At 43.2% G+C, this 57,671-nt stretch carries 54 protein-coding genes (2 of these 54 only partly in view); 23 read left to right on the top strand and 31 right to left on the bottom strand.

Annotation, left to right across the window (positions count from 1 at the left end):
- On the bottom strand, positions 1-497 hold the 5' end (the start) of the coding sequence (locus GO495_RS20740; RefSeq protein ID WP_157301642.1) for a L,D-transpeptidase family protein. It extends 934 nt beyond the left edge of the window; only the first 497 of its 1,431 coding nucleotides appear in the window; it begins with the start codon at positions 495-497; its stop codon lies beyond the left edge, outside the window.
- A gap of 9 nt (positions 498-506) precedes the next feature.
- Complete coding sequence (locus GO495_RS20735) at positions 507-2,228, bottom strand: DNA polymerase III (protein ID WP_157301641.1); 1,722 nt, start codon at positions 2,226-2,228, stop codon at positions 507-509.
- 157 nt (positions 2,229-2,385) lie between these two features.
- Here GO495_RS20735 and GO495_RS20730 point away from each other — a divergent pair, with 157 nt between their 5' ends.
- Positions 2,386-3,210, top strand: coding sequence for a universal stress protein (locus GO495_RS20730; RefSeq protein ID WP_157301640.1), 825 nt, complete (start codon positions 2,386-2,388; stop codon positions 3,208-3,210).
- A gap of 30 nt (positions 3,211-3,240) precedes the next feature.
- On the opposite strand, the gene GO495_RS20725 is transcribed toward GO495_RS20730, so the two are convergent.
- On the bottom strand, positions 3,241-4,473 hold the full coding sequence (locus GO495_RS20725; protein WP_157301639.1) for a PAS domain-containing sensor histidine kinase: 1,233 nt from the start codon (positions 4,471-4,473) through the stop codon (positions 3,241-3,243).
- A gap of 204 nt (positions 4,474-4,677) precedes the next feature.
- On the opposite strand from GO495_RS20725, the gene GO495_RS20720 reads away from it, so the two are divergent.
- From GO495_RS20720 to GO495_RS20690, 7 genes are all read left to right on the top strand, one after another.
- A complete protein-coding gene (locus GO495_RS20720; protein WP_157301638.1) occupies positions 4,678-5,631 on the top strand; it encodes a 1-phosphofructokinase family hexose kinase in 954 nt (317 codons plus the stop codon).
- Positions 5,632-5,737: 106 nt separating this feature from the next.
- Positions 5,738-5,917: a YtxH domain-containing protein gene (locus tag GO495_RS20715; RefSeq protein WP_157301637.1), complete on the top strand. Its 180-nt coding sequence runs from the start codon at positions 5,738-5,740 to the stop codon at positions 5,915-5,917.
- A gap of 39 nt (positions 5,918-5,956) precedes the next feature.
- A complete protein-coding gene (locus tag GO495_RS20710; RefSeq protein WP_157301636.1) occupies positions 5,957-6,391 on the top strand; it encodes an Hsp20/alpha crystallin family protein in 435 nt (144 codons plus the stop codon).
- 151 nt (positions 6,392-6,542) lie between these two features.
- Positions 6,543-7,379: a universal stress protein gene (locus tag GO495_RS20705; RefSeq protein ID WP_157301635.1), complete on the top strand. Its 837-nt coding sequence runs from the start codon at positions 6,543-6,545 to the stop codon at positions 7,377-7,379.
- Between the two features lie 11 nt (positions 7,380-7,390).
- Positions 7,391-8,230, top strand: a complete 840-nt coding sequence (locus GO495_RS20700) for a universal stress protein (protein ID WP_157301634.1) — start codon at positions 7,391-7,393, stop codon at positions 8,228-8,230.
- 7 nt (positions 8,231-8,237) lie between these two features.
- Positions 8,238-10,637, top strand: a complete 2,400-nt coding sequence (gene ppsA / locus GO495_RS20695) for a phosphoenolpyruvate synthase (protein WP_157301633.1) — start codon at positions 8,238-8,240, stop codon at positions 10,635-10,637.
- A 13-nt stretch (positions 10,638-10,650) separates the two neighbouring features.
- Positions 10,651-13,098: a cation-translocating P-type ATPase gene (locus GO495_RS20690; RefSeq protein WP_157301632.1), complete on the top strand. Its 2,448-nt coding sequence runs from the start codon at positions 10,651-10,653 to the stop codon at positions 13,096-13,098.
- Here the strand turns inward: GO495_RS20690 and GO495_RS20685 are convergent.
- The 3 genes from GO495_RS20685 to GO495_RS20675 form a co-directional block, all read right to left on the bottom strand.
- On the bottom strand, positions 13,095-14,153 hold the full coding sequence (locus GO495_RS20685) for a response regulator (protein ID WP_157301631.1): 1,059 nt from the start codon (positions 14,151-14,153) through the stop codon (positions 13,095-13,097). The genes GO495_RS20690 and GO495_RS20685 overlap by 4 nt on opposite strands.
- 223 nt (positions 14,154-14,376) lie before the next feature.
- A complete protein-coding gene (locus GO495_RS20680; protein WP_157301630.1) occupies positions 14,377-15,213 on the bottom strand; it encodes a universal stress protein in 837 nt (278 codons plus the stop codon).
- 28 nt (positions 15,214-15,241) lie between these two features.
- Positions 15,242-15,724 carry a hypothetical protein gene (locus GO495_RS20675; RefSeq protein ID WP_157301629.1) on the bottom strand — a complete coding sequence of 161 codons (483 nt, stop codon included), beginning with the start codon at positions 15,722-15,724 and terminating at the stop codon, positions 15,242-15,244.
- A 156-nt stretch (positions 15,725-15,880) separates the two neighbouring features.
- Here GO495_RS20675 and GO495_RS20670 point away from each other — a divergent pair, with 156 nt between their 5' ends.
- Positions 15,881-16,087, top strand: a complete 207-nt coding sequence (locus tag GO495_RS20670) for a YgaP family membrane protein (protein ID WP_157301628.1) — start codon at positions 15,881-15,883, stop codon at positions 16,085-16,087.
- Positions 16,088-16,142: 55 nt separating this feature from the next.
- Here the strand turns inward: GO495_RS20670 and GO495_RS20665 are convergent, their stop codons facing one another.
- The 4 genes from GO495_RS20665 to GO495_RS20650 form a co-directional block, all read right to left on the bottom strand.
- On the bottom strand, positions 16,143-16,607 hold the full coding sequence (locus GO495_RS20665) for a pyridoxamine 5'-phosphate oxidase family protein (protein ID WP_157301627.1): 465 nt from the start codon (positions 16,605-16,607) through the stop codon (positions 16,143-16,145).
- Between the two features lie 81 nt (positions 16,608-16,688).
- Positions 16,689-18,332, bottom strand: coding sequence for a glycosyltransferase (locus tag GO495_RS20660; protein WP_157301626.1), 1,644 nt, complete (start codon positions 18,330-18,332; stop codon positions 16,689-16,691).
- A 74-nt stretch (positions 18,333-18,406) separates the two neighbouring features.
- Positions 18,407-19,060 carry a BON domain-containing protein gene (locus GO495_RS20655; RefSeq protein ID WP_157301625.1) on the bottom strand — a complete coding sequence of 218 codons (654 nt, stop codon included), beginning with the start codon at positions 19,058-19,060 and terminating at the stop codon, positions 18,407-18,409.
- A 98-nt stretch (positions 19,061-19,158) separates the two neighbouring features.
- Positions 19,159-20,202 (bottom strand): baeRF3 domain-containing protein, encoded by a 1,044-nt coding sequence (locus GO495_RS20650; protein WP_157301624.1) that lies wholly within the window; start codon positions 20,200-20,202, stop codon positions 19,159-19,161.
- 174 nt (positions 20,203-20,376) lie between these two features.
- Here GO495_RS20650 and GO495_RS20645 point away from each other — a divergent pair, with 174 nt between their 5' ends.
- From GO495_RS20645 to GO495_RS20635, 3 genes are read left to right on the top strand one after another with little or no spacing between them, the layout of a single operon-like run.
- Positions 20,377-21,396 (top strand): zinc-dependent alcohol dehydrogenase family protein, encoded by a 1,020-nt coding sequence (locus tag GO495_RS20645; RefSeq protein WP_240915276.1) that lies wholly within the window; start codon positions 20,377-20,379, stop codon positions 21,394-21,396.
- A gap of 9 nt (positions 21,397-21,405) precedes the next feature.
- Positions 21,406-22,395 carry a hypothetical protein gene (locus tag GO495_RS20640; RefSeq protein WP_157301623.1) on the top strand — a complete coding sequence of 330 codons (990 nt, stop codon included), beginning with the start codon at positions 21,406-21,408 and terminating at the stop codon, positions 22,393-22,395.
- Position 22,396: 1 nt separating this feature from the next.
- Positions 22,397-23,116, top strand: coding sequence for a polysaccharide deacetylase family protein (locus tag GO495_RS20635; RefSeq protein ID WP_157301622.1), 720 nt, complete (start codon positions 22,397-22,399; stop codon positions 23,114-23,116).
- Positions 23,117-23,163: 47 nt separating this feature from the next.
- Here GO495_RS20635 and GO495_RS20630 read toward each other — a convergent pair whose 3' ends face one another.
- The 3 genes from GO495_RS20630 to GO495_RS20620 form a co-directional block, all read right to left on the bottom strand.
- Positions 23,164-23,715 (bottom strand): HdeD family acid-resistance protein, encoded by a 552-nt coding sequence (locus tag GO495_RS20630; RefSeq protein WP_157301621.1) that lies wholly within the window; start codon positions 23,713-23,715, stop codon positions 23,164-23,166.
- 10 nt (positions 23,716-23,725) lie between these two features.
- Positions 23,726-24,535, bottom strand: a complete 810-nt coding sequence (locus GO495_RS20625; RefSeq protein ID WP_157301620.1) for a universal stress protein — start codon at positions 24,533-24,535, stop codon at positions 23,726-23,728.
- Between the two features lie 123 nt (positions 24,536-24,658).
- Positions 24,659-25,522: a helix-turn-helix domain-containing protein gene (locus GO495_RS20620; RefSeq protein ID WP_157301619.1), complete on the bottom strand. Its 864-nt coding sequence runs from the start codon at positions 25,520-25,522 to the stop codon at positions 24,659-24,661.
- Positions 25,523-25,602: 80 nt separating this feature from the next.
- Here GO495_RS20620 and GO495_RS20615 point away from each other — a divergent pair, with 80 nt between their 5' ends.
- From GO495_RS20615 to GO495_RS20600, 4 genes are all read left to right on the top strand, one after another.
- Positions 25,603-26,934 (top strand): SMI1/KNR4 family protein, encoded by a 1,332-nt coding sequence (locus tag GO495_RS20615; protein ID WP_157301618.1) that lies wholly within the window; start codon positions 25,603-25,605, stop codon positions 26,932-26,934.
- Positions 26,935-26,984: 50 nt separating this feature from the next.
- Positions 26,985-27,476, top strand: a complete 492-nt coding sequence (locus GO495_RS20610) for a methylated-DNA--[protein]-cysteine S-methyltransferase (RefSeq protein ID WP_240915275.1) — start codon at positions 26,985-26,987, stop codon at positions 27,474-27,476.
- A 138-nt stretch (positions 27,477-27,614) separates the two neighbouring features.
- Positions 27,615-28,379, top strand: a complete 765-nt coding sequence (locus tag GO495_RS20605) for an SDR family NAD(P)-dependent oxidoreductase (protein ID WP_157301616.1) — start codon at positions 27,615-27,617, stop codon at positions 28,377-28,379.
- A 70-nt stretch (positions 28,380-28,449) separates the two neighbouring features.
- Positions 28,450-29,346, top strand: a complete 897-nt coding sequence (locus tag GO495_RS20600) for a helix-turn-helix domain-containing protein (protein WP_157301615.1) — start codon at positions 28,450-28,452, stop codon at positions 29,344-29,346.
- 144 nt (positions 29,347-29,490) lie between these two features.
- On the opposite strand, the gene GO495_RS20595 is transcribed toward GO495_RS20600, so the two are convergent.
- Together GO495_RS20595 and GO495_RS20590 are read right to left on the bottom strand one after the other, a co-directional pair.
- Positions 29,491-30,231, bottom strand: a complete 741-nt coding sequence (locus GO495_RS20595) for an ATPase (RefSeq protein ID WP_157301614.1) — start codon at positions 30,229-30,231, stop codon at positions 29,491-29,493.
- A complete protein-coding gene (locus GO495_RS20590; protein WP_157301613.1) occupies positions 30,212-30,538 on the bottom strand; it encodes a hypothetical protein in 327 nt (108 codons plus the stop codon). Before GO495_RS20590 ends, GO495_RS20595 begins: the two co-directional genes overlap by 20 nt.
- A 184-nt stretch (positions 30,539-30,722) precedes the next feature.
- On the opposite strand from GO495_RS20590, the gene GO495_RS20585 reads away from it, so the two are divergent.
- Both GO495_RS20585 and GO495_RS20580 read left to right on the top strand, forming a co-directional pair.
- Complete coding sequence (locus GO495_RS20585; RefSeq protein WP_157301612.1) at positions 30,723-32,102, top strand: MATE family efflux transporter; 1,380 nt, start codon at positions 30,723-30,725, stop codon at positions 32,100-32,102.
- A gap of 9 nt (positions 32,103-32,111) precedes the next feature.
- The gene (locus GO495_RS20580; RefSeq protein ID WP_157301611.1) at positions 32,112-33,050 is read left to right on the top strand and encodes a helix-turn-helix domain-containing protein; all 939 of its coding nucleotides are present in this window, start codon (positions 32,112-32,114) and stop codon (positions 33,048-33,050) included.
- A gap of 54 nt (positions 33,051-33,104) precedes the next feature.
- Here the strand turns inward: GO495_RS20580 and GO495_RS20575 are convergent, their stop codons facing one another.
- The 12 genes from GO495_RS20575 to GO495_RS20520 form a co-directional block, all read right to left on the bottom strand.
- Positions 33,105-34,859, bottom strand: coding sequence for a RagB/SusD family nutrient uptake outer membrane protein (locus tag GO495_RS20575; protein WP_157301610.1), 1,755 nt, complete (start codon positions 34,857-34,859; stop codon positions 33,105-33,107).
- Positions 34,860-34,879: 20 nt separating this feature from the next.
- Positions 34,880-38,137, bottom strand: coding sequence for a SusC/RagA family TonB-linked outer membrane protein (locus GO495_RS20570; RefSeq protein WP_157301609.1), 3,258 nt, complete (start codon positions 38,135-38,137; stop codon positions 34,880-34,882).
- Between the two features lie 26 nt (positions 38,138-38,163).
- The gene (locus GO495_RS20565) at positions 38,164-39,090 is read right to left on the bottom strand and encodes a FecR family protein (protein ID WP_157301608.1); all 927 of its coding nucleotides are present in this window, start codon (positions 39,088-39,090) and stop codon (positions 38,164-38,166) included.
- A 53-nt stretch (positions 39,091-39,143) separates the two neighbouring features.
- On the bottom strand, positions 39,144-39,680 hold the full coding sequence (locus tag GO495_RS20560) for an RNA polymerase sigma factor (RefSeq protein WP_157301607.1): 537 nt from the start codon (positions 39,678-39,680) through the stop codon (positions 39,144-39,146).
- Positions 39,681-39,813: 133 nt separating this feature from the next.
- Positions 39,814-40,941, bottom strand: coding sequence for a TlpA disulfide reductase family protein (locus tag GO495_RS20555; RefSeq protein ID WP_157301606.1), 1,128 nt, complete (start codon positions 40,939-40,941; stop codon positions 39,814-39,816).
- Positions 40,942-40,946: 5 nt separating this feature from the next.
- Positions 40,947-42,074, bottom strand: coding sequence for a TlpA disulfide reductase family protein (locus tag GO495_RS20550; RefSeq protein WP_157301605.1), 1,128 nt, complete (start codon positions 42,072-42,074; stop codon positions 40,947-40,949).
- Between the two features lie 13 nt (positions 42,075-42,087).
- On the bottom strand, positions 42,088-43,263 hold the full coding sequence (locus GO495_RS20545; protein WP_157301604.1) for a TlpA disulfide reductase family protein: 1,176 nt from the start codon (positions 43,261-43,263) through the stop codon (positions 42,088-42,090).
- Between the two features lie 2 nt (positions 43,264-43,265).
- On the bottom strand, positions 43,266-44,123 hold the full coding sequence (locus GO495_RS20540; RefSeq protein WP_157301603.1) for a hypothetical protein: 858 nt from the start codon (positions 44,121-44,123) through the stop codon (positions 43,266-43,268).
- 23 nt (positions 44,124-44,146) lie between these two features.
- The gene (locus GO495_RS20535) at positions 44,147-45,646 is read right to left on the bottom strand and encodes a RagB/SusD family nutrient uptake outer membrane protein (protein ID WP_157301602.1); all 1,500 of its coding nucleotides are present in this window, start codon (positions 45,644-45,646) and stop codon (positions 44,147-44,149) included.
- A gap of 11 nt (positions 45,647-45,657) precedes the next feature.
- Positions 45,658-49,260, bottom strand: coding sequence for a SusC/RagA family TonB-linked outer membrane protein (locus GO495_RS20530; protein WP_157301601.1), 3,603 nt, complete (start codon positions 49,258-49,260; stop codon positions 45,658-45,660).
- A gap of 41 nt (positions 49,261-49,301) precedes the next feature.
- On the bottom strand, positions 49,302-50,420 hold the full coding sequence (locus GO495_RS20525) for a FecR family protein (protein WP_157301600.1): 1,119 nt from the start codon (positions 50,418-50,420) through the stop codon (positions 49,302-49,304).
- A gap of 45 nt (positions 50,421-50,465) precedes the next feature.
- The gene (locus GO495_RS20520) at positions 50,466-51,068 is read right to left on the bottom strand and encodes an RNA polymerase sigma factor (RefSeq protein WP_157301599.1); all 603 of its coding nucleotides are present in this window, start codon (positions 51,066-51,068) and stop codon (positions 50,466-50,468) included.
- A 177-nt stretch (positions 51,069-51,245) separates the two neighbouring features.
- Between GO495_RS20520 and GO495_RS20515 the strand changes: the two genes are divergently transcribed.
- Complete coding sequence (locus GO495_RS20515; RefSeq protein ID WP_157301598.1) at positions 51,246-51,911, top strand: hypothetical protein; 666 nt, start codon at positions 51,246-51,248, stop codon at positions 51,909-51,911.
- 56 nt (positions 51,912-51,967) lie between these two features.
- Here the strand turns inward: GO495_RS20515 and GO495_RS20510 are convergent, their stop codons facing one another.
- A complete protein-coding gene (locus tag GO495_RS20510; RefSeq protein ID WP_157301597.1) occupies positions 51,968-52,111 on the bottom strand; it encodes a hypothetical protein in 144 nt (47 codons plus the stop codon).
- Positions 52,112-53,047: 936 nt separating this feature from the next.
- On the opposite strand from GO495_RS20510, the gene GO495_RS20505 reads away from it, so the two are divergent.
- Genes GO495_RS20505 through GO495_RS20495 form a run of 3 tightly spaced genes read left to right on the top strand, consistent with a single transcriptional unit; the run spans position 53,048 to position 54,478 of the window.
- Positions 53,048-53,524 (top strand): macro domain-containing protein, encoded by a 477-nt coding sequence (locus GO495_RS20505; RefSeq protein WP_157301596.1) that lies wholly within the window; start codon positions 53,048-53,050, stop codon positions 53,522-53,524.
- A complete protein-coding gene (locus GO495_RS20500; RefSeq protein ID WP_157301595.1) occupies positions 53,521-53,943 on the top strand; it encodes an ADP-ribosylation/crystallin J1 in 423 nt (140 codons plus the stop codon). The genes GO495_RS20505 and GO495_RS20500 overlap by 4 nt, the downstream gene beginning before the upstream one ends.
- Positions 53,933-54,478 (top strand): NADAR family protein, encoded by a 546-nt coding sequence (locus GO495_RS20495; RefSeq protein ID WP_157301594.1) that lies wholly within the window; start codon positions 53,933-53,935, stop codon positions 54,476-54,478. Before GO495_RS20500 ends, GO495_RS20495 begins: the two co-directional genes overlap by 11 nt.
- A 155-nt stretch (positions 54,479-54,633) precedes the next feature.
- On the opposite strand, the gene GO495_RS20490 is transcribed toward GO495_RS20495, so the two are convergent.
- Positions 54,634-54,993 carry a DoxX family protein gene (locus GO495_RS20490; RefSeq protein ID WP_157301593.1) on the bottom strand — a complete coding sequence of 120 codons (360 nt, stop codon included), beginning with the start codon at positions 54,991-54,993 and terminating at the stop codon, positions 54,634-54,636.
- Positions 54,994-55,061: 68 nt separating this feature from the next.
- Entirely contained in the window at positions 55,062-55,625 is a 564-nt protein-coding gene (locus GO495_RS20485) for a Crp/Fnr family transcriptional regulator (RefSeq protein ID WP_157301592.1), read from the bottom strand.
- Between the two features lie 418 nt (positions 55,626-56,043).
- Between GO495_RS20485 and GO495_RS20480 the strand changes: the two genes are divergently transcribed.
- Positions 56,044-57,036, top strand: coding sequence for a lipase family protein (locus tag GO495_RS20480; protein ID WP_157301591.1), 993 nt, complete (start codon positions 56,044-56,046; stop codon positions 57,034-57,036).
- 144 nt (positions 57,037-57,180) lie between these two features.
- Here the strand turns inward: GO495_RS20480 and GO495_RS20475 are convergent, their stop codons facing one another.
- Positions 57,181-57,671: the 3' portion of a Crp/Fnr family transcriptional regulator gene (locus GO495_RS20475; RefSeq protein WP_157301590.1), read on the bottom strand. Its footprint extends 88 nt past the window's final position; only the last 491 of its 579 coding nucleotides appear in the window; the start codon falls outside the window, past its right edge; it ends in the stop codon at positions 57,181-57,183.

The following is a 57,671-nucleotide window of genomic DNA, read 5'->3' as shown; positions in this document are numbered from 1 at the left end:
TAGGAAACTATTGTTCCGGGATGTAATGTAGTATCGGCCAGCTCCCTTAAATACTGTACTATTTTCTTTTTGATGTTTATATATTCAGGACTGTCCGGCTCTACTTCTTTTAATAATTCACTGAAGGTATTTTCTTCTAATGCACGATAAAATTTACCGGGGATATCTACGCAGTTAGTCACCTCATTAATACCATTGAATTCCAGATGAGGGACCGTATTACCATAAGCAACATCATGGAAAAACTGAATGGCAGATAAGGTGATCGATTTATCCGTATTAATAGAATCTTCTGTAAGCGGCTTTTCGTCCAGCGATTGCAGGAGATCAAAATTATAAGCATTTTTATCCAGTCCTAATGAGTCACATTGTTCCAGGTACTGTAAAAGGATATTGCGGTTTGTCTTACATTGTTCCGGCAGCCAAAGCATTTTGCTTTGGGCATAGGTATCAGGTATAGAAGAGAAAACCAGCCATAATATGAATATATATTTCATTAAACGTAATTATCGATTTTCTATGGCCAATGCATTCTGACGTGCCAGCTTAAATTGTTCGATAGCATCCCAATGCATCGTATTCAATACATTTGCACGGCTGCACCCTCCACGCCGGGCAATTGTTACTCCCAGTTGTAAATAATCGCATTGTGCCAGGGTTTCGGCACAACTGCTGATGGCAAAATACACCTTTTTCTCTATTGCCTTTTTTACCAGTTCATACCGCAGGTCCATCCTGTAAGGGAGCGCATTAATCTCTAATGCAGTAGCTGTAGCAGCAGCCTTTTGGAACAGTTCTTTCCAGTTCACCATAGAAGGAAGCCGTTTTCCGATTATCCTGTTGGAAGGGTTACCGATGCAATTCACCAGCGGATGCTCACAGGCCGCCAGCAACCGGCTGGTAATATCTGCGTCTAACCTTTTATAGGTAACTGCCGTTACCCAGTCGAATTGTTGCAATAGTTCATCAGGTAAGTCCAGTGTACCGTCCGGTAATAGCTCTACGGTCACCCCTTTCTTTAGAAAGTTCCATCCCAGGTCGGCATTGGCCGCGTCGATCATATGCAGCCAATCCCTGTTATTCCCGTTATGGAAGTATTCACTATTCTCCGTAACCACTAAATACTCATAATGAGGAAAAACTTTCGTCACATAATGCGTCATCGTATGCAGACCGTCACTCGTATGATGATCTGCATACAAACGCATATCTCCCTTTATGTTGTGGCGGGTAATTAATTCGGGCAGCATATGCCGGCACGCCTGGTTGATCTCTTTTCCGCCTTCCCTGAGTTCGGGTGGAATATATTGGATATTCAGTTTTTCGTAAATACTTTCTTCTGTTTTTCCTGCCACATAAGTTTCGGTAACCGTTTCAAAAAGCCCATCCCTGTTCAGTGTATACCCCTTTTGTTCTGCCAGTAACTCGAGGTGTGCTATGTGGTCTTTTGAACCTGTATAATACAATAAAGCCGCCCCGAAGGAAGGCTCTGTGGCCATCCTGATATCCAGTTGAAGGTTATTGTATAATATAGCACAGATCCGGTTCCAGCCAGATCCCACGACACTCTCAATATGTGGTAGCTGCAGGAAGTACACCAGAAATTCCTCCCGGTTGCGTTCCGCTACCTGGAGGACAATATCTATATCCGCTATCGTGTCACAACCTCTGCGCAGGCTACCGGAAAAAGAAGCATTTTCCACACCGGGGATCTGTTTCAGCGAGCTGAGAATTTCATTTCCTTTTGAAATGGCATCCCATAGTAATATTTTTGATTCGGGGTCCTTATGTAGTTTCAGGCTCCGTTTCAGATGTTCTATTTTCTGAGGGTTCAAACCTGTAACCTCATTCAGCTTCCCCGCTTCTATTGCGGAGGTCAGTTGCTCAAGGTTGTCTATATGTAATTGTTCATGCAGCGCTTTTACGATAGCAGGTCCAAAACCTTTTATTTCCAGCAATTCCAGTAATTCCAGTGGTACTTTATGTTTAAAACGCTGGTAATGGCTGATAGTACCTGTTTCGAGGAATTCCTTTATTTCATTACGGATTACATCTGTGAAACCAACTTCTTTTTCGGGTACAGCACTAATGTCTTCTTTCAGTTGATGTAAGGTTGCAGCTGCCCTGTCATAAGACTTCATCTGATCATAATGATCGTTCCCAAGATACCTGTAACAAGATGCGATCCGATGAAAAATATTAGCAATAGCAGTATTACTATTTGTCATATTAAAAGGGTTTGTATAACAAAGGAACATCTAATATAACAGGGATTCAATGAGCAGCATCATCAGAAAAGCTGATCCCAATCAATCGTATACTAACTGTATGATCATTGTATGGCACAGAATCTGGGGATAATTTTGAGATATAAACCCACTTAATATGAAAAAGATATTATTATCCTTCGATGGCAATCACTTTTCTCCCGCTGCATTTGAGTTTGCCAGAAATATGAATACTTATGAACCCATCCTGCTAACAGGTGTATTTCTGCCACCGGCAGATTTCACAGGTTCCGAGAGTTATGCCTATGTTGGCAATGCTGCGTACCTTATTCCATTAGTGGAGAACAAGGACCCGAAACTTATACAGGAAAGTATAGATAAATTTGAAGAGCAATGTCTGCAGAACGGGATAGAATTCCGTGTACATCAGGATAGTTCCGCCTATGCATTACAGGAATTAAAAAGGGAAAGCCGTTTTGCGGACCTCATGATCATTGGCAGTGAGAAATTTTACGAGAACCTGGGACTGGAAACGCCTAATGACTACCTGAAAGATGCATTACATAATACTGAATGCCCGGTTATTGTTACCCCCGAAAACGTAGTATTTCCGGAGAGTGTTGTACTGGCTTATGATGGCAGCAAATCATCTGTATATGCTATCAGGAGTTTTGCCGCTTTATTTCCCCAGTTATGCCATAAAAAAACGATTCTGCTGTATGCGGAGCAAAAATCAGGGGAAGGTATTCCACAGGAAAAGCTCATCAGGGAATTTGCTACCAATCATTTTGATGATATCATCTTCCATGAGATGGATGCAGATCCTAAAAAATATCTGAATACATGGCTGAGTGAGATCGATAAGCCGATCCTTGTTTCCGGCGCCTATGGCCGGTCCGGGTTATCACAGACTTTCCGCCGGAGTTTTATAACAAATGTAGTGGAACGACATAGTGTACCGGTGTTTATTGCGCACAGTTAATTTTTTCAGGCAAGGGCCGGGGTTGCTTTTTCAGCCGGCCCTGTTTTCGCTGTTAAATACTATAATGAACGTTGTACCTTTATTCAATTCACTTTCTACTGTAATGTTACCTCCCATCAGTTCCACATATTTCCCGATAATATGTAATCCAAGCCCTGTACCCTGGATGTAGGTAACATTGGCCGCCCGGAAGAAGCGTCCGAACAGTTGAGGCTGATCTTCGGGAGGGATACCCATTCCATGATCTTTTACTTTCAATACCAGCGACCCGCTTTCATATTTTGTATCGATATGGATACTGCTTTCTTCCGGTGAGAATTTTATGGCGTTGGAGATCAGGTTGGTCATGATATGCCTTAACAGGGATGGGTCCAGCTCTATTTCCTGCTCCCCTTCATGCACGTATCTGACTTCCTGTTTATGCTTTAACAGGCTATTCATTTCCTCTACAATATTTTTCAGATAATCGCAGATATTAAAAACAACATACCTCACTTCTACCCTTCCTTCCTCAATCTTTCCTACGGACAGGAAGTCATTCAGGATATCTGTGAGAAGGTTAACGGATGTACTTATTTTTTTTAAATGTTTTTCCTGTTGCTGCAGGTCGCCATTTTGGGCATATTTCGAGATCAGGAAAGTAGAGGAAAGAATAGCGCTGAGTGGTGTGCGGAACTCGTGGGAAGCCAGGGACACAAACCTGGACTTTAGTTCATTCAGTTGCTTCTCTTTATCCAATGCGATGCGCAATTCCTGATCTTTTGCTTCTATTTCACGCATTTGTTCTTCCAGTTGCAATACGATCTGGTTGAGGGACGAGGTCCTTTCGGTCACTTTTTCTTCCAGCTCAGCATTCAATTTCTTTAAATCATCTTCTGCTGCTATGCGGTTGGTGATATCGCTGACAAAAGCGATCACATAACGTCTGCCTTCCGAGGTATAGGGGCCCAGACTTACTTCCACCGGGAATTCTGTTCCGTCACGGCGTGTACCGAACAGGTTGAGGCCGGCCCCCATCACGCGGCTGCGCGGATGCTGCTGATAATCTGTACGGTGATGCACATGCTTTTCCCTGAATCTGGATGGCATCAGTACTTCTACATGCCTGCCAATAATCTCTTCCGGAGGATAACCAAACAGTTTCAGGAGGAAAGAATTGGCCTGCAGGATCCTGCTTTCTTCATCAGTGATGATTATACCAATTGATGCCCCATTAAATAAGGCATCAAACCCGATCTCTTTTGAAGCTTCAAAATCTTTCATAATTCGTATTTAGTATTTAAGACCTAGCTGGCACATGATCAAAACATACTAAAAAGCTATATGTGAATTATAAATATAGCATTTTAAGATTGTTGGAACAAACAAACTTAACGATGACCATTGTACGTACTTCCAATGACCAGGATCATTGATCGGCTTAATGAATTGATTGATCTTTGTAGAGTTCACTTAAATACCACAGCTATGAACCAGATCATCACCATCACTTTCAATCCCGCCATCGACAAAAGCACTACTATCCGGTCACTTCTTCCTGAGAAAAAACTAGCCTGTACCGCCCCTGTATTCGAACCCGGAGGCGGAGGCATTAATGTAGCCAGGGCTATTAAGAAGCTGGGGGAAAAGGCTACCGCGGTTTATCTCTCTGGAGGGTATACCGGGAAGTACCTTTCCCAGCTTATAGAGGAAGAGGGTATTCTTTCCATTAACATTCCGATCAAAGAACATACCCGGGAAAATCTGGTGGTAAGGGACACGTCTACCAACCAGCAATACCGTTTCGGAATGCCAGGTCCGGAGGTTACTGAATCTGAATGGAAACCTTGTCTGGACTTGTTAAAGAAGTGCACCTCTGATACATTTATCGTAGTAAGTGGCAGCCTCCCTCCCGGTATGCCCCCATCTGTTATGGGAGAGATCGCAGCGATAGCCAAAAAGCAGGACGCCAAATTAATAGTTGACTCGTCCAGTGACGCCATAAAACAAGCCTTAAAAGGGGGAGTATATCTGCTGAAACCGAATCTGGCAGAATTAACCACTTTAACGGGTCATGATAATCTGATGGAAGATGACATTGCGGCCGCAGCACGTTCGATCATAAGAAAGCGGCAAAGCACAGCAGTTGTAGTATCCCTTGGTGCATCAGGAGCACTTCTTGTTACCTGCGATGAACAGGTATTAGTACCTGCCCCTGTGGTAAAAAGTATAAGTACGGTCGGGGCCGGCGATAGTATGCTTGCTGGTATTGTACTGAAGTTAGCCAATGGTGCAGGATTCCTTTCAGCTACCAGATATGGGGTAGCCTGCGGGACGGCCGCAACTTTAAATCCCGGTACTGCACTTTGCAAAAAAGAAGATGTTGACAGGCTGTATCAACTGGTCCTCAATAATGCGGCGGTAACGATGAGTACCTGGTGATGAAAATCAGCATAAGATTTGAGGATGATCATTGATGCCGGTTTTTATATGCTGTAATTTGGTGTTCTTGTTTTGATCCCCGATTCTTCACATTAAAATACTATATATGGAACGTAGTAAAAAAAACATGGCATTGCTGGCAGCCGGAGCAATTATCGGTAGTGCGGCAGGTGTATTATTTGCTCCGCGTAAAGGTGCAAAGACCCGGAAAAAGATCTTAAAAACTTTACAAAAGAAAAGAGAAGATCAATGCTGTGCTGAAAAAGATGCAGAGGAAAAACAATAATTCGATTATTCATTTAACATAAAAAACAAGGAGGTAACTATGTCTAAAGAACTAACAAAAGCGACTACCCTGTTTCCAAGTGTAGTTGATGATTTTTTTAAACCCTGGAAAGACCTGTTTGATTTTAATGGAGGGCGTTCCTGGGCTTCAGCCACCGTACCTGCTGTAAATATCAGCGAGGACAAGGAGTTCTTTAAAGTGTCAATGGCGGCACCGGGAATGAAAAAAGAAGATTTTAAAGTAGATGTAAATGGTGATATACTTACCATTAGTGCAGAAAAAGAAGAAAAAGAAGAGAACCTGAGCCGTCAGGAATACAATTATACCAGCTTCTCACGCAGTTTTACACTTCCTCCTGCCGTAATAAAAGAAAAAATAGAAGCGCAGTACCAGGATGGTGTATTAAAACTGACATTGCCTAAAACAGAAGAAGCTAAAAAGGCTACTGCAAGTTTGCAGATCGCTATTAAGTAGTAGTTCCTGCTTTAAATATAGCCGGCAGGGGTGAGTCAAATCACTTTTGCCGGCTTTTTTTCTATTGATACAGATCATTATTATCAGTGACCCAACTCATCGGAATAACGTAGCTCACAGCCTATCTTTGGTAACATAAAAACCCTCTCTCATGGAAAAGATACTTTTTGTAACTGATGCGATAAAGTTAAATACAAAGATGCTCGATTTCGCCGCATTTATTTGTAATCTCTCTAAGTCAAAACTAACAGGTGTATTCCTGGAAAACCAGGAAAATGAACTCCGCCCTGCAGATATGATCGCGCAGTCGGCGGCGATGTGTGGCACCAGCATAACGGATGATATCAGCGTGGTCAAAGAACATTGCTGTAAAGATAATATAGAGCAATTTCAGGAAGCCTGTGCAAGAAGAGGAATTGATTGTACAGTACACCGCGACAGAGGCAATCCTGTACAGGAAATCATTACGGAAAGCCGTTATGCTGATCTGCTCCTTTTGGATGTGGAAACCTCCTTTCTGCCTGAACAGGAACCCATCCCTACAAGTCTGGTAAAAGACGTGCTGGCCGATGCGGAATGCCCTGTTATCATTTTGCCGGTTACCTTTGAAGGCATAGAACAACTGGTATTCACACTTGACGGACAGCCTTCATCCATCTTTGCGATCAAACAATTTACATACCTGTTCCCTCAGCTGAACGAACAACGGACAGTCGTAGTAAGTATCAATGAGGAAGAAACGATCCCCGAAGCAGAAGAACGTTATAAGCTGAAAGAATGGCTGCATATGCATTATAAAAACATTGAGTTCGTCTCATCACCGGGAAATGTAAGAATAGGCTTACTGGAGCTTGTATTACAGCGTTCAAAAGCATTCATAGTAATGGGAGCATACGGAAGGAATAAGCTCTCTAATTTCCTGCATCCGAGCCATGCTGATCCTGTACTAAGAACTACCAATCAGCCGGTCTTTATTGCTCATCATTAAACTACGATCATATGAAAAAGATCATTGCAGCTTTTGACGGGCTCAAGTTCTCTCAAAGCACTATTGAATACGCGGTTCAGCTGGGATTACAAAATGAGGCCCATATTGTGGGCGTTTTCCTGGAAGACGAGACCTATAGCAGCCGGAGCGTATATCAGCTCTATAATGAAAAAGAGGATTCCTATCTGACCTTAAAGCAACTCGCAGAGCAGGACCTCAATGAAAGGGACCAATCAGTTGCAAAGTTTGAATCTGCCTGCCAGCAGGCCGGATTGAATTATACTATACATCGTGATAAGGGTATTGCCCTGTCAGAGCTGGTGCATGAAAGTATTTTTGCGGACCTGCTGATAATAGATGCGAATGAAACACTTAACCGTTATACGGAAGCACCTCCCACACATTTTATCAGTGAACTGCTGACCCAGGTGCAATGCCCTGTATTGCTTGTGCCAAAGCACTATACAACGGTGAGGAAAGTAAATCTGCTATACGATGGTACACCGGTTTCGATATATGCTATAAAAATGTTCAGCTACCTGTTACCTGTATTGAATGACCTTCCGACCGAAGTAATAACAGTTAAAAGCAATGAGGCAGATCTTCACCTGCCTGATAATAAACTGATGAAAGAGTTTATGAGACGGCATAACGATCAGGCTGCATATACCGTACTGAAAGGCCAGCCCGAAATAGAGATTCCGGACCATTTACGGAAACAGGGTACTGAAATACTTATTGTACTGGGTGCTTATCAACGGAGTTTTGTATCAAGGTTATTCCGCCCCAGCATGGCAGATATACTTGTACAGGAATTACAATGGCCTCTTTTCATAGCACATAATAAATAATCAGAAAATGGAATCCTTTATAAAAACATTCTCTCAGATCAGTATCAAAGATGTTGGTACTGTAGGTGGAAAGAATGCATCATTGGGAGAAATGTATAATCTGCTTGCATCAAAGGGCATAAAAGTACCAAACGGATTTGCGACGACGGCATTTGCGTACTGGACCTTCCTGGACTTTAATAATCTTTGGGAACCATTACAAAAACTGATGCAACAACTGGACCATAAGAATTATTCAAATCTGAGACAGGTAGGCGCCATCGCAAGAGAACTGATCCTGAAAGCAGAAATCCCTGATATAATAGTAAAAGACATTACTAATGCCTATAAGCAGTTGTGTGGTGCTGCACCAAAGCCTGTTGCCGTGCGCAGCAGCGCTACGGCAGAAGATATGCCCAAGGCCAGTTTTGCAGGACAGCATGAATCTTTTCTGAATATCAGCGGGGAAAAATCCGTCATCGATACTATCTTATTATGTTTTGCTTCTTTATATACAGACAGGGCCATTAAGTACCGGGAAGACAATGGATTTGAACATAGTAAAGTGGCATTATCCGCAGGTATCCAACTGATGGTACGCTCGGACATTGCGTCTTCCGGTGTTTGTTTTACACTTGATCCGGATACCGGGTTCAAAGATGTGGTACTTGTGACCGGCATATGGGGATTGGGGGAAAATATTGTACAGGGAGCTGTAGAACCGGATGAGTTCTACGTTTTCAAACCAACATTATCTCTGCATAAAAAAGCCATCATACGGAAAAAAACAGGCAGCAAAAGTAAGACCATGTGTTATAAAGCCGATTCCGCTGAAATACAGAATATTGATACCCCGGAAGATAAAAAGCGGCAATGCGTACTCGATGACAATGAAATAACACAACTCGCGCAATGGTCGTCCGACATAGAACAACATTACAAATGCCCGATGGACATAGAATGGGCAAAGGATGGTATTGACGGACAATTATATATAGTACAGGCAAGACCGGAAACAGTGTATTCACAGCAGCAGCAATATACCGCTGCCCAATACATCTTACAAAAGAAAGGGGATGTACTGGTACAGGGTGAGGCTATCGGTACAAAAATAGCAACGGGTATTGCCAGGATACTGCAATCCCCTGCCGATGCCTGGCAGATAAAACCCGGGGACATCGTTGTGACCAATTCGACCAGTCCCGACTGGGACCCGGTCCTTAAAAAAGTAGGCGCTATCATCACCAATACAGGAGGACGTACCAGTCATGCCGCTATCGTAGCCCGTGAACAGGGAGTACCTGCTATTGTAGGTACAGGCAATGCCACTGAAATCATAAAAGACGGCATGTCAATAACGGTATCCTGCAGTGAAGGTCAACAAGGATTTGTGTACAAGGATATATTACCTTTCCGTAAAGAGACCATTGACTACAATAGTGTCGTTCTTCCCAAAAAGACCGCAGCCATGCTCATTATGAGCGATCCGGACCTGGCATTCAAATTATCCTTCCTGCCTAATGACGGTGTAGGGCTGTTACGCATGGAATTTATCATTAACTCTTTCATCGGTATCCATCCAATGGCATTGGTCAGGTACAATGAACTGGAAGATCCGGCAATTAAAAAACAGATCGATTTAATTACACAGGCCTATTCAGGTAAGCAACAGTATTTTATTGAACGTTTATCTCAGGGTATTGCCACTATTGCAGCAGCTTTTTATCCGAAAGAAGTGATTGTAAGAATGAGTGATTTCAAAACGAACGAATATGCTTCCCTTATAGGAGGTAAACAGTTTGAACCTACAGAAGAAAACCCTATGCTGGGCTTCCGGGGAGCATCCCGTTATTCTCATCCGTTATACCGGGAAGGTTTTGGCATGGAGTGTGCCGCCATTAAATACATCCGGGATGAAATGGGATTGACAAACGTAAAGGTAATGATCCCGTTCTGCCGTACTGTAGAAGAAGGAAGAAAGGTCATAGAAGTAATGGCAGAGAATGGACTTAAAAGAGGAGAAAACGGACTTGAAATATATGTAATGGTAGAAATCCCTTCCAATGTTATACAGGGTGAAGCATTTGCTGTTATTTTCGATGGATTTTCCATTGGCTCGAATGATCTTACACAATTAACGCTTGGTATAGACAGGGATTCCAATCTTGTAGCCGGATTATTTGATGAACAGGACCCTGCCGTACTTGAGTTGATATCCGAGATATTGAAAAAGGCCAGGAAAGCGGGTAAACCTATTGGTTTCTGTGGACAGGCCCCCAGCGACATTCCTGAGATCGCGACTTTCCTTGTAAGACATGGCATTAACAGTATTTCTTTCAACCCGGACGCATTGCTGAAAGGAATAGAAAATATTAACAATGCAGAGCGTGAAAGTATATTTCAGGTTATACAGGATATCGTTCTATAATAATTAACCAGTAATGATCGTCAACAAAGTAGCAACAGGTTTAGGGCCCAAACAGGTCCTGGAACTCCGGGAACGATATGGAAAGAATATTTTTCAGGAAAAGCATACGGGGAAATTCTCTGTTATCATTCTTGGTGTAATACGCGAGCCCATGTTTCTGCTGCTGGTAGCAGCATGTCTTATTTATTTCATACTGGGGGATATTGCGGAAGGTATTACCATGCTTTCCGCCATGTTGCTGGTATCTGCCATTTCTGTATACCAGGAAACAAAAAGCAGCCGTGCGCTGGAAGCACTGAAGCTGTATACCGCACCCAAAGCAATCGTGATACGGAATGCCAGGGAAGAAATAATTGACACCGAAGACCTGGTGCCCGGAGATATATTGTTGCTGGCTGAAGGGGACCTGATCCCTGCAGATGCGGAGATCATTACCGCTAATGACCTTACCGTAAATGAATCCGTCATGACCGGAGAGGCCATGCCTGTTGCTAAGGACACCGGGCTCTTATACCAGGGAACGTCGATCAATACCGGTAAATGCGTCAGCAGGGTGACGGCCACCGGCAACAATACAGCACTTGGTAAACTGGGCAAGGCCATCAGCACAAATGAAACGACCAGGACCCGCCTGCAGGTGCAAATGGGACATACTGTTACCAGACTCACTATATTCGGTATCAGTGCTTTCATTATTATTTGCGTACTTAACTTTATAAAAAGCCGGGATATCACCGGCAGTATACTCCTGGGATTAACACTTGCAATGGCCGCCATACCGGAAGAGATCCCCGTAGCTTTTTCTTCTTTTATGGCACTGGGGGCCTATTATATGGCAGGTAAAGGGATCATTTCAAGGCACCCGCAGACAATTGAGAACCTGGGCGGAGTAAGTACGATTTGCCTGGATAAAACGGGTACCATTACTGAGAACAGGATGGAAGTAGTGATGATCTATGATCATCTCAGCGGAGAGCTGACCGATAAAGGTTCCGTTTTACATTATGCAGCGCTGGCCAGTGAGAAGCATCCGTTCGACAGTATGGAAAAAGCGATCCTTGAGGCATTCAACGCGCAGGATAGCAGCGGGAGTACATTGCCCGCCATGGTCCATGAATATCCGCTGGAAGGCAGACCACCCATGATGACACATGTATATGCAGCCGGTACCGGTTTCACGGCAGCGGCTAAAGGTGCGCCGGAGAGGATCATGGGTGTTTGTAAGCTGGACAAGGTTACGATTGAAAAGGTAAATACACATATTCAAACGATGGCATCCAAAGGCTACCGGGTACTGGGAGTAGCCAGCGCCATGCATGAAGGTCCTTTTCCGGAAAACCAGGATAACTTTAACTGGCATTTTGAAGGATTACTGAGTCTGTATGACCCGCCGAAGGCTAATGCAGCCAACACCATCGGGCAACTGTATGCAGCAGGGATCGCAGTAAAACTGATAACAGGGGATTATCCTGAAACGGCGATAAATATTGCAGAAAAAACAGGGTTTAACAATTATCAGCGATATACTACCGGCGAGGAAATAATGGGCATGACAGATGAGGCACTTCATAAAGCAGTCGGGGATATTTCGATATTTGCGCGCATGTTCCCGGAGGCAAAGCTACGGGTAGTGGAAGCGCTGAAAATTAACGGGGAAACGGTAGCCATGACCGGAGACGGAGTAAATGACGGATTAGCGTTGAAAGCAGCAGACATAGGTATTGCGATGGGTAAAAAAGGTACTGAAATAGCAAGACTGGCATCGGACCTGGTGATCATAGATGATAATCTGGAAAAAATACCTGAGTCAATTATGCAGGGCAGAAAGATCTATAACAATCTTAAAAAGGCCATCCGTTATATCATTTCCATTCATATTCCCATTATACTAACAGCTACTATTCCTCCACTGCTTGGCTGGAAATATCCCAATATCTTCTCTCCTGTTCATATTATTTTCCTGGAGCTCATTATGGGTCCTACCTGTTCCCTTTTTTATGAAAAAGAACCGGTAGAATATAACCTGATGCGGCTGCCTCCAAGAAAAACAAGCAGAAGTCTGTTCAATTCAAATGAAATGATCATCAGTATTGTACAGGGGCTGATCATCGCAGCAGGGGTACTTACTTTATACAATATATCCATGGGGTATTATTCACTGGAAGAAACGCGCACCCTTGTGTTCACCTCGCTTCTCTTCAGTAATATTTTTCTCACATTTACAAACCGCTCCTTTACAGAAAATATTACAAAGACGATGAAGTACCATAACCCGCTGGCCCCGGTGATCATCGCTGTTTCACTGGTGTTTATAGCGATCATCCTGTTCGTACCGCCTGTACGTACATTATTCGGGTTAGCGACGATCTCTCCTTTTCTATTCTTTCTGTGCCTGGTAACAGGATTTGCAACTGTGGCCTGGTTCGAGGTATATAAAACCAATTTACCGGGACCCGGTTAGTTTAACATGCCGGCCATCCTTTTACTGTCTGTAATGAAGATTTCCCCATCTTTAATAGTTATTAATTTCTCATCCCTGAAATCGCCCAGTGTACGGATGAGGGATTCTTTCGCGACACCGGCAATGGCTGCCAGGTTATCCCGGCTAATATCGATACTGAATTTTTCGCTGTCTGACTGGTTATATTTCCTGGTGATGAACATAAGTGCATCAGCTACTTTCTTCCGTAATGAACTATAAGCAATATTCAGGAGCTGCATTTCCTTTTCTACAATATTACTGGCAAGGAGCCGTACAAACCGCTGTAAAACCTGTACATTGCTATGGGTCAGTTCTTCAAAATCCTTGCGTGGGATGATAGCCAGTTCAGTTTCTTCTATTGCATCTGCATTCTCTTTATAAACACTGTTTTCCAGTAAAGGAACATATCCTATAAAATCACCTTCTTTATATATTGCAGTGATCAGCTCTTTTCCATCCTCATTACGACGGTAGGTTTTTACTTTACCTTTTACGATAAAATAAAGACAACTGGGGTGATTACCTTCGGTGTATACAGATTGTTTCTTTTTATAATAATTAACATTACGTTCTTCCTTCAGTGTATAGAGGGCCTCCTTTCCGGAAGTGGCAGATAACAATATCTGCATGCCATCAATACCAGTGGATATATCTTTCTTCAGTAAGGCGGATTTCTTCAGCCTGCATTCAATGGCGTTCAGTAAATCGGTTGCATCAAAGGGTTTTGTAATGTAATCATCTGCTCCCGCGTCCATTCCTTTTCTCATATCAGCACGCTCTGCCTTTGCCGTCAGGAAAATAAACGGGATATTACTGAGGTGCTCTTTTTTGTGTAACAGGTGAATAACGCCATAGCCATCCAATACAGGCATTGTAATATCACAAACAATAAGATCGGGATGGGCTTCTTCCGCCATTTGTACGCCGATTTTGCCATCGGAAGCGGTCAGGACTTTGTAATTGGCCATTTCCAGAATTTCAGCTGTGTTATCACGGATATCTTTATTATCTTCTATGAGTAATATCGTGGCCATATAAAGAAGATTTTAGGTATTAAGTGTCTTAAAATAATTCCGGAGCCATTAACAATTACAAAATTACACTTTTGTCATCTTATTCAACAAATTTATTAGAAATTATAACACAATAACATTCAGTATTTTAAATACACACTCCATCAGTACAATCAATAGATTTTTATAATAAAAAAAGTGCAGGAAATCCTGCACTTTAATTTAATATAGAAGAATGTAAAAATTAATAATGTGTGATAAATACAGGTAACGGAGATAAGTCCAGGAATTGTTCTGCCATGCTCTGATGGAAAAACCGGGATACGGCCCCTCTTCCATAAGCGCCCATTACCACCAATGTATTGGCTTTCTTCATCAGGATATTAAACAGCTCTTTTTCAGCCGTCCCTTTTATTGTTTCAACATTTACATACCTGTAATTATCTGCCAGCCATTCTCTCAGCTTGCAATTCGTCGCCCTTTTCCATTCATTGTCGTCACTCACCTGTAATGCCGTTATTTTAGTGTTTTCAAGTCCGGGTAACAGATAAGTCAGTTGTTTCATAGCAAATACAGCAGATGCAGACCCATCATAACAAAGAATGATTTCGTCGATAGGTTCATAAATAGCCGGTGCAATTATAACCGGGCATTCTGCATTAGCGAGCAGCGACCTGGTGAGTTTATCCCGTTCATCTTTCTGATGATGTCTAATATCTGCCGTGGTGTCTAATATGATCATATCTGCCAGGCGGCTTTCTTCGATCAGCTCTTCTGCTGTCACCTCATTTTCTTTGAACAGATGATAGGGAATGCCTCTGCTTTCGCATATTTCGGTGAAAAGCTGCTGCTGTTTCTGCACTTCAATGACATAGGATTCATTTACTGACAGATCAGACTCCACAATAGATTCCACATAGGCCGATCCATACACCTGTTTCAGCGCAGGTTCTTTCCCATATGGTATAGCATGCGGAAAAACAGCGCTCAGCCTGGCCTGTGTGAAACCAGCCATATAACAGGCAAAAGAAATCGTATTATGTGTATTTCCTCCATTTAGTATAACTAAGATCTTTTTCATGATTGTGTTTTTATAAGAACAAAGGGATTTAATAATTAAGCCTTAAAAATAATGTGAACCAGGATTTCCTTTTTTCTTCCCTTAACAGGATCCCACAGGCCAGTGCAAGTATTACAGTACAGGGAAAAGAAGAACCTGCACCCAGCGGAGCTATTGCCAGCAGGAATATGATCGCTCCCACCAGGGCAATGCTCTCGTACATCCCCTTCATAGCAAGCCCTAATCCTATCATTAACTGGCCTGCCGCGATGATTATAACATAAGTTGTAATATGAAGGCTGAAAGGGCCCCGGATAAAATCCTCATATACAGGTAGTGCTGCAAGGCTTTCATATACTTTATAAACATCAGGATTAGTAATTGCTACGACAGTATTAATAATTGCTGCTGCTATAAAAATAAGTGATATCAGCATTCTGCCGAATATGGGTTTAGCAAGAACAATGATCAGGATCAGTAAGCTGATCAGGTTAGAGATGATGAATGGCTGGGAGAAAATATTACCTCTCATAGCAGTAGGATTTAAAACAAATTTACGCTCCCTTTTCTTCCGGATAAATGACCTTCATTAACGGCCGGGAGATTCAGATCATTTAAAGCCCTGACCGCCATCAATGTTTCCCCGCAATTATGTATTTACCTTTATTTCATCATCAAAAAAAATACCATGAAACTAAATATGGGTAAAGCAGATCGCATCATCCGCATATTGCTGGCATTAACAGTTGGATATTTATATTATGTAAAGATGATATCAGGTACATTAGGTATAGTACTTATGATCATTGCCTTTATATTTTTAATTACCGGTATCGTAGGTAGTTGTCCGTTATACACTTTATTTGGTATTAATAGCCGCCGGCACGCGCATTAATAAGGCTTGCCATGTGGCAAGCCTTATTTTCCTTATACTTATAGCATTCCCGACACTATAATATCGTTCTTTCGAATTTCCCCTTCTTTTCTTCGATATTGATGCGAAATACGATCGTTCTTATTACTTCCGGCTTATAAACCTCAGCAGTATCCCGGCCTTCCATATGAGGGATCCTGGCCGTTTCGCTTATGGTAAGGTGCATGAGCCGGCTTACCAGGAATTTCATTGCGTAATATCTTTCTTTTTCGGCTGTGATCTCTTCGTAAAAACCCCAGGCTATGACACTGGACCAGTTGCTCATATCTGTCATTTCATCCACTTCAAAACAAACATTGGGGTTCTTCCTCATCATTGTAATTTTCGTTCCTTCCTTTGAATGTGCGATCACATGTTCCCCGTTATAAGCATAACTAACAGGTACTATACACACTCTCTCCCCATTATGGTAACCGATACGTCCCGTCACATTCCGGAACAACACCTCGTCTATTTGTTGTTGTGTTAATGAACCTAACATATCAAGGGTTTTAGCTTATACAAATTGACATTATTACATGATATATAACAATGACCTAAATTGGTTTTCAAATGATTGATATCATTTTGCTACTGCAGCCTTTACTTTTTTCTGCAACGCAAAGCTGTATGCTTTCATATACCATTCAATTTGGGCATCCCAAAGGAAATGTTTGCTGATGGCCTCAGCGGCCTGCTTTATAACTATTCTCTTACTTTCCGGGAATGCGGCATAAGCCCTGATGATATCGGCAATTTTTTGTGCTGCCTGCTGATCATTTTCGTCGTTCCGTTCCACTATGTACAATCCGTTCCCATTATAGCCTGGTAACTTCTTTACAGCTATGCCAAAGCCAGACAGGTTGGTTGTAATAGCCGGCACATGAAAGGCAAGGCTCTCCATGGGGGTATATCCCCATGGTTCATAGTACGAAGGAAAGACAGAGAGATCGAAACCAGGCAGTAAATCATAATAGGACAGATTTAAAATACCATCCCGGCCCTCCAGGTATGCAGGCACAAACAATACTTTCAGATTATTACCCGGTGCGTTATCGATGCCTCTGAGACGCATCCGCCTGCAAATAGGATCTGTATCTTCCCCCACTAACTGATGCGTGAGTATTTCGCCGGTAAGCGGATGCCGCATGTCCGGATGTTTCAACCGTTCCAATAACTCCGGTCTCGGGCCTGTATCCCAGGCAGGTACAAATATGACCACCACGATACTGTTTTCGGGAGGTACGGCCCTCAAAAGTCCAAGGCTATCAATAAGTATATCAATTCCCTTGTTCCTGAATTCATACCGGCCGCTCTTGATCACCAGAAGGCTGTTTTCGGGCACTTCCTGTTGCAGTAATGCTTTTACCACCTGTAAAACGCGGGTCCGCGCCTGCGCCCTTTTAACGTCAAATACGGCCGGTTCCGGTACGATAGCACTGTCGAATCCGTTAGGAGTAATAAAATCGGGTTGTTTATCCAGGAACTGTATGCATTCTCCTGCGGTAAATTCGCTTACACAGGTAAAGCAATCGGCATTCACCGCTGCTGTTTTTTCCAGAGAATGTTTTGATACCACCCGGTATCCGGCAGCGACCTGATCACCTGTTTGTTTTTTGAAAAGGCTGTAGAACGGCTGATCACTGCCAGCCAGTGTTCTGCCGGCAACGGTAGCATGTGTAGTGAAGACGGTAGCGATTTCAGGTACATACTCTTTAAGGTATAATACACCGGCGCCTGTCATCCACTCATGGAATTGTGCAATAACAGTTCCGGACGCCTTCAGCTGGTGGTGGTAAAAACTGCCAATGACCATACCCGCAGCATAGCCGAACAAGGCGGGATTAATATAGTCCCACTGGCCACTAAGTGAATCCAGTCCGTATTTCAGCCACAGGTGACCAAAAATGTCATTCTTTCTGGTATATAAATAAGTAAAGTCGGTCAGTATGACCACCGGCCGGCTGGGAATATTCCAGTAGCCCAGCCGCACGTGCAATCCATCTTTCAATGCCTGTTCTTTCCATGCAGGGAAAAGGTTGCTATCCTCTATAAATTCCGGGGAAATTTCAGTATCCTTTTGTAGTTCCGGGCCTATCATGATAAAATGATCATCCCATTTTTGCAGCAATCTTGCCTTTGTATATATTACGGTATGGATGCCTCCTACTTTGTTACAAACCTCCCAGCTGGCTTCGAAAATATAATCGGGTCGTAGCATTTCCATGTCTTTAAGTTAAAAAGCAACAGACAGGAAATCCCTGCCTGTTGCCTTATGCAAAAATAGCCCTCCCTCATTGTTCATGGTGCTATAACAAGTTCATCCTTTACGCTCCATACGCCCGGAGTAGCCCATACGGCCCTTTCTACTTCCGAACGTTCACTCCAGGAGCGAACTTTACCTTTCACGGTAATGCTACGTCCTTCCGTAATAATATCGATGCGGTCTGCTTCTACATCGGCGATACGTTCCAAGGCTTTTTTAATATGATCTTTTACGATTACGCCTGTAGGTCCCGGTCTCAGTTGTACCAGGTTACTGACTCCGCGTACGCCTTGTAAATCTTTCACGGCATTGACAGCAGCATCTTTCTGGTATTGCCATTCCAGTTCACCATCCAATGTTATCCATCCGTTATCCACCTGTACTTTTACATGACCGGCAGGTACGAATGTGTTCCAGAGAAGCGCATCCATTGCAGCCTTGGCAATGTCTTCGTCCGTTCTTTTCTCTTCGGAAGATAATTTAATATGGATATCCACTGCCACTGCATTTACATCTTTTACACGTTTAGCAGCTTTTTCCGCAGCCAGTTTTTTACTGTAACTGTTTACGTTACCGCTTAATGTAACTACCCCTTCCTTTACCGATACACCAATCTCTGCTGCCTCGAGGGCAGGTTCCCATAACAGTTCGTCCATAACGTCCTGTTGTAACTGAAGATCTGATTTCATGATAAAATATTTTAAGTGGTTAATTGATTACTACCCTAAATTTAGACTTATAACATGCGCCGGACAATGATCACGAGAGAAAAAAACAATGATCTTTGTCATTCTGTGAGCAATACCATCCGGTGATACTTATCCAGCGATCCATTCTTCAGAATAATTACTTCTCCATTTTCTTCCAGTACGATCCTCATGAGTTCATTCACTACATCGGAAATGATGCGGTATGTTGTATGAGGAGGTTTTATATGAATGCCTCCATCCGAGCTTTCCTGATAAGCCGGTAATGCATAATCCTTTTCGACCAGTAGAATTATCCCTTTTCCAGCCACTGCAGCCCGCCATACTTCCCGGATGTCAGAGATTTTGTTCAGCGCCCTTTTTGCCAGCCATTCGCCTGCCAGCACTTCCTTATGATTGTCCAGCCAGTCTCTCATTAATGGCCATGCGTTTTCTTCGAGTACAGAAAGCGGCTCATCAATATAGTTACCTGTAATGTTACCTACTATATGTGTCCAATGATTTGTTATTTCATGAAACTGCATAAGGTGTTTTTCCGGCCCCGATAAAACAAGTAATTTTTCTCCCAGGTAATGGGACAATTTATTATCTGCCGCCAGCAGGAAATTTTTCACCTTGTTTTTATTCAATGCAACCGTATCTTTTATCTGTATGCTTCCGGCATATGCCGGCGTATATTGTTCCAATGAATAAGGGAATCTTTTATCTTCTACTTTCTCTAACTTATTAAGCTTCCCTTTATATAAATTAATTAAGTTTTCTGAAACCTGCAATACATAATACTCTACTTTATAATAATCCAGACAGATCAATTCCTTTACCCAGAAGGATTCTCCAATGTGAATTTTTTCTTTGACCATAAAAGGGAATACGGCCAGCTTAACAAACCCCTCCGTAATATAAATCCCTATCCCCTGCTGATACATGGGGTATTGTAATTTGTGCAGCGCTACCAGAAATTTTCGTATTTCATCTTCAGAATAAATTCCCTGCAACAGGCATTCTACTTTTTCAATGGTTTTGTTCACCTGTATTTTCACAGACACTTTATCCTGAAATGGTATAATGATAGAAATACAGGTCTTTCCTTTTTCCTGTGCGCGAAATAATTCTGAAGGGGACATAACGGGTGCTTTTATACCTCCAAAAGTAACATTGTCTGTCAGGCAAAACAATGACCCAGGTTAATACCCCCGGTGATTCTCATCATAACTAAATAAGGATCAATGATATTAATGACTACCATCATTGATGGTCCAAAGCGGGGTGGCTACATTTGTAGTTATTAAATCACCCCCATGATGACAGCTTCACTACCGGATACAATGCAGGCCATGGTTATGGAAACAGAAGGTTCTCCCCTGGTTATGAAAACACTGCCGCTGCCGGTTCCCGCAGACGGTCAGGTACTTATCAAAGTGATGGCTTGCGGGATATGCAGAACGGACCTTCATATTATGGACGGGGAATTAAAAAATCCCAAACTGCCACTGATCCCGGGACATGAAATAATAGGAAGAGTGGTCAGTACCGGTAAAAATATTACACATCTGCATCCGGGAGATATTGTAGGAGTTCCGTGGCTGGGATATACCTGCGGGACTTGTAAATACTGCCTTCAGCATCATGAAAATCTTTGTGAGAATGCACTGTTTACCGGCTATACAATGAATGGCGGGTATGCAGAATATACAGTAGCATGGGAACAATATTGCTTCATTATGCCTGCTGTTTATGCCAATGCCAGTGGCGCCCCCCTTTTATGTGCAGGACTTATCGGGTACCGTTCCTGGCAAATGATCGATCAGCATGCACAAAATATCGGCATATATGGTTTTGGCGCTGCTGCGCACATTCTGGCTCAAATTGCCCGGTTTAAGCATAAGTCTGTTTACGCCTTCACCAGGTCGGGGGATACAGCGGCACAAAAATTTGCGATTGAAGAAGGTGCCGTATGGTCTGGCAATTCACTGGAAACACCTCCCGAAAAACTGGATGCTGCTATCATTTTTGCACCATACGGGTCGTTGGTACCCTTGGCCTTATCCTGCCTCGACAAAGGAGGCACGGTTGTTTGCGGTGGTATACATATGAGCGATATTCCGGCCTTCTCATATGACATATTGTGGGAAGAACGATCTATAAAATCAGTTGCTAATCTTACCCGCGCAGATGGAGACTCATTACTGGCAATAGCAGAGCAGGTCCCTGTTAAAACGGCTATTAATCGTTTTCCGCTTGATCAGGCCAATGAAGCACTTGAAAAACTGAGAAAGGGAAATATTCAGGGAGCGATCGTATTAATCATTGAATCATAAAACGTCTTTATGAAACTACTGCTATTACCAATACTGTTATTTGCGGCCTGTAACCAACCCCCTATAGATGCAGCAGCTCCTGCCCCGACTGAGACTGACACCATCGTTTCCCAACCAGCGGCAAGAACAGATACCATAGGTTATTACAGAAAAATGTTGCATCTGCGGCACTACAAACCTTCTCTTAAATGGCCGGTCGAAAATGAGCCTCCCTTATCAGGAGCTATTCTTCCTTATAAAAGAATAGTAGCTTACTATGGGAATCTTTATTCCACCCAGATGGGAATACTGGGAGCGTTACCCCCTGCCGCTATGAAAATGAAATTATTGCAGGAAGTAAAAAAATGGGAACAGGCAGATACATTGTTCCCTGTGCAGCCTGCACTTCATTATATCGCTATTACCGCACAGGGGAAACCAGGAAAAGACCACAAATACAGGCTTCGAATGCCCTTTAGCCAGATCGACAGTATATTGCAGATGGCAAAAGGCATCAATGCCATCGTATTTCTTGATATACAGGTAGGTTTAAGCACCTTGCAGGAAGAAATCCCCACACTGGAAAAATATCTGCGTATGCCCCATGTACACCTGGGCATCGATCCGGAATATTCTATGAAAGACGGTTCTGTACCCTGTACCAAGATCGGCACTTTTGATGCCGCAGATATCAATTATGCTGTCCAATATCTTTCAGGGCTTGTAAAGCAAAATAATCTGCCACCAAAAATATTAGTCGTACACCGTTTTACCCAGGCGATGATAACCCATTACGGGAATATCAGGCGTTCTGATGAAGTACAGATCGTGATAAACATGGACGGCTTTGGTTATCCTGCAAAAAAGATAGATTCCTATAAATATTTCGTAGCAAAAGAACCAGTACAGTATACAGGTTTCAAACTCTTTTATAAGAATGATCTGACCAACGGGAAGATCATGCAACCTGAAGAAGTATTGTTATTATATCCTTCACCAATTTACATTCAATATCAGTAATATGTTTACTTATAAAATTCTTTCCCTGGTCATGTGTCTATTGTTTCAGCGTCCGCAGGTACCTGTATTATGTTATCATAACATGCATGCATCCGGTGGTCATCCGGATAATGTCCTGTATATTAGTCCGGCACAGTTCAGCAATCAGATGCAATGGCTTAATAAAAACGGTTACCATAGTATTACCCCGGATGAATTGTACGCCTATCTTCATAATGGAGCGACATTACCTGCTAAAGCGGTAATGATCTCTTTTGATGACACGCATGAAGAGCATTATACTGTTGCTGCTCCCATATTAAAGCGATATGGATTCAGAGGCGTATTTTTCATTATGACCGTTTCTATCGGAAAGCCACATTACATGACAGCAGCACAGATCAAATCACTCTCAGACAGCGGGCATATTATTGCCTGTCATACCTGGGACCATCCGAATCTTTCGAAGGTCAGTACATATGATACCCAGAAACAGTTAGTACATCCTAAACAATTACTGGAAAAAATTACGGGTAAAACCGTTTCATATTTGGGTTATCCTTTTGGAGGATGGAATGAGCAGGTAGTGAAAGATGTTAAAGCAGCAGGATTTAAAGCCGCCTTTCAACTGGACCGTCACTCTTTTTCCGATGATCCGCTATATAGCATCCGCCGGATCATGATATCAGGCAGCTGGTCCGGGGAGCAACTGGAAGAGAAAATGAAAACGGCCTTTCATTAAACAAAAATGCCACAAATTATCTTCGTGGCATTTTGTTTAATTGCAGACTATATCCGGGTAATATTATGCAGCGATTTCAGTTTCACTGAGAGTAGAATTCTAAAGATCCCAACCCCAAAAAATGCCATTGCAGTAAACACTACTATGAATAATGGTTTCCAGATCAGCAGGAAAGAAAATAGCAGCGCCAGTAAGCTAAGACCCAGTAGCCAGCTCCATCCCGGAACCTGATACGTTCTGAGATCAAATGAAAGCCCCATGATGATCATAGAACGGAACATCAATCCGAAGCCTATAAAAAATGGAAGCACTACCATGGATATACCCGGGATGGACATCAGGAGAGCACCCAGGAGCAGATCAATGATCCCTCCTGTAAATTGCCAGCCCCAGCCATCCAGATGGTCTTTATTAGCGATAGCAAAAAATATCTCCAGTACCCCATTTATAAAAAAGGTAATGCTGAACAGCATGCTTAAGATGGTGTAGGATGCAAGAGGAGTAAGCAGCACGCAGATGCCTACAAGGATAAACAGGACACCCAGCACCAGGGATATCCACCAATGTTTAATAGCATTTTCTACTGTTTTGATGATCATGATGTAATTTTTATTCAGGTAATGTAATAACTGGTATGGCAGGATGCCAGCAGATCCTCTTTGAAACGCTTTTGTGAAAAACTGCCGCCAGCAGGTTCCTGCTTTTAGGGACCAGCAGCAATAAATCGATCTGATTTTCTGCTATAAATTCGTTGATCCCCTTTTCTACATTATCATGATGGATCGAATAGTAAGCAGGGGTTAATGCACTTAATGTATTTTCAACCAATTCAACTTCATTCTTCGTATCTTTTTCCGATGTCTTTATGTTCAGTACCAGTAATTGTGCGTTGAAAAGCCGCACGAATTTTTCTATTTTGCTGAATGGCAGTGCCCTTGTATTCTGCATATCACAAGCCAGCACCATTTTTTTCACAGTGGTATAAACAGTATCTGAAGGAATAACGAATACCGGATAATTCAGTCTTTGAATTGCTTCTCCGCTGTTACTCCCCAGTAAAACCCTGTCCACTGCCGATTTTCCCTGTGCACCCATTATTACTGCCAATGGCTTTACTTCATTGCAAATGCTGGTTAATTCAGGTACAACTAAACCACTTACACTATTAACAGATACAGGTATCCTGTTCTTTGTTCTCGTGATCAATTCCTCTTTTAACTTGTTCAACTCTTCCTCTGAATCTTTTTCCATACCAGTATAAAAATCTGCGGCTACAGATATACCTGAGATCAGTATTGACACATCGATTACGTGAAACAGGATGATTTCAGCATTAATCTGTACTGCCATATCAGCAGCATATCTGGCGGCATTCCGGGAGGCTGTTGAGAAGTCAGCAGCTACGATGAGCTTTTCCATATTCGGGTTTTTATATTACCCAAATTTACGCTCAGGGATGATCATGGATAATGATGCTCATCATTTGCAGGCATGATCACACTCAACCTTTCCCGAAGACAGGTGATTAAGAAATTCAAACAGTTATCTCAGGGAACCGGGAGTAACGCCTGTTTGCTTTTTGAAGAAGTTATTGAAATAGGTCGGGTATTCGTAGCCGAGGCTCCAGGCGATCTCATTGATGCTCCAGCCGGTATGTTGCAGTAATGCTTTTGCTTCACTCAGGATGCGTTCAGAGATATGGACTGAGGTGGTTTTACCGGTTACTTCCTTCACGGCACGGTTCAGGTGGTTGACGTGTACAGAGAGGTGTTCTGCGTAGTCATTGGCAGTCCTTAATTTTAAGGCATACTGCGGGGAATCGATGGGAAACTGGCGTTCCAGCAGTTCGAGGAACATCGACGCGATACGTGCAGCCGCGTTCTGGTGTTTGAAATAGTTCTCCACCGGCTGCATTTTCATGGCTTCATGCAGTAACAGGTGGACGTGGTTACGTAGTAAGTCGTACCGGTGAATGTAGTCTGAATTAAATTCCCGGCGCATGTTCCGGAAGATGGAGCTGATGTATTCCTGTTGTGCAGGATCGACGAAAAATACGGGATTACTGCCTATTTTAAAGAGCGGGGAATCCTTCAGGGCCCGGTCTTTCAGGAAGCCTTCGGTGAACAGGCAGAAAAAGCCTTCCTGTTCTTCTGAAATAGCTTCCCAGGCGTAGGGAATCATTGGATTGGAGAATATCAGGGCGGGGCGGTCTATTTCAACACCTTTATCAGCATAGTGTAAACGACCGGTACCTAATGACAAAGAAATCTTGTAAAAATCCCTTCTGTTGTAAGCTACTGTTTTGCGGGCAAACTCCTTTCTTTCAAATACAGTAAACTGATCTGTCATTTTCAGATCCGGGTATTTGCTACCAAAGAAATCCTGCGCGCTTTCAGCTTTGTTCATACGGCAAAGTTATGAAATTCAAACAACTTATATTCTTTCCCCGCTTTTATATACATTGCAAAGTTTTAATATAACTCCTTATGATCGAATCTGCCGTTGCGGGTATCCCCTATGAGAAAGCGCCATCCTCTCCCTATCAGTATACAAATGAAGCGATTGCTGATTGTGAGTTGCTGGCCGGTAACCCCTTCCCGGAAGATTTCAAATGGTATCTTTTACATGTCGGCTGGAGAAGGCTCTCTTTTGATCACCGGTCTATGCTGGTCCCCAATGGGGAATATATCTATCATTTACAGTTTGAGGCCGCGGAGCATCAGGCTTTTGCCATAAGTCGCTATAAGCAATACCTGCAGGAAAATACCTTATTGCCTCATGAAAAATCTCTTTACTTCCCGTTCGGGAAGGCGAGCGGAGAGATCAATCCTTCTCTCAGCTATCAATTGTTCGTTAGTCTTAATCAGGAGGATTATGGCGCTGTGTGGGCGGTCCTTTCAAATACTGCCCCGGTAAAAATAGCGGACAGCTTTACCCTGTTCCTTGCACAGATCAGTACAAGCGACAAGTTGAAACCAGTAGCCGCCGCCAATAACCAGGCATTGTTCCTTCGTTTGACGGAGCGTTATGTACCAGGGGTTTTACCTACTACTGCTGCGGATGCTGATCAGTTGATTCTGCTCTTTTTTACACAACCATTCGTTTTGAATGGCGCCCGCAATGTAGTATTTCAGTATCTGTCCAATGGCACACGGGTGGAAAATGAGCAACAATTTGCAACGCGGGCCGCTGCGTTTGAAAAATGGGCGGATCCCAGTGCAGCTTTGTCAAGGAAGGAGATCAGGATCAGTGCGCCCGTATTATTTGAGAACGGGGCTTATTTTAAATGGGAGAAACACAATTATTATCTTGTTACTGTGGATAGTATTGTCGGAGATCAGAGCTATTTAAGGGAAGAGTTCCTGTTATATCATGATGTGGTATGGTCTATGGTACGGCGTTACCGGTCTGCTATAGATGATGTAAAGATAAAAGGGCTGGGTACGTTTACATTTGATGATACTTACAAATGGACGTTAAAGAAAAAAGTAACGCCAGCCTGGAGTGAATTAGCGGCTGAATTGAATATTGACGGAGAGGAAGATGCGATGAGCACAACGCTTATTGCTTTTGTGAAAGAGGCGCTGGATAAAGCAGATTTTAAACCAGCGCTGGAAGCGTATATTTTCAATAATTATTTAGAGATGCCTGATGCGGAGAAACCCCTGTTAGCTACTCCGCAGGAAGTATGGCAGCAACTCGGTAAGAACTGTAGTATCTATATTGATAGTGAGAATACGTTTCGCTTCCATGTTGATTGCGGCTGGGACCAGGAACATGGGGTGACGGTGAGGGTAAAGGATTGGGAGATTCAATGATAGTGTCGTATTTTTAGCTATTCATGGTAATAAAATATCACTATAAATATATGGACTCTCCCGTAGGGAGATTAACACTCATCAGTAGTGATAAGGGGCTTGCTGCTATTCTTTGGGAAAATGATGATCCGGGCAGGGTACATGCTAAAGCGGAAGTGGAGAATAATACTCATCCTGTGCTGTTGGAAACAGAACGGCAGCTGAATGAATATTTTGAAGGGAAACGGAACACTTTTTCCCTGGAGCTTGACCCGATAGGAACAGCCTTTCAGAAAGAAGTATGGGCAGCCCTGTTAACCATCCCTTATGGCGAAACCCGCAGTTATACCCAGATCGCTAATCAACTGGGGAATCCGAAAGCAGTGCGGGCGGTAGGTGCTGCCAATGGCAGGAACCCCATTTCTATCATTGTTCCCTGTCATCGTGTTATTGGGGCTTCAGGAGCCCTTACGGGCTTTGCAGGGGGATTGGAGGCCAAAGCCAGCCTGCTATCCCTGGAAGGCGTTAAAAGCAAGGAAATACAGATAGAAATCCCCTGGTGATGATCATCTGATAAACAGAAAAGGGTAGCAAATTGCTATCCTTTTCTGTTTATGATTGAATTTCGCAAATAACGGATTGATATGTTCAAACAGCGGGTTTATAAGTTTGCCACCTTTGCAGTATAAAAACAACACAAGATGGAACAGAAAAATAAAATAGCGCTTGTTACAGGCGGTAGCCGGGGCCTGGGTAAAGACATGGCTTTACGCCTCGCAGAAAGAGGAATTGATGTTATCCTCACTTACAATAACCAGATGCAGGATGCACAAGGGGTAGTAGCACAGATACAGCAGGCCGGGCAAAAGGCAGCAACGCTCCAGCTCAATACCGGGGATCTGAAGAGCTTTGGTAATTTTACCACACAACTGCAGGATGTTTTGCGCAATACATTTGATGCTACCCATTTCGATTATCTTGTGAACAATGCGGGTATTGGCGGATATAGTCCCATTGCTGACGTCAGCGAAGACATGTTTGATGAACTGCTGAACATCCATTTTAAAGGCGTATACTTCCTGACACAAAAATTGCTGCCGTTCATCAATGATGGAGGAGGTATTGTGAATGTATCTTCCGGCCTCACCCGTATCGCAGTAACAGGTTCTTCTGTTTATGCATCTATGAAGGGAGCAATAGAGATATTCACACGTTATCTGGCCAAAGAATTGGGTGTACGGGGCATAAGAGCAAACACCATAGCTCCCGGCGCTGTCATGACGGATTTTGGCGGAGGACATCTCAGGAACAATGAACAGCTAAAACAGTTTGTAAGCAGCGTAACTGCGCTGGGCAGACCAGGTGTGGCAGAAGATATTGGCGGGGTAGTCGCTTTCTTATGTACAGAAGATGCCCGTTGGGTCAATGGACAGCGAATAGAGATCTCTGGCGGCATGCAATTGTAATTTCAGAATTATAGAACGGGGGCCAGATTGTCTGTGCCCCGTTTGTTTGTACCTTTGAATTTTAAATGATATGATCAGCAAAACATCCGTAGATAATTTTTATCAGAGAGCGACTGCCAGTCTTCCCGAAGGTATTACCAGGGAGATCGGGCATTTCAATGTATTTGAAACGGAGAAGCTATATAATAAAACAGACGGCACACGTATCATGCCTTACAGCCGTAGAGATTATTATAAAATCAGCCTGATACGGGGAAGGAACAGGGCAGAATATGCAGATAAAGTGATTGATATTGAGGAAAGTGCATTGCTTTTCGCAACCCCTAAGATCCCTTATCACTGGCTACCTCAGGATGCTGACCAGCAAGGTTTCTTCTGCATATTTACAGCAGATTTTCTGTCTAAAAACATACTGGATGATTTGCCCATATTCCGGCCGGGAGAATTACCTGTATTTCAGCTTTCGAAGGAAGAAGCCAATGAACTGGAACTGATTTTCCGGAAGATGTATAAAGAGCTGGCCGGTGATTACCTGTATAAATATGATCTGCTACGGAATCTTGTGCTGGAAGTCATTCATTACGGACAGAAGTTGCAGCCAATGTCTTCGCTTGGCTCCGTACAGAATGCTTCGGAAAGGATCTCTTCTTTATTTATTGAATTGCTGGAACGGCAGTTCCCTATTGAAGCATCACAGCGGCGGTTAGAGCTTCGTACGCCGAAAGATTATGCAGACAGATTAGCCGTGCATGTTAATCATCTGAATAAAGTATTAAAAGAAAATACTGGTCAGACTACTACTGATATTATCAGTAAAAGGGTAATACAGGAAGCGAAGATTTTATTAAAGCAAACCGACTGGAATATTTCCGAGATATCATTTATATTAGGGTATGATGATCTGGCCCACTTTTCCAACTTCTTTAAAAAGCATACTTCTCTTACACCGGTAGCTTTTCGCTCATAAAAGCTATATTTCCTTTGCCTGGTATGGTACAAGAACAGGTAATACTGCATTCTCCGGCTTGTTATAAGCTACCTCTTTTGTAAGTCCCAAAGTAAGAAGTTGTATATCTTATCTCCACTAAAAACAGAGACTGTTTATCACCATTTATACGCCTAACTTTTCTAAAATATATGTTTCAACCCAGGCAGGTATTTCATCTGAGAGAATTTTAACTGTTTTCCCATCTTCAATTTCTACTATCAGGCGATTAATCTCTAAAGAGTTATCCAGTATAAAACAACGATGACAGAAGGGAATCATTTCACTGACCAATTCCATTGACCGAACATATCGCTCCCGTATTTTTTCTTCATTAACGGGATGTCCACCTTTCTTCACTCTTAGTTCGACCCTTTTAACATTAATATCAGCTGATTCAGTAGATATAAAATAGAGATAATTTTTGAAACCTGCCTCATGCGCTTTTTTGAACATGTCAAGTTTAGAGCGATGGGACATAACTGTTTCAAACGAAAAGGTTTCACCTTTGGTCAATAATAAATTCCTAAGATAATCGGAAATTAATGCGGCTTCATAAGAATGAGTTTCATCGGTAAGTGTGATAACATTATTCGATAATGACAATCCTATATTAAAACCTTCCTGACGGGCTTTCGCTGCAAGCGTAGAATTTTCAAGATACTTGCGAAAGGCCTCTGGGGTAGATTCTACATTATAATCCCCTAAATTGATAAATCGCTTCTCTCTACTAGCCTTTTCTATATCATCTGCATTAATATAAGTACCCGTCTTTACAATTTTTTGTATTTCTTTGATAATTGTGCTTTTACCTGATCCATTTGGTCCGGCAAAAACACGCATACGACTAGCTGCTTTTTTTGACATACAAAACGGATCCTTTTGTTAACTTTTTATTCCGGGTAACTTCTTTCGGAGTTTTTATTTCTGCGATACGTACAACATCGCCTTGAGGCATTCTTTGAACAACCCAACCATCTGCCATGTATGTTATTGGAAGGTTCATCGCTTTATTTTCATTTATAGCGTTTATTCCTGCTCTGATTCCAATTTTTGTAATGAAATCAGGATCTCCTGTTTCTTCAAAAAAACTTAAATCCCAACTATGCTTGTCTACCTCTTTCCAAGAGTTTATTGATCTTGGCAGAACTCTCCATTTTTTTAGCTTGCTCATAATCTTTTTTATTATATATGAGTAATATGTATATAAACTTTAATAAAGTTACGCTTTTTAAAAGATTGAACCAACATGCTGTTAGTTAATAGTAGTGACTATTATCTTCTTATGTCGTAATCGCCCCCCTACTTTGGCATATCCACACCGTTGGGAAATTTTTTAAAAGGTGTAAGTTTGTAATATGAGCGTAATTAAAAAGATATACGGTATTGTGAGATTATCGCTGAATGGGGAACAACAGGATTATACGCAGGGTAGTATTCCCAGAGCAGTGTTCCTGCTGGCGATACCAATGATACTGGAGCTAAGTTTAGAGAGCGTGTTTGCACTGGTGGATATGTTCTTTGTAAGTAAACTGGGACAGAACGCCATTGCTACCGTAGGACTGACAGAATCCGTTATTACACTGGTGTATTCCATTGCGATAGGACTGAGTACTGCTGCTACCGCCATTGTGGCCAGAAGAATTGGTGAAAAGAACCCGGAAGACGCCGCACACGCAGGCGCCCAGTCCCTGCTTGTATCTTTGGGCATTACCCTGCTTTTAAGTGTGGCAGGCGTCGTGTTTGCTGCGGATATACTGGCGTTTATGGGAGCCAGTGCGGAAGTGGTAAAAGAAGGGGCCATTTTCACCAGGATCATGTTCAGCGGGAGCATCAGTATCATATTGCTGTTTCTGATCAACGGGATTTTCCGTGGCGCCGGAGATGCCGCAATGGCAATGAGAAGCCTCTGGGTAGCCAGTATTACCAATATCATATTATGCCCCATATTCATTCACTTATATGGATTAAAAGGAGCTGCCATCGCTACGGTAATAGGGAGAAGCTGTGGTGTGATTTACCAGTGTTTTCACCTGTTTAATGGTGACAGAATACTGAAATTCAAAAGAGAACATTTCAGGGTAGATATACCTATTATTAAATCGATTATCAAAATAGGATGGCCTGCCACCCTGCAGTTCCTGATTGCGAGCGGTAGCTGGATCATCCTGGCAAGACTGGTAGCAGAAACAGGTGGTACCGCCGCTTCTGCCGGTTACCAGATAGCCATCAGGAATTTCGTGTTCTTTATGCTGCCTGCCTGGGGCCTCAGTAATGCCGCCGCTACGCTGGTAGGACAAAACCTGGGGGCCAAACAGATAGAACGTGCAGAACAAAGCGTGATGCTCACCGCAAAATACAGCGCCATCTTTACCGGCTTTGTAATGGTTTTGTTCCTGTTTTTCGCCACTCCTATCATCCGCTTCTTTACACCTGATGAAGACGTAATAGGATTCGGTACCCTGTCGCTCCAGATCATCGGGTCCGCTTATATCTTTTACGGACTGAGCATGGTGATGACACAGGCGTTGAATGGTGCAGGTGATACCAGAACACCGACCGTCATTAACCTGATCTGCTTCTGGGCATTCCAGATACCATTGGCCTATTTTTTGTCAAAAGGATTAAATTTGAAGGCTACTGGTGCTTTTATCGCCGTACCGGTTGCAGAAACAGGTATCGCATTGCTGGCCTGGTACTTCTTTAAGAAAGGGAAGTGGAAAACGATAAAGGTTTAATATTTCTTTATGAGCAGGAAAAAGAAAGAAGAGAAAATACTGGCCTTTAACAGCCTGATGGAGCAATACGTACATTTCGGTTTACCTACAGATAGAATTGATGCCAATACACAGTTCACCATTCATAACCTGAAGGATATTCATGATAAGCTCCCCTACACTTCCCTCACTTACAGGGCCAATTTTTACTCCTTCGTATTTGTAAAAAATGGCAGCGGGAAATATACAACGGATGCGCACACCTTTCCTACGGAACCAGGTACTATCTATTTTACCAATCCGGGGCATTATAAGTCATTCGAATGGCATACACTGGAAGAGGTGTATTTAATAACGCTCAGTGAATCTTTCCTTAAAGAGAACGTACATCCTAATATCTTCCAGGAATTTTCTTTCTTACTGGCTGAAACAGTACATCCCAAAACATTAAAACCTGAAATATTCTCAGAATTTGAACAGCTCTATCTACAGATATTAAAAGAATATTTTTCCAATTCACCTTATAAGAACAGGATGATAGGTAACCTGTTCGTTGTTGTATTACTGAAGATAAAAGAATATTTCTGGGAAGATTATAATCCTATTTATGAAGGTAACCGCAGTTCTCAGATCGTGAAGAACTTTAAACGTACACTGGAACAACATTACAGAGATCTGATGAGCGGGAAAGCAGATAAACCATTCAGGGTGCAGGATTATGCAGATGCTCAAAACTTACATGCCAATTATCTCAGTAATGTAATTAAAAGTAAAACAGGGAAACCCATCGGTACCTGGATCACAGATAAAACGATCGCGGAAGCGAAATCACTTTTACAGAATACGGATGTTCCTATTAAAGAGATTTCTTACCAGTTAGGATTTACAGAGTCTACCCACTTCAGTAACTACTTTAAGAAGCATACAGACCTTACACCGGTGTTGTACAGGAAACAGGCGAATGCGTAGCGCAATCCCGCTACTAAATAGTAGCGGGAGCACCTTTCTTCATCATTGACAACCTTACCATTTATAGTTTTGTGTCAATCTTGGGTTTAACAGCAAATCTGTTGTCGGTAAAGGGAATAAGTAATCTCTTTCTTCATTGAATGTTTTAGGTATAGTACCGTTTACAATGATGTTACCACCACTGGCACCATTTTCCAGTACCACATCTGTTCCCAGTTTTAAGAACTGTACATTAGGTGTGGAAGGCTGTGTACCGGAGTAAATCATCAGATCTGTAGCGCCATCTCCATCCAGGTCGTAGTTACCTTCTCCGGGGAAATAAGCGCCTTTATACTGGACAGCCAGGAGGTGTCCTTCTTTCCAGCGCATAATGTCATTCCAGACGAAACCTTCCATTACCAGCTCTATACGGCGTTCACGGCGGATTTCCAGGATGATACCTTTGTTGATACCGGATACGTGTGTGTATTGATTAGCCAGGTAAGGATCCGGAGCTATGTTGGCAGCGGCCATGTCCATGCCGGGCATCGCGACTCTGTCGCGCAGCAGTTTGATGGACAGGTCGAGGTCTGATTGGGTGATCGTTCCCAGTTCGGCCTTTGCTTCTGCATAGTTCAGCAGCACTTCCGCATAACGGATGACCGGCAATGGATTATAGGAATGGAGCAGCGCATCGTTCGCAGCTGATGTCACGAACTTAGTCAACTGATAACCGGTAACGGTGCCACCGTAAGAAGGAGCCAAAGTAACATTCCCATCTATACGTTTGTAACCAGGTGTACGGATAGTCTGGGATAAACGGGGATCACGGTTTTGTGTTTCCTGGTAGAACTGCATGGTAGTATAACCAGGGATATCCGTAAAACGGGAACCATCCTTCATCAGGTAACTGTTCACCAGGCTCTTTTCCAGGCCGGGCTTACCGAAAGAAGGCGCGGTAGTGTAATAGTTTACATTATGATAGATCTGTAAAGCAGCGCTGTATTGTCTTGCCAGGATCACCTCTTCCGGGATGACCGTTAAAGAGGAGAACAGGTTGCCATAAGCGATTTCAGGAGAGCTTTTGTAGATGGTATATACACCGGCATTCATGATAGTTTGCGCCGCATCTGCTGATTTTTGCAGGAAGCCGTTCGCATCAGGTAAAGAGAATTCGGTATGATACTTCCTGAAGGTCCCTTCGAACAGGCATACACGCGATTTTAAGGCCAGTGCCGTCCACTTTGTTACTTCAGCCACGTCTTTACCTGTACCGAGGTGCGCAATGGCAAAATCGAGGTCATTCAGCACAGAATCCATTACCAGGGTACGGGAGTCCCTGGGTTTATTCAGACTGGCAGTATCATTTGTTTCAATCACTTTGTTGTAGAAAGGTACGTCCCCGAAATGCGCGACCATGTTTGCATAAAAGTAAGCACGGAAGAACTTCGCCACGGCCACGTATTTGTAAGTGATACTGGTATCCAGTCCGCCCCGGTTATAGTTCTGTATAAAGTAATTGACATTACGGAGGCTGGTCCAGTCCCATCCCCCGCCGGACACAGGTACGCTACGGTTGCCTGTCAACTGAGGGGAAAGGCCTGTCAGCACAATATTGTTGGACGTTTCCCCATACAGGCTGGTGAAACCTTTTTCCTCACCATCCGGGTTCGGTAACATGTTATCGTAAAAAGAGTGTACGTACAATTGTAATTCACTCTCTGAATTAAATCCATTATCCGGAGATATCTGTGACAGTGGTTGTCTGTCGAGAAATTTCGAGCAACCTGACAGTAAAACCACACCGGCGAAAAACAGCATCCTTTTCATCTTATTAAGAGCTTTTAAAATTAGAAAGTAATATCAAACCCACCAGAGTATTGCTTGAAGAAAGGATAATCCCTTCCACCTGCATCATTTGCACTGGGGCTCACCTGTTCAGGATCGATGTATTTGGTTTTCATTTTTGTGAAGGTGAACAGGTTCTGACCGGTAAAGTATACACGCAGTTTCTGCATCTTAAATCTCTTTGTTAATGATACCGGCAGGTTATACCCCAGCGTTAAATTCTTCAAACGGACATAAGCCAGGTTCTGCAGGTATTTATCGTTGCTGACGTTCAGTTCACCACCGGAGTAGGCCGCATACCCTCTCAGCAGCGGGAAGTAAGCATTGGGATTACTTTCGCTCCAGATCTTGCTTTCGAAATCCTTAGGAACGAAGGAAGTGTATGGTCTGCCGTAGGGGCCCCAGAATTTGGAAGACTCCACGTTCGGGTACCAGTTTTGTTTTCCAATACCCTGGAAGAATACGTTCAGATCGAAATTACACCAGTTGAAACCAGCATTGAAGCCGAAAGAATAACGGGGTAATGAGTTACCGATACGACGTAAATCGCCATGATCAGCCAATGTATTTTTCCCTTCGTTGATGATCTTATCACCATTCAGGTCTTTGAATTTCAGATCACCGGCATGCAGCTTGCTCCATTCACCGGGAGAGGTCACGCGCTGGTCCCTGTCTATATAATCCTGGTTGATAGTCCAGCTCTGTGCTTCCGCTGCTGATTTGAAAAACCCATCTATGCTGTATCCCCAGATCTCACCTAACTGTTCTCCTACATAGTGATTACTCAGCAGGTTTTCAGGGTTATCGAATCTGGTGATCTTAGCCGTGTAATCCGATAACACGGCGCCTATACTGTAGGAGAACGGTTTACCCGCCAGTTCGCCTTTATCCTGCCATTTCACGGAGAGTTCGAACCCTTTGGTCAGCAGGTCACCCGCATTCTGCAAAGGAGATTTAGCGCCGAATACGGAAGGCAATGTTTTACCGGGGATCAGCATATTGGTGGTTTTACGGCGGTATTGGTCGTAGCTGATCTGCAAGCGGTTCTTCAGGAAAGCCGCGTCAATACCCGCATTGGTAGAAGCTGATTTTTCCCAGGTGAAATGTGGTGTGATAGGATCAGGAGCGGATAAGGTCTGCACCTGGTTGCCACCGGCCACCCATTTGCTGAGGGAGCTTTTCATTACCGGTACATAGGGATACAGGTTGCTGTTGCCTACGTCCTGGTTACCCAGTGAACCGTAAGAAGCTCTTAGTTTTAATTCGTTCACTATGTTTTTAACCGGACTGAAAAATGCTTCTTCACTGATACGCCATCCACCGGAAATGGAAGGGAAGAAACCGAAGCGCTGGTTAGCAGGGAAGCGTGAGCTACCATCATAACGGCCGTTCAGTTCTAACAGGTACTTTCCTTCGTAGTCGTAGTTCACACGGGCAAAGTAACCCAGTAATGCCCATTCTGAAGCGTTCCCACCGGTCGTTTGCGCACCGGTACCAAGGTCGATCTGGTTCAGGTCTTCAGATAAGAGGTTCTGACGTCCGATGGTATTGAGTTTATATTTCTGCAATTCCATGTTATAGCCTGCCACTGCTTTCAGGTTATGTTTACCTAAGTTTTTCCCGTAGGTAGCATAGAGGTTCACGGAATGATGCTGATCGAGGTGTGTGTTTTCAGTCAGGTTATCATTACCGGTTTTATTGATGATACCCGGATTAACAGACCAGGGAATGAAAGCGGTGCGCTGGTAATCGCTGTAGGGATCTAACTGGAAAGCGTAGTTACCGGTCAGGGATAAACCTTTAGCGATATTGGCGTTGAAACCAACGTTCTCTGTTAAGTTGTAATTCTTATTACCACCGTGGGACTTACGGTTTTGTAAATCGGCATATTCGTAAGCACCGTAGTTATTCAGGTTAGTTCTGAAGGTAAAGGTACCATCAGGATTTTTAGGCACATAGGAAGCCATTGCGTGGTTATAGATACCAGTCATGTTCTGGTTATAACCAGGCCATGTATAATCATTGGCGCCGAACTGTGTATTTGTGTAGGCAGTTAACCAGGAAGTAACGTGTACGTTTATTTTAGCCCTGAAGTTATAGGCGTTGTAAACGTCCTGACGCAGGTAATCCTGGAACATGCCTTTCTGCTGGTAGTAACGACCGGACATGAGGAAGTCCACTTTGTCGTTACCGCCGCTCATGCTGAAATGGTGTTCCAGACCAGGCTGACTTTTCTTGAAAAGGAAGTGCCACCAGTCGGTACTACCATAGTAAACGTACTGATTCTGACCATTACGGTTCTGGATGACTACGGAAGGCAGGGATTTATCTGTCTGCCGTTTTTTCAGTTCCGCCATATCATCTGCGTTGTAGCCGGTATAGGAGTTACCCACGTTGCGGGAGAAAGCGATGTCGGCCAGGTTCACCTGTGTGTAACCATCTGTGATGAAGTCGGTACGACTAGTCATCCGTTGAGAGCTGTAGCTGGTTCCGTAGTTGATACTCAGTTTACCGTTCTTCGCCTGTTTGGTCGTGACGAGGATCACACCGAAAGCACCTCTTGCACCGTAGATAGCCGCAGAAGCAGCATCTTTTAATACGGTGAGGGTTTCTATATCCTGTGGATTGAGCATGTCTATATTACCCGGCACACCATCAATTAAGATCAGCGGAGAACCGTTACTGTTAGAAACGGAAGCATATCCACGGATGTTGAAATTGCCGGTACTGCCGGGATGACCGTCACCGAAGGTAATGTTGAGGTTGGGAACAGCTCCTTGTAAAGCCTGGGCCACATTAGCCACCGGTTTGTCTGCGAACTGTTTTGCATCAACCTGTGAAACAGCGCCGGTAAGGTTCACTTTTTTCTGTGTACCATAGCCTACTACCACCACATCATTCAGGCCAATGCTTTTCTCGGTAAGGCGCACCATGAGTAAATTCTTACCCTTGTTATCTACGGTATAGCCGAGGTAATCATTCTTTTCATATCCCATAATAGAGAAATTAAAATCGTATTGTTTACCCACCTGTAAATTATGAAATATGAAATCCCCGTTAGGGTCTGTGAGCGTATTGAATTTTTGTCCGCTCCCCTTTTCCACTGCCTGTACAGCTACGCTGGGAAGTGATTCACCTTTTGCAGTGAGTACAGTACCATGAACGTCTGATACTGCGTTCTGTGCTACTGTCCTCTCTCTCATGAACATGATAAACAACAGGCATAAAATACCCTTGAACAGCGTTCTTGCTTGTCCCATTTTGATTAATTTTTATTGAATTTTGCTTACAGAATTATATAAGTACCGTCTTTGGAAGTGAGTGTAAGATTATTGATCCTGGCGATCGTTTTCAGGATCAGTTCTATTTTGTCTGTTGGCAGGACCTGTCCGGTGAAATACACGCCCGAGAGATTCTGTTCATCATACTGTATACTGATATGATATTTCTCTTTGAACAGTTCCAGTACATCTTTCAGAGGTGCATTATCGAACACCATATTATTATTCTCTATGCTGATACTCTTGTGTTTAACAGGTATGATCTCTGGTTTGTGTGATACCCGTATAATTTTGTTGCAGACCAGTTCCTCTCCCGGTTGCAGGTAGATATCTTTCCGGCTGTTCGTTCTTATCAATACCTTACCGGAGAAGAGTTTCACATGAAAACCTTTTACAGCGGATACCATAAAGGATGTTCCCAATGCAATCGTTGAGTAACCTTTCGTTTTTACGGTGAAAGGCTTTTGTTCGTTGGCAGCTACGGTGAATAAAGCCTTTCCTTCCAGATAGATCGTTCTGCAGGCGATGGAATCGTAGCGCATAGTAGCACCGCGTTCCAGTACGATGGCAGATCCGTCTTTTAATCGGATATTCATTTTATTGGCAGCGGTGATGGAAGTCCAGTTGGATACGGCTTTCGTTGCTATAGCTACTACATGTTTTACCGGTTGTTCCTTTTTCATAAAGAACAGGCAACCTATTAATAATATGCTGGCGGCTACTGCTATCTTTGGCCATAATCGGATGACCTTTGTACCGAAGGTGTTGGCACGGACCACGGATAACATTTCTGCTGAATATTCATTCTCCGGCGCATCTTCCCAATCTTCTTCCTGTTCATTTTCCATGAACCAGTCCATGACCAGCTTTGCTTCTTCCGGTGTGCATGTTCCGCTATAAAACTTATCTATTAAAACGTCGTCTGGTTTCATGTTGTATATATGTACACCGTGCTACCCGGGTATCCCCTACTGGTAACAATTCCTTAACAAAGCAGGATGACCATAATGATCATTAACTCTGCGGAAACAACCCTCATATGGTGATGGGCCTTGGTGATATGGTTTTCCACTGTTTTCACGGAGATAGACAATTCTTCCGCGATTTCTTTGTTAGACAACCCTTTGTGTACTTTGAGGAGAATGATCTTTTTACGTACGGGGGATAATGTGAGGGTTATTTTATTGAGGTAGTCATTGATCTCGAAACGGTTATCCGATTCGTAATCGGCCCGTTCACCGGAATAGTCCGTTTCTCTTATTTTACGCCTGTTTTCCAGACGGAGATGATTGATATAGATGGATTTGGCGATGATATAGACCTGCTTTTCTACCGGATGCTGTTCGGAGAGGCTTTCCCGGTAATGATAGATACGGATAAAACATTGTTGGGTAAGGTCTTTCGCTACTTCCGGCAGCCGGGTCTTTTTAAGGAAAAAGTTGAAGACCCGTCCATTTAAGCGGTGATACATCTCTACAAAGGCATTCTCATCCCCTTTCTTTATTAATAGAATGTTGTTCATTGCAGACCCTTTACTTTGTGGCACCCTGCAAAGTTAAAATATGATGTGTGGGGTGTATATTACCATCTTATTAAGATTTTGAGTAGTAGTTACAAACAGAGGGCTACTGACGGAGCCCTCTGCTTGTAGTTGGTTAATGAAATAGAGATGCTAACTTCTGTTGCAGTTCTTCTCCCCGCAGGTTCTTTGCGATGATCGTTCCGCCGGGATCTATGAGCACATTCTGCGGAATGCTTTTCAGATTGTATAGACCTACGACCTCACTTCTCCATCCTGTAAGTTCGGATACCTGTGTCCAGCGTTCCAGGTGATCGTCATTGATGGCTTTGATCCATTTGTCCCTGTCATCTTCTTTATCCAGGGAAACACCCAGGACGGTGAAGTTCTTATCTTTGTAAGTATCAAAGGCCTTTACCACATTCGGGTTTTCTGCACGGCAGGGTTTGCACCAGCTTGCCCAGAAATCTACCAGTACATATTTACCTTTGAAAGAGGATAAAGAAATTTTAGTGCCTGTGGTATCTGATGATATAAAGTTTGGCGCCTTACCTCCTATCAATATCGTTTTGCGGCTATCGATCTTTTTGGCAATAGCCAGGCCAAGGTCGGTTTGTTTTAATGGCGCTGCCAATGAATTGAAGGCCGAATCAACTTTACCCAGGCGCTCTGTTGTCAGATGCCATATTAATGATAAGAGGCTGAGGTAAGAGTTGGGATGACCTTTGATATAAGCGAAATCTATGGCTGCTTTTTTTACGATGATGTCTTCAAAAGTGGCCTGATAATTTTCACCATAGGCTTTTTTATCCTGGAGCGCTTTGGGCGTATTTTCGAATTCCGTCATCAGATTGACTAACCTGGCTTCTTCCGCGTCCTTCTTTTTCTCCATGGCAGCGAAGTCCAGCACCAGTTGCGAGCCCTTTACAGATGAGTGTATCAGTGAGTCTTTGGTACTGATGGTAATGGTACCAGAGGAAAGGAGTACTACCAGGTAATCAGCGTTTCTTAATGTCAGTTTGTCTTCTCCTTCATGTACCATGATGATCCTGCCCATTACAGGTTCTTTTACGGTCCCTTTAAAGGAGAATACACCGTTTTTAAGGACCGAAGAATCTGTTACCATCTGTCCTTCTTCTTTCATGTAAGAAAGCCAGGCCGTAGCGGGCCGGGTTGTTTTACCAACCAGTCCTTTGATGCTGAAATTTTGTTGTGAGAATCCTGCCAGTGGTAACAAGGCAAGGAGACCAGTGATTAGTTTCATATGGGTCAGTTTAAGAGTGAGGCCAATTTTTCCTGTAATTCTTCACCGCGCAGATCTTTCGCAATGATCTTCCCGTCGGGGCCTACCAGAAAGTTCTGGGGGATAGCCTTTACGTTGTAGAGTGCAGCAACCGGATTCGTTGCGCTCTGCAGATCGGCCAGTTCTGTGAACTGTTCCAGGTGATCATCCGCGATGGCTTTCAACCATTGTGCTTTTGCACCGGGGTAATCCAGGGAAACGCCTACTACGGTAAAGTTTTTATTTTTGAAGGTGTTAAAGGCTTTTACCACGTTCGGGTTTTCTGCACGACAGGGTTTGCACCAGCTTGCCCAGAAATCTACCAGTACGTATTTGCCTTTAAAAGAGGATAAGCTGATCATTTTACCGGCGGTATCCGCCTGGGTGAAATCAGGAGCAGGTGCGTTGAGGTCTACTAATTTGTATTTTGCGATTTCAGCCCCGGCAAGCCTGCCAAGACGGGAATCGCGTATATCCGCAGACATAGCGTTGAAAAGTGGCTCTATTGTCATCGTTACAGGCAAAGAATTGATGTATACCTGGAGGATCATCAGACTCATATAAGAGTTGGGATGCATTTTGATGTAACCCAGATCGTAGTCCTCGAATGCTTTCCTTGCTGCAAGTACTTCAGCACCGTGTTCTTTATCGAAGTTTGTATTGCCTTCTCCCTGGTAAGCTATACGCAACTGTGCCAGATCCCTTAGCTTTTTCTCCATGGGAGCTTTTGCTTTTACCATCGCGTTGTAGTCTATGTTCAGCGGGGTGCCAGATAAAGTAGCATGTGTTAATGAATCCGTCGTGTTTACTTTGATGTTGCCCTTTTCCAGCATAACGAAAGTGCGGTCCACACTTCTTGCGCCTTTGACCGGTTCTCCGTTGTGCATCAGCATCAGGCCGGCATCTATGGGATCGGTAACAGCGCCTTTGAAGGTGAATACACCATTTACGACATCTGCGGAGTCTAATATTATCGTACCGGCAGTATCGCGGTAGTTCAGGTATGCTTTAGCCGGGCTGTTCAAATTGCCTGCTTTGCCTTCTATGGTAAATTGTTGTTGTGCAAAACCGGCAAATGACAGTAAAGTGAGTGCACTGGTGATCAATGTCTTCATTATGATGAGTTTATTAGTTTAATAAGGTGGCCAGTTTTTCCCAAAGCGCATTGCCATGAAGGTTGCGGGCAACGATACGGCCATCAGGACCTACCAGGAAATTCTGGGGAATTTCCTTTACATGGTACAATACGGCCACTTCGTTTTTTCCTCCTTTCAGGTCGGAAAGTTGTGTCCAGGGCAGTTTATCATCAGCGATGGCTTTCAGCCATCTGCTTCTGCCATCGGGCCTGTCCAGCGAAATACCTACGATCGTGAAATTCTTTTTGTTATAGTCATTATAAGCCCGCACCACTGTCGGATTCTCTGCACGGCAGGGACTGCACCAGCTGGCCCAGAAATCTACCAGCACGTATCTGCCTTTGAAAGAAGACAAAGACACCATGTTACCGGAGGTATCTGTCTGGGAGAAGGCAGGAGCCATGGCACCGATATCCAGTAATTTGAACTGTGCGATCTGCTCCTGTAATGCTTTACCTTGTGGCGACGTCTTAATGTTTTTATTTAAAGCATTGAATAAAGGTCCTGTTACCTGGCTCACGGATTCTGATCCTACATATTTATCCAGGATATCCAGGGAGATCACGGAGGACGTATGTGTTTTTGCAAAGGATAGTTCTGTCTGTTTCAACAGTTCTATATCTTTCTTATAGTCTGCTTCCATTTTCAGAATGGATTTTTCATCAAATTCTCCTTTTGAAGCCGCATCATTGAAACTGAAGATAATGTTCTTCATATCATTGTATACAGGTGTACGGGCGTGGTTCAAAGCAGATAGGTCCGTATTCCGCACGGAGCCTTTTACGGTTGCCTTATACAATGAATCGGCAGAGGTAATGCTGGTTTCACCTGGTTCCAGGTAAAAGTTCAGTACGTCTAAGCTGGCGTTTTTAAAGTCTTCTTCATTTCGTACTTTCAGCAGTACTTCCATAAAGAATTTAAACTTTACTTTATTGTATGTGAGCAGTAAAGATGCTTTACGGGCTTTGTCTACGGAGCCATGGAATTCGAAGTTCCCGTTCTTTACATCCGAAGAATCAAACCTGTTTTCTCCTTTGGCATCTTCATAATACATGAATACTTTGGACGGTGCATCCCACTTCCCAACGGAACCTTTGAGGGAATAGGTATCCTGCGCGATGGCCGCAGCAGGGAGCAGCAGCATCGCTGATAAAAGAAATCTGATCATTATTATGGCATTTTAAATTCTAAAGTTGTTAATACTTTTACCAGGAGATCATATTTGGTCAATACCAGCGGATAATCAGCATACTTCTGTGCGAATTCGTCTGCTGATAATACCAGTACCACATCCAGATAATTAGCCAGGTCTGTTGTTTGGTCACCGGTAGGATAATAACCGGGATATTCGGTACCATCTGTCAGCAATCCGTATGCTTCTTTGGGCTGATAGGGAATATAACCAGGGTAACTTCCATCACCATAAGCATATTTATTATAGTAGGCAGCGCTGACTGCGTAGAAGTCTTTCAGCAGATCATCATGTTGCGCCAGTTGTGTCAACAGAATGTTTTTGAAGATATCCTTCTTATATGCTTTGAGTACATCTTCCGGCATTGTTTTTATCTCTCCTACCCTGCCTACAGCCAGTGTTTGTAATCCCAGGTAAGCATTGAGGATGACCTGTTGTTTGTAGATGTTATATGTGTAAACAGAATCGGCCAGCAATATGGAGTAAGGGCGCAAACCAGCACCCAGAGAAGGCAGGATCTCGTCTTTGACGAAATTGACACCCGACAGGACATCATCCTGGCTATGCAGGTAACGTACGGTGACCAGTGAATCGTAGCTGGTGATATGATATCCTACATTCAGCAGCGTCAACGGGCTGGTGGTAAGGGTATCCGTATATAATACAGGTACGCCGGTTGATTTATACAGCAGGTAAATCTGGTGATCTGCATCGCTGGCCGCATTATCCATACGGATAAAAGGGTCATTTATGCTGGCGGACGGAGCAGGTGTATGGTCCTTTTTGCAGGAGAATAACACCGCGGTGAGCAACAAAAGACTTATATATTTCTTCATATAGTTTCCTGTTTAAAAATGAATTAGAATGTTCTGTCCTGGCGTGCGGGATTTTGTTTTAACACACCCTGGTTGTACAGGATGGCCGCAGCAGGGACAGGGACCAGATAATCAGGATCACCTGGCAGCAAGGTAAGTGTGGCCTTCAGGAAAGGCGCAGAGCCATACGCTACGTCTGAATAAGGATGTGTGATCACTTTGGAGAACGGATATTTCGTATTGATGGCATACCGTTTCAGATCAAACCAGCGGTGTCCTTCAAAGCAGAGTTCACGTCTTCTTTCGTCGCGGATGAAATTGATCAGGTCAGCCCCTGTTGCATCCACCGGTGTGTAATCAGCAGGCAGGAACCTGGACTTTCTAAGTGTATTGATGGCCGCGATAGCATCTGTCGATTTGTCCAGCATAGCAGTAGCTTCCGCTTTATTCAGATAAGCCTCTGCATTACGCAGGAAGAAGTTATCAGAGAATATTTCCGTAGGCGTCACATTATAAACAGAAGACCTGTACATTTTAGTGTAGCGGAACTTGCCCAGGTTATCTATTTCAAAGAAAGCGCCCCGACGCAGATCTGTTTGTTCGTAGAGGTTCATCAGGTCGTCTGAAGGCTGGAAGTTCTTGGGGACATTTTCCGGCATCAGGAAGATCATGGCATTACCGCCCTGTGTGAATATGGATTCCGGAGAACCCGTAGCCAGGAAACTGGTATGCGCTTTATAACCTGCCAGGTTGAAGAGCTGAGGTCTTCTGGCGATGACCTTATCCGCCGCCGCCGCCGCTTTTTCCCAATCCTGCATATAGAGGTAGACCCTGCTTTGCAGGATGTTTACCGCGTTTACGTCCGCATGGTACAGAGAAGATTGTGATACACCATCCAGCAGGGATTCTGCTTCATTCAAATCAGTCAGCATCTGACGATAGACACTATCCACTGTTGATCTTGAGAAGAACTTATCTTCTACATATTCAGTTATTTTCAGTGGCACACCGGGATCTGTAGCTGCTGTTGCAGGATTATAAGCAACTGCATAGGTGTTTATCATGTAGAAGTAATAATTAGCCCGCAGGAAAAGCGCTTCTCCCCTGATCCTTTTTAATTCTGCCGGGTTGTCTTTCAGCTCTGCTGCTTTTTGTGCAATGATATTCACTGCATTGATGCTAACATATACTTTGGGCCAGTTATCATCGCTGCTGACACTGTAGGCTTTAGATACAAAGGGATTTGCCTGCCAGGTATAGAATCCGAACACGTCATCCCTTGCATCATAGTAATATGGAGATTTTACACATTCTGTGATATCATCATCCATTGAATTTAACCAGGGGAAGAAAGCTGATTTAGGGTCTGAGCGGTAGCTGCTACCATTAATAGCTGTGATATGGGCCATGTACCCATCACCGTTCAGGACTTCTTCCAGTTTTTGCCAGTCGTTGGCATATTGCAGGTTCTGCGACTGTTCGTCCAGGAATTTCTTACAGCCTGATGCCAGTATTATTATAAGAAAGAAATAAATTGATCTCATTGCACTGTTTTTTAAAATGACACATCGATACCGAAAGAATAAGTTGGACGGGCAGATAACTGAACGGTGTTATCAAAGCCAGCCTGTTCAGGGTCCTGGCCTTCCAGTTTTTTGCTGGCAAAGGTGTACAGGTTGGTACCTGCCAGCATTATGGACGCGGATCTCATCCCGTATTTCCTCAGCAGGTTATCCGGCAGTGCATAGCGGAAGTTCACTGTTTTCAGTTTCAGGAAGTTTCCGCTGGCTATTCTTACATCTGAGTTATCGTACATCTGCCACATGTTATCGGCATACTGGTATGGCTGTCCGACCGACCAGTGTGTAAGCGTTCTTGCGTAGTCGTTACCTGATAATAGTCCGGGGATGTTTGTGTTCGCTTCATCACCCGGTTTGCGCCAGCGGCGCAGGAAATCGCGGTTGACGTTCTTTTCCGGCAGAGGGGCTGCGGAACCATACAAGATGGAGCGATTATCTGCACCTGTATATAATTTCATCAGCCTGATCTTAGATCCCAGGCTATAGGCAAAGTTAAAGCTCAGGCTAAAGTTATGATAGGTGAATGAGTTGCTGATACCGCCCTGGATAGTAGGGACACGGTTACCGGATGGAGCCATGACCTGCTGGTAAACCTGGTCGGTTGTAAGTCCTTTGTATTTATCTGCATTGGACGGATCGTCATTTTTGTAGGTAGGGTTTCCTTTCAGGTGATCCAGTCCGTTGAACTGGTATGAATAGAAAGTATTGACAGCTTTATCATTGATGATCTGGTTGCCTTTGAGATAAGCTGCATAGGTGTTGGCATTAGATACGCCCACTGACTGATTCAATCCGTTGTTGTTAATGGCCTTCGCCAGCAGTTTATTAATGACCTGACCCAGTTGCGGATCTATCCTCCATGAGAATCCGTTTTTACCACCGCTCTTTACCGGGTTAAAGCTAAAGGCTACTTCTATCCCCTGGTTTTCGATGGTACCTGAATTTACGATGTAGGTAGTACGTCCGTTCACGTCACTCACCTGTTTATCCAGGAAAGCGTTTTTCGTCTTTTTATAGAAGTATGTCACTGACCCTATGATCTTGTTGTGTAAGAGGGAAAAGTCCAGTGCGGTATTCACCTCACCGTTCTTTTCCCATTTTAGATTAGGGTTAGGATAATAGGCGATATTTGAATAGTACTGACCAGTAACAGGGTCTACGGAACCTTGTTTGATGATGAGTTCAGGGGTCTGGTTTTCCAGCATATTGCCCTGATAACCGTAAGAAGTTCTCAGTGCCAGCATATTCACTGTTTCTGAGTTTTTGAATAAGTCTTCCGAGAGGTTCCATCTACCGGAAACGGACCAGGTAGGCAGGAATTTTTCACGACTGCGGGCACCGAATTTATTGGAGAAATCCGTTCTTGTATTAAAGTTCAGAATGTATTTACTGTTGATCGTATAACTACCGGAGAAATAGCCGGAAGCCAGATTGGTAATACCATCCTGTATCTGATCTACATTGGTGATATTAGCCCATTTTGCATAGGCAGGATATTTTACAGGATCTATAGGAGCAAAGGATTGTCCTCTGTCTGACATATATCCTCTTCTTACGGTTTTTAATCCGCGATAGGTATTAGAAGATACTTCTGTCCCCACGATCACATCTACCCTATCTTTTCCGATTGGTTTACCGTAGTTTACCTGTCCGCGTACCAGGTATGAGCTGTTACGTATGTTATTTGCCTGTAGCTCTCCCCCATAAGGCAACAGTGTTTGGGCAGGATCGGGACTCACTTTATACTCACTTCTTCTTAAGCTGGCCGCATAAAAAGTGTTCTCTTCATAAGAGATCTCTTCCCCTGTATTATTATTGGCATAGGAAAACAGGACAGTAGCATTGAGGTTGGGATTGAATTTATAATTCAGATTGGTATTCAGATTAAGACCTGTGATATTACTTACATCCTGTGAATGCTGCATTTCATTCACGATGTTAAAGTTGTAATAGGAATACGATACAGGATCGAATGACTTGTAGTAACTGAGGTCGTTACCGTTTGTATAACCGGGGATAGCTCTGCTGGTGCCATATGCATAGGACAGCGCATTTACAGAAGAAGCTACGTATTTTCTTTTTTCCACGTTGTTACGCAAGTTAAATTCCCAACTGAGTTTTTTGGTCATATTGGCATTTAGCTTTACGAATGCGGTATATTGGTTTACGCCTTCACCTTTTAGTGTACCCATTTGCGTGGCTTCACCCAGGGAAGCGAAATAGTTTATTTTATCACTACCACCGGAGATGCTCAGATTGTTTTGGGTAGAGATGGCATCGCGGGTAATGATCCTGAACCAGTCGGTGTTATTGGTTTCCAGTGTATGCACGTTCTGTTCGAATTCTGCATAGGTAGATTTACCGGTGTACAGATCATTTAAAGCCCCTTCATATCCTATGTTGTTGATATTAGCAGGATAAGCCAGGCCGCTGTTGATCACATCGCGGGAGTAATCTATACGCTCGCGGGAGTTCATCAGGTTGATGTTATGATCTGTGTAGCGGGGACGGCGGGTGTAGGTAGTAGCGTTGTTGAAGCTGACTACCGGTGGGCCGGCGTGGCCTTTTTTTGTGGTGATGACTATTACACCGTTGGCCGCGCGAACACCGTAGAGCGCAGTAGCCGACGCATCTTTCAGTACATCTATCTGTTCTATATCGAAAGGTTTTAAGCCTGAGATAGCGTTGCCGAGGCGGTTCACAAAGTCGAGGTCATTGATGGTCTGCGGATCTACGCCGACAGGGTCGTTTACTACGACTCCATCTACTACCCATACAGGCTCACGGCTGCCGAGAATAGTAGAAGTACCGCGGATACGTATTTTAGGGGAGGCCCCTACTTCACCGGAATTGTTCACGACGAAGAGACCGGGCACACGACCTTCCAGCGCCTGGTCTATGGAGTACATGCCGGGCACTACGATATCAGCCGCTTTTAAGGTGGTGATAGCGCTGGTGAGTTTACGGCTGTCTATTTTCTGGTAGCCGTTGGAAACGATCACTTCTTTGAGGGATGTTTCCTGTAGCGCAAGTGTGATATCCAGGTTTGCACCCGGATCAGCGTTGATGAAATAAGGCTTATATCCTATGAAGGATATCAGGAGCCGGTCCCCGTTTACGGCATCCACAGAAAAATGGCCTTTTTTATCGGTGGTAACGAAGCGGCCTTTTGTGAATACCGCCACGGTAGCGCCGGGTAAGGGGTTACCGGTAGCTGAATCTTTTACAACACCTTCTACGGGTAATTGTATGCTTATCTGTACATCTGTTTTTTTAGGCACTATCATCACTGTTTTGTTTTCTACAACAAAAGACAGTGGCTGATTATTGAGTACCATGTTCAGGAAATCCAGCAGTGGCATGTTCTTTACATCATATGTTACAGGTCTGGCATTCTGCAGCATATTTTTGGTATAGAAAACAGCGTAACCTGTTTGTTTTTTGATGGCAGTGAATACATTTTCCAACGGTACTTCTTTCCCGGAAAATGTAACTGACTGTGCGTTGATGCTGACACTAAAGAATAGCATGGTTATGACAATACATGTCCTGTAGCAAATAGTTTTTGCTTTTATCATCTCTCCAATTTTGGTTGATTATATAAACTACTGTCCCCTTTTTATTTGCTGATCACGAGTCGTTTCCCATCCTCAATGCGGTAGTGTACATCTACTTTAGAGAGGAAGAATAAGATCTTTGATAAACTTACATCTCGTCCTAATTCACCTTCAAATTTTATATCCGGGATGCCGTTTTCGTAGACTACATCAATGTTGTACCATCTTGCAAGCTGGCGCATTGCTTCGTCGAAAGGCATGTCCTGGAAATTAAATAGTCCTTCTTTCCAGGCGAGGGCCTGGTCTATATTTGCCTGCTGAACTTTTATTCCTGTTGTGATGATGGCCTGCTGCCCTGGCGAGAGGGTAACAGACTGGCTGGCTGCGTTTATTTTTATTGCACCTTCAGTTAATGTTGCCTGGATGCGGTTTTCATCCGCATAAGCATTGATATTAAAATGTGTTCCTAATACGTCTATTGTTGTTTCGTTGCTGAGTATTACTTTGAAAGGCATGGCTGCGTTTGCAGCTACCTCAAAATAAGCTTCCCCGGTAATGTTTACAGTTCTTTCATTGCCGGTGAAGGCTGTTGGGTATTTAATGGAAGAAGCCGCATTCAGCCATACCCTGGTACCATCCGGTAATACCAGCTGGAATTGCCTTCCACGGGTGGTGGTGAGTGTATTATAAGCTATTGTGCCGGTGGCAGCATCTTTATTATACGCCAACTGTCCGTTATTTAATAATAGTGTTGCACCGTTTTGCGTAGCTACGGTACCGTTATACAGGCTATCGAGTGTTACCTGTTTACCATCTGATAATGTAAGTATAGCCCCTTGTTTACCTGGCTGCGCATCATTGATGAATTTAGCCGCCAGTTGCTGGTGTTGTTGTCTTTGTATCCCCCAGGTGGCGATACATAATATAAGGATTGCCGCCGCTGCTGCTGTCCACCATCTTTTAACAGGGATGGTGCGGGTTTTACCTTTTTCCATGATGCGTTGAAAGAGTCTTTCTTCGCGTTCCGGGTCCGGGACCCCTCTGAAGTTCTTTTCGCGCAGGAGAGCGTCCAGGTGAGCCGGTAGTTCATCATTCCCGATGTTGTCGAGAAAGTGCTGTGCTTCCTGTGGCGATAGCTTATCTGCCAGATAACGTTCTAAGAGATCTTTAAAATCGCTCATAATTAAAGGTGTCCATTATAAAGACTACAAAATAACCGGTATGAACTATGGTTGACGAAAAAATATTTTGAGGAGGCATAAAACCAGCAGCCAGCCGTTGGTTTTGTGCTGTAGGTAGGTCCTGATGATTTTCAGGGACTGTACGATATGATTTCTGACGGTGTTCCGGGAGATATTTAATTTTTCGGCTATTTCTTCATGGGAAAGGCCCTGATCCCGGCTAAGGCGGTATACGAGTTGTTGCTGGGTAGTCAACTGGCCGATAGCCTGGTTGATCATCTCCTGGGTTTCTTTGGTAAGCAGGGAGATATCGGCGTTATGTTCACTGGTTTCGAAATAGTCTTTGATCTGGTCGCGGAAGGTATCTTCGCGGGATCGTTTTTTTAACTCAGTATAGATGTGGTTACGGGCCATGATGAAGAGATAATCTTCAAAACGTTCAATACCAACAAATTGTGCTCTTTTTTGCCATATTTTCAGGAAGATGTCCTGTACCATGTCCTCTGCGAGTTCTACGGACTTTGTGAGGGCCAGGGCAACATTGTATATATTATCCCAATGGAGGTGGAATAGATGCCGGTATGCCTGTTCATCACCGGCAGCAACTTTTATTAAAAGCTCTTTTTCACTGATTGCATTATCGTACATCCGTGGATAAAGATAACAGATAGTAATGAGATTCGCTCATCCTGCGTTCATCCTACGTTGTTTAACGAAGGGGTAACGCAGGATGGGTGGCGGAGTTGCTTTTCGGGTGTATAAAAGTGCGCGGTTAGAGCGGCTTTAGACTGGATCTTATCCGGAAAAAATCAGTAAATTAGGGGTATGGCAAAATGGATATCATCTGAACCTCCGCCCTTTACAGGGACACAAGACGGCCTCACTGTATACCGGTTACAGGGAGAGCAGTATTATGTGCGCCTGCAAAGCTCTATTACCGGTAAAAGGATTAAGAAAGATAAAGCTTTTGCAGGGTTCAGGGAGAGTTCCTCGAGGATGCGGGTGGCGTCCCGTCTTGCTTCGGCTGTTTACCGGCAGTTTGCGGTAAAGGAGTATCCCTTATACCGGGAGATGACCGGGAAGGCCATTTTATGGCTGAAGGAAGGTGTTCCAGTTTCTGTCATTGAAGAGCGGTTACAGCAGGCATACCTGTCAAAGTGCGCGGTTAATATGGCTGAGAGTAGGCGGAGCCATGCTTCAGACATGAATGAGAGTAGCCTTAGCCATGCCTCACCGCTTATTAAAGTACAGGTCAAAGGACTCTTTCACATCCCCAAGATCTTCAAAACCGGGTTTAATAAAACCAAGGGAAGGCGCATCCAGGTCGTGAATCGTATTTATAATAAGAAAGCTTATTATGATAAAGATGACCGCGGAAATATGCATCTGGTTATGATGGACCTTATTAATAAATCCCATCAACACGCCTATCAGCAGGGAGAAAATTACGAGGATAAACAGGATCAGATGTGGCGTATTTTCATGATATGAGTACATTAGTCTGTAGTACACATCCTCCATCTGCTCAATCAATCCCATTAATTCATTTACTTCCTTTTCTTTTGGATCAATAACGCCATTTTATCGCCTGTTTCATGGATGTATGCCACTCTTTCCCTGTGATGGCTGGCCGCCTGTGCCAGGGAGAAGGAGATCAACAGGGCATAAAACCCTACTAACCCGTTTTCCATTCCATTCATATTTCTTCTTCAGCACCCTTCTGGCGAAGAGTACCCCTATGTATAAGCTTAACAGCAACAGTAAAGGATATATGAGCAGATAAAAGATGTATGAGGTCATGTGAGGGAGATTGGATGTTTAAATTTAATGTCTTTTTGTCTGATTTTCGATACTGCCTCAGTTTGAATATTATGACAGATGTTGTTGATCATAAATACACTGCATCTGACTGTTTAGTTCCCTGATTTAGCTTTGGAATATGGGTTCAGCATTTGTTTTTCAATTTAACTTCACCTAATATTCACGTCAGATAAGGTGTATTTATCGATCAACAACATCTGGCGCGAAGATTATGCTACTTGCGCGGGGAGCAGTGTAGATTACCAGAAGTTGTTGATCATAAATACACTGCATCTGACTGTTTAGTTCTCTGATTTAGCTTTGGAATATGGATTCAGGATTTGTTTTTCAATTTAACTTCACCTAATATTCACGTCAGATAAGGTGTATTTATCGATCAACAACTTCTGGTGCGAAGATTATGCTACTTGCGCGGGGAGCAGTGTAGATTACCAGAAGTTGTTGATCATAAATACACTGCATCTGACTGTTTAGTTCCCTGATTTAGCTTTGGAATATGGGTTCAACATTTGTATTTCAATTTAACTTCACCTAATATTCACGTCAGATAAGGTGTATTTATCGATCAACAACATCTGGCGCGAAGATTATGCTACTTGCGCGGGGAGCAGAAGATCGATAGGGCATAAAATCCTGCTACCCCCTTTTCCTATACTGATTAAAATATTGATTATCAAACAGGATAATTATTAAATACCAGAAATCCATCAGCAACCCCTTATACCTTTTTTAAATAATTTATTATAATTCGAAAATTTATATTTCCTTTGCGTTAATTTAACACAAAGAAGTAAGCTCATAATAAAATGAGAAAGGAAATAAAGTATATAAAAGGAGATGCAACAAAACCGGATGCTGAGGGGTGTGTGATCATCGCTCATATTTGTAATGATATTGGACGTTGGGGAAAAGGCTTTGTATTAGCATTGTCGGACCGTTGGGAACAACCCGAAACCGAATTCAGAGAATGGTATAAATCGCAGGATAATTTTAAACTCGGTGAGGTACAATTTGTAGAAGTAGAAAATAACATCTGGATCGCTAATATTATTGGACAGCATAAAATAGTTAATGATAAAAAGGGAAATCCCCCGGTCCGTTATGAAGCTATAGAAGCGGGCCTTAATAAAGTGGGTGATTTTGCCAGAAACTTAAATGCTACGGTACATATGCCGAGAATTGGCTGTGGGCTGGCAGGAGGAAAATGGGAGATCATAGAGCCACTGATCATTAAAGGTATTTCTGATAATGATATTGAAGTAACTGTATATGATTTGGAATGAAAACAATCACATTATATCGTCCGGTTGGTATACAGGAACTGGCATTAATCATTGATGCAGGCTGGAAGAAATTTCCACCAAGGCTCGACTGGCAACCGATATTTTATCCGGTACTGAATCAGAAATATGCTGAAGAAATTGCATTCCAATGGAATACAGCAGACGAATTCTCCGGGTTTTGCGGGATTGTAACTGCCTTTGAATTGAATGAGGAACATTATTCAAAGTATACTGTCCAAAATGTGGGTGGTGTAATCCATGAAGAGTTATGGGTTCCGGCCGAAGAACTTGAGCTTTTCAATAATAATATAGCAGGTATAATCTCTGTTAAGAAGGTGTTTTTCGGGAGCAACTTTGTGTTGCCCGAACATGAGGTACTGGCACAGGAGCTATTAAAATTTAAAGAAGATGCAGTATAATAACGATTGGCTTATTAAGAAATCTCAGGAAGGAGAAAATGTTCAATTCCTTTTCTTCTGGGGACACCGCCCTTCTAAAGACGGGAGCATTACGAAGAGCTGTTTTAGTCAGTGGTGGCCTTCCACATTTCATGTTGGAGGGAATGCCTACTTAACAGCGGAACACTGGATGATGGCGTCCAAAGCGAAGCTATTCGGGAATGATGACATAATCAGCGAAATACTGGAAGCACCTACTCCGGCAGAAGCGAAGAAACTGGGAAGAAAGGTGAAGAATTTTGATGCTGATCTTTGGGAGCAACATAAGTTCCGGATTGTGGTGGAAGGTAATTTCCACAAGTTTACCCAACATCCTGCACTAAAGATATTTCTGTTAAAAACAGATGAAAAGGTGTTGGTAGAAGCCAGTCCTGTAGATGCTGTGTGGGGAATTGGAATGGCTGAAGATAATCCTGAAGTTTTTAATCCTCAATCCTGGAGAGGTGAAAATTTATTAGGATATGCTTTAATGGAAGTACGGGACCAATTGAAATGAATGAAAATAGGAATAGAAAATTATAAAGCCTCCTGCAACTATCTGCCGGAAGCGGGCCAGCCTGCCGGTTAAGCAGCGAAGTTGCAGGAAGTCTTGTTTTAGTAATTATCATTGTCTGAATTGTAATGTTTTCATGAAACGACAGATATCGTTAATTATGCCCTGCCATAAGCGACAAATACACACATTAGAAACAGAATGCAGTTGTTAAGAACATTTTTTGGCTCGTGTCGTTTGTAGTGAATGATAGCGGCAGGAATCATAATAACGGCAAAACAGATGGCGGAAATTGCTGTCAGGATTGGAAGAATGTGAAGCAACAAAGGGAGGATAATTCCTATTGTCCCTAAAATTTCTGATATGCCGATAAAGCGAATCAAACCAGTTGGCAGACCTTCAACGCCGGTATTTCCGTTAGCCACTAATTTTTGTTCGGAGTAAATTGATTTTTGCACGCCCGAATACAAAAATACAGCAGCAATCAATGCTTGAAGAATCCAGAGAGTAGTGTTCATATCATTGCTATTTTCTACCACAAAGAACAGCACTATGTGAATAATTTCCTTTGATAATTGTCAAAAAATCAAATCTGCGAACGAATTCTGCTCAAAGTTTCCTGGGTGATGCCAAGATAAGAAGCAATCATTCCAAGCGGAACACGCTGAATAAATGTCGGATGAGTAGTCATTAAGGTTTGATAGCGTTGCAAGGCACTTGCAAAGTGCAGGTCGTCAAACTTCTGTTGCAATTGTACTAAGCCAAAACTTACAAGATTCCGGAAAAAATTCTCAATGTCATGGTGTTTACTACAAAGGCTTTCCAAATCGTTGTAGTGAACTGAAAAAAGAACGGAAGGTTCTAACAACTCGATTATCCGTCTATCGGGTTTCCGGGTAATGAAACTAATAATAGAACAAGCAAAAGAATTTTCATCACTAATCCAATCGGTAACATCTTTTCCGTCTTTCAAATAATAAGTACGTGTTAAACCGCGGTCAATAAAATAAAGGAAATTACAAACCGCATCTTGTTTTACAAGAATGTGTCCTTTGGGAAGCGTTAATTCTTCCAGGCAAGATGAAAGTTCCTGTTTACTATCAGCAGATAAATCCGTGAATTGTGAAACTGTTAAAAAAAATTTATCCATTTTCTTTTTGCGGGTTAAAAGTTATGTCAACTTCTTTGTAATATAGTGTAATACCTTCGGTGCTTTCGACTTATTTCGTAACAAAGTATTGCGATGACTTTATTCTTTTGTTTACATATGGTAAGCGGGCCCTGCTTAAATAATTATTTGCTTAACATTCAAGTCCGGTTAACAGGATAAACCGGAAGAATTATAGAAAAGCCCGCAAACAGCGGCTTCTGCAGGCTTTTACTGACTTCTGGTCTTGTTAAATTATATCTTTTCGATAAGGCTTATATAAATACGTTTTTTGTTAATGCAATTATTATTTTGTTTGGAATCTGAATAAATTTACTAACTTAATATAGTGAATGCAAGAAGACTAACCCCTGGATAACCAGTTATATTCCCGTTATTTTTCACCCTCAAAACCAATTCTATGGAACCAAAAATCAGTAACAGTACCCCACTTAAAAATGCGCTGAATGCTGTACAACTTTGTAATGTAGCCATGGACTACGATCCTGTCCTGGACATAGGAAAGCTCATGCCGGGCTGGAAAATAGTCTGGAATGGCGGCCAGGTAACTGACCCCAATTACGCATTTGTTGCGGTAGACGCTACCGGGCAAAATTATGCGCTGACCATCAGAGGCTCAGTTGTTACCAATGGTATTTTCAACGATTGGGATACTTTTGTCGATTGGGCCCTGGAGGACCTGGATGTAGCATTGGCATACTGGCCTTTTGCCAATACTTCAATGCCCTGTGTCAGCGCAGGGGCTTATGTCGCTTTCACGAGTATGCTGCTTATGCAGGACTCGCTGGGATCTGACCAGTTCCTTATCGATTATCTGTTAGCCAATACAGTCGGTAAAGGCAAACAGCTGATCATTACGGGACATAGCCTGGGCGGCAATATGGCCAACGTGTATGCGTCTTACTATGTAGAGACGCTTAAACGGAAAGGGTTGCCCTCCGACAACATTTCCCTTTTTACTTTTGCAGCACCGGCCTCCGGTAACAGCGATTTTGCCGATGACCTGGATGCCAAATTGCCTACGGCATGGCATTATCAGAATACAAATGATGCTGTTCCCAATTTCCCGGTTGCAGAAGGGCTCGCTGCTACAGGTAATCTGTATTCACCCAAACCAGCGGCATCTGCAATTACGGTCACCTTTGAGCAGCAGCAGATTAAGCTGCAAAAGGTTTTTCAACTACTTGGAGAATTATTCCTCCTCGCTGGTTACCAGCAACCACAAAATAACTACGTTACTTTTACAGCCAACCTGGACCCTAATTATGAGAACAATACTATCCAGGACTGGTTGAACCAGGCGGGTCAACAACATCAACTGTTTAACTACGCGGGCTATTTCGGTATAAAGCTGCCATCGCTGACAAGAAAGCCAGTTATACACGCCGTTTAAACAATCTTTCTAAAATAAAAAGGGCGTCTGCTATGGTGAAAAACACATGGCAGTCGCCCTTATGCATGTTATGATCTTAAAACATAAAAAAAACGGAAGGCAGGTTAAGCACCTATGAGCTTGACGGGGTGAGAAGTACCTGTATTATTTATGAGAGAACTTGCTTCTGATCCTGCTTAAGGTTTCCCTTGATACACCCAGGTAAGAAGCGATCATGTGCAAGGGAACGCGATAAAAAATATCGGGGAAAGATGTCATGAAATACTGATATTTTTCTTCGGCGGTATCACTGATATTGCTCATTATCCTGTTTTGGCTGGCATCAAAACTCCTCGACTTAAGCCCTTCTATAAAGTTCTTGAATCTGGGTATGCTTGTCATTAAATAAATGAAGGCCGTTTTTTCTATCAATATAACTTCAGCGTTTTCCAACGCATCTATATTGCTTTTTGACGGGTTCCCGGTATTGTAACTTTCATGGTCACTGATCCACCAATTCTCAACGGCAAAACGAAGTATGTGTTCCGTTCCGTCCTCGCCAACCCTGTAAGAGCGAAGACAACCTTTTACAATAAAGCAGTTATGAAGACAAACGTCACCTTCCTGAAGGAGATATTGTCTTTTCCTTATCTTTT

Source organism: Chitinophaga oryziterrae, from assembly GCF_009758125.1.
Lineage (GTDB): Bacteria > Bacteroidota > Bacteroidia > Chitinophagales > Chitinophagaceae > Chitinophaga > Chitinophaga oryziterrae.
Note: the sequence above shows the minus strand (reverse complement) of the source record. Positions and strands in the feature narration are given on the sequence as shown.

Bases quoted from the DNA above. Each gene is read 5' to 3' on its own strand.
- GO495_RS20735 (WP_157301641.1), bottom strand. From the start codon at position 2,228: ATGACAAATAGTAATACTGCTATTGCTAATATTTTTCATCGGATCGCA.
- GO495_RS20730 (WP_157301640.1), top strand. From the start codon at position 2,386: ATGAAAAAGATATTATTATCCTTCGATGGCAATCACTTTTCTCCCGCT.
- GO495_RS20725 (WP_157301639.1), bottom strand. From the start codon at position 4,473: ATGAAAGATTTTGAAGCTTCAAAAGAGATCGGGTTTGATGCCTTATTT.
- GO495_RS20720 (WP_157301638.1), top strand. From the start codon at position 4,678: ATGAACCAGATCATCACCATCACTTTCAATCCCGCCATCGACAAAAGC.
- GO495_RS20715 (WP_157301637.1), top strand. From the start codon at position 5,738: ATGGAACGTAGTAAAAAAAACATGGCATTGCTGGCAGCCGGAGCAATT.
- GO495_RS20710 (WP_157301636.1), top strand. From the start codon at position 5,957: ATGTCTAAAGAACTAACAAAAGCGACTACCCTGTTTCCAAGTGTAGTT.
- GO495_RS20705 (WP_157301635.1), top strand. From the start codon at position 6,543: ATGGAAAAGATACTTTTTGTAACTGATGCGATAAAGTTAAATACAAAG.
- GO495_RS20700 (WP_157301634.1), top strand. From the start codon at position 7,391: ATGAAAAAGATCATTGCAGCTTTTGACGGGCTCAAGTTCTCTCAAAGC.
- ppsA (WP_157301633.1), top strand. From the start codon at position 8,238: ATGGAATCCTTTATAAAAACATTCTCTCAGATCAGTATCAAAGATGTT.
- GO495_RS20690 (WP_157301632.1), top strand. From the start codon at position 10,651: ATGATCGTCAACAAAGTAGCAACAGGTTTAGGGCCCAAACAGGTCCTG.
- GO495_RS20685 (WP_157301631.1), bottom strand. From the start codon at position 14,153: ATGGCCACGATATTACTCATAGAAGATAATAAAGATATCCGTGATAAC.
- GO495_RS20680 (WP_157301630.1), bottom strand. From the start codon at position 15,213: ATGAAAAAGATCTTAGTTATACTAAATGGAGGAAATACACATAATACG.
- GO495_RS20675 (WP_157301629.1), bottom strand. From the start codon at position 15,724: ATGAGAGGTAATATTTTCTCCCAGCCATTCATCATCTCTAACCTGATC.
- GO495_RS20670 (WP_157301628.1), top strand. From the start codon at position 15,881: ATGAAACTAAATATGGGTAAAGCAGATCGCATCATCCGCATATTGCTG.
- GO495_RS20665 (WP_157301627.1), bottom strand. From the start codon at position 16,607: ATGTTAGGTTCATTAACACAACAACAAATAGACGAGGTGTTGTTCCGG.
- GO495_RS20660 (WP_157301626.1), bottom strand. From the start codon at position 18,332: ATGGAAATGCTACGACCCGATTATATTTTCGAAGCCAGCTGGGAGGTT.
- GO495_RS20655 (WP_157301625.1), bottom strand. From the start codon at position 19,060: ATGAAATCAGATCTTCAGTTACAACAGGACGTTATGGACGAACTGTTA.
- GO495_RS20650 (WP_157301624.1), bottom strand. From the start codon at position 20,202: ATGTCCCCTTCAGAATTATTTCGCGCACAGGAAAAAGGAAAGACCTGT.
- GO495_RS20645 (WP_240915276.1), top strand. From the start codon at position 20,377: ATGATGACAGCTTCACTACCGGATACAATGCAGGCCATGGTTATGGAA.
- GO495_RS20640 (WP_157301623.1), top strand. From the start codon at position 21,406: ATGAAACTACTGCTATTACCAATACTGTTATTTGCGGCCTGTAACCAA.
- GO495_RS20635 (WP_157301622.1), top strand. From the start codon at position 22,397: ATGTTTACTTATAAAATTCTTTCCCTGGTCATGTGTCTATTGTTTCAG.
- GO495_RS20630 (WP_157301621.1), bottom strand. From the start codon at position 23,715: ATGATCATCAAAACAGTAGAAAATGCTATTAAACATTGGTGGATATCC.
- GO495_RS20625 (WP_157301620.1), bottom strand. From the start codon at position 24,535: ATGGAAAAGCTCATCGTAGCTGCTGACTTCTCAACAGCCTCCCGGAAT.
- GO495_RS20620 (WP_157301619.1), bottom strand. From the start codon at position 25,522: ATGAACAAAGCTGAAAGCGCGCAGGATTTCTTTGGTAGCAAATACCCG.
- GO495_RS20615 (WP_157301618.1), top strand. From the start codon at position 25,603: ATGATCGAATCTGCCGTTGCGGGTATCCCCTATGAGAAAGCGCCATCC.
- GO495_RS20610 (WP_240915275.1), top strand. From the start codon at position 26,985: ATGGACTCTCCCGTAGGGAGATTAACACTCATCAGTAGTGATAAGGGG.
- GO495_RS20605 (WP_157301616.1), top strand. From the start codon at position 27,615: ATGGAACAGAAAAATAAAATAGCGCTTGTTACAGGCGGTAGCCGGGGC.
- GO495_RS20600 (WP_157301615.1), top strand. From the start codon at position 28,450: ATGATCAGCAAAACATCCGTAGATAATTTTTATCAGAGAGCGACTGCC.
- GO495_RS20595 (WP_157301614.1), bottom strand. From the start codon at position 30,231: ATGTCAAAAAAAGCAGCTAGTCGTATGCGTGTTTTTGCCGGACCAAAT.
- GO495_RS20590 (WP_157301613.1), bottom strand. From the start codon at position 30,538: ATGAGCAAGCTAAAAAAATGGAGAGTTCTGCCAAGATCAATAAACTCT.
- GO495_RS20585 (WP_157301612.1), top strand. From the start codon at position 30,723: ATGAGCGTAATTAAAAAGATATACGGTATTGTGAGATTATCGCTGAAT.
- GO495_RS20580 (WP_157301611.1), top strand. From the start codon at position 32,112: ATGAGCAGGAAAAAGAAAGAAGAGAAAATACTGGCCTTTAACAGCCTG.
- GO495_RS20575 (WP_157301610.1), bottom strand. From the start codon at position 34,859: ATGAAAAGGATGCTGTTTTTCGCCGGTGTGGTTTTACTGTCAGGTTGC.
- GO495_RS20570 (WP_157301609.1), bottom strand. From the start codon at position 38,137: ATGGGACAAGCAAGAACGCTGTTCAAGGGTATTTTATGCCTGTTGTTT.
- GO495_RS20565 (WP_157301608.1), bottom strand. From the start codon at position 39,090: ATGAAACCAGACGACGTTTTAATAGATAAGTTTTATAGCGGAACATGC.
- GO495_RS20560 (WP_157301607.1), bottom strand. From the start codon at position 39,680: ATGAACAACATTCTATTAATAAAGAAAGGGGATGAGAATGCCTTTGTA.
- GO495_RS20555 (WP_157301606.1), bottom strand. From the start codon at position 40,941: ATGAAACTAATCACTGGTCTCCTTGCCTTGTTACCACTGGCAGGATTC.
- GO495_RS20550 (WP_157301605.1), bottom strand. From the start codon at position 42,074: ATGAAGACATTGATCACCAGTGCACTCACTTTACTGTCATTTGCCGGT.
- GO495_RS20545 (WP_157301604.1), bottom strand. From the start codon at position 43,263: ATGATCAGATTTCTTTTATCAGCGATGCTGCTGCTCCCTGCTGCGGCC.
- GO495_RS20540 (WP_157301603.1), bottom strand. From the start codon at position 44,123: ATGAAGAAATATATAAGTCTTTTGTTGCTCACCGCGGTGTTATTCTCC.
- GO495_RS20535 (WP_157301602.1), bottom strand. From the start codon at position 45,646: ATGAGATCAATTTATTTCTTTCTTATAATAATACTGGCATCAGGCTGT.
- GO495_RS20530 (WP_157301601.1), bottom strand. From the start codon at position 49,260: ATGATAAAAGCAAAAACTATTTGCTACAGGACATGTATTGTCATAACC.
- GO495_RS20525 (WP_157301600.1), bottom strand. From the start codon at position 50,420: ATGAGCGATTTTAAAGATCTCTTAGAACGTTATCTGGCAGATAAGCTA.
- GO495_RS20520 (WP_157301599.1), bottom strand. From the start codon at position 51,068: ATGTACGATAATGCAATCAGTGAAAAAGAGCTTTTAATAAAAGTTGCT.
- GO495_RS20515 (WP_157301598.1), top strand. From the start codon at position 51,246: ATGGCAAAATGGATATCATCTGAACCTCCGCCCTTTACAGGGACACAA.
- GO495_RS20510 (WP_157301597.1), bottom strand. From the start codon at position 52,111: ATGGAAAACGGGTTAGTAGGGTTTTATGCCCTGTTGATCTCCTTCTCC.
- GO495_RS20505 (WP_157301596.1), top strand. From the start codon at position 53,048: ATGAGAAAGGAAATAAAGTATATAAAAGGAGATGCAACAAAACCGGAT.
- GO495_RS20500 (WP_157301595.1), top strand. From the start codon at position 53,521: ATGAAAACAATCACATTATATCGTCCGGTTGGTATACAGGAACTGGCA.
- GO495_RS20495 (WP_157301594.1), top strand. From the start codon at position 53,933: ATGCAGTATAATAACGATTGGCTTATTAAGAAATCTCAGGAAGGAGAA.
- GO495_RS20490 (WP_157301593.1), bottom strand. From the start codon at position 54,993: ATGAACACTACTCTCTGGATTCTTCAAGCATTGATTGCTGCTGTATTT.
- GO495_RS20485 (WP_157301592.1), bottom strand. From the start codon at position 55,625: ATGGATAAATTTTTTTTAACAGTTTCACAATTCACGGATTTATCTGCT.
- GO495_RS20480 (WP_157301591.1), top strand. From the start codon at position 56,044: ATGGAACCAAAAATCAGTAACAGTACCCCACTTAAAAATGCGCTGAAT.